Here is a 57671-nt window from a genome sequence, read left to right on the forward strand (position 1 = left end):
AAGTGCCGGCGGCGCTCATGTTGAGCGAGCCCACGGTTACGTTTTGGGTGGCGCCCGCCGCCAGCGTGCCCGTGCTCAGGGTCTGGGTCAGCGTCTGGGTGGCGGCCCCGCTCACTACCACCGTCACGGTGGCGGGGTTGGTGGCAAAGTCCAGCGTTTGCGTGCCGTTGTTGCGGATGCTCACTACCACGCTTTCGGCCGTGCCGTAGCAGCCGGCCGTGCCGGGCGCTACCAGGCCCGCGATGCTCAGGTCGACGGCCACGCCGCCCGCGATAAAGCTACCCTCATCGGCCCCGATATCGGGCGTGGTGGTGCTGCGCACGTCGTTGTCGAAGTCGGTGGTGATGCCGCTGATGGGCTGGGCCCGGCCCTCGGCCAGCGTGGGCACGGCCGGGTCGAGGTGCAGGAAGGTGGCCGCCGTGCCGGTGGTGCTCAAAAAGGCAACGTCTTCGGTTTGCGAAGAAGCTTCGCGGGGCGCTACCAGCGTCTTGTAGGCCGCCAGGGTTTGGGCGGCGTTGGTGGCCGTGGTGGTGCCCTCCACGTAAATCAGGCTGGTCGCCGACGGCGTGCCCGCGTAGTAGAGGTTGTTATTGGTGGCCGCGGCCAGGTTGGTAGGTGCCGCGCCGGCCGTGCTGCTGCTATTGCGCAGCGCCGCCGTGTAGCCGCCGGTGCCCGCCGCCGTGCTTTTGTTTACCACGATGTTGTTGCGCAGGTCCAGGGCCGTAGTGGTCGAGCTCAGGTTGATGCCCGACGTACCAAACGTGGCGCCCGTGCTGGCCGCGCTCAGGCCGATGGTGTTGTAGTAGGCATTCACGGCCGTGCTGCCCGCCACGTTCAGCCCGATTACCGCGTTGAGGCCCGTGGCGGCCGGGGCCGTCAGGCCGCCAATCAGGTTGTTGGCCACGGCATACGTGCCGCCGGCCAGGATATTGATGCCGAGCACGCTGCCGGCCGCGCCGGTGGCGCTCAGGTCGTAGAGCTTGTTGCGGCTGACGGTACTGCCCGCGCCCCCCCCCGAGGGAATATACAAGCCCGTTACGGTGCCGCTGCCCGTGGCGATGGCCAGGCCGCCCACGGTGTTCTGGGTTAGGGTCTGCACGTCGCTGCTGCCGGTGCTAGCTGTCACGATGCCGCGCAGCACGCTCGTAGTCGAGGTGCTGGTGCCGCTGATGGTGAGGCCCGTTATCGTGTTGTTGCTCAGCGTTTCGCTGGTAGTCGAAGCCGCCGTGCTGTTGATGCCCACCAGCGTGCCCGTGGTGGTCGAGGTGCCCGCCGTCACGATGGCGTTGTTGCTAATCGTGTTGCCCGTGATGGTGGTGAGCGCCGTGCCCAGCGTGATGCAAAACAGCGAGTTGCTGGCCGTGGTGCCGGTCGGCGTTTTCCGGTTGCCCGAAATAGTGTTATTCGTAATCGCGACCGGCGTCGTGGCCGATATGATAGTCGACGAAATCAGCGTCATGGTGCCGGTGCCGGCTATCACGTTGTTCAGCACGCTGTTGCCGCTCAGCGTCAGCGCCGACCCGCCCGAGCTGGTGATGCCCGTAAACACCCCGGTAGTGGCCGCCGCCGCCGTGCTGTTCTGCACCGTGTTGCCCGTGATGTTGACCGTGGCCGCCGTGGCCGCGTTGGTGATGCCGAGCATCGTGGCCGTCGTGGCCGTGGCATAGGTCAGCTGCACCGTATTGCCGGTGATGTTCACCGTGTTGCCGCCCGCCGGGCCGCCCATCGTGTTGTCGATGCCCACGAGCTGCGCGGTAGTGCCGCCGCTGGCCAGCGTGATGGTGTTGTTGGTGATGTCCAGGTTCGACGAGGTGCCCGCCGGGGTGTACACCCCGCGCAGCGTGGCCGTAACGGTGCTGGCCGCCACCGGCGTCGAGGCCGTGGCCGAGGTGTAGCTGAGCGTGCTGTTGAGCGTGTTGCCCGCTATTTTCAGGCCGTTCTGGTAGGTGCCGCCCACGCCCCAGCCGGGAGATGTGCCGCCAAAGTTGCCGACGGTGTTGCCCGCCGTCACCCCGATTTCGTTGTTCAGGTCGTAGTTGGCCGTAGTAGTGGCCGAGTTGGCGGCGAAGTAGATGCCCACCAGCGCGTTAGCCACCACGTTGCCGTAAACCTTGTTGGCCGAGTTGGCGCCCGTGGTAGCCGTGGCCACCACGGCCGTAGTAGCCCCCGCCGCCGAGGGTGCCCCGTAGATGCCGAAGGTGCCCACGTTGGTTTTGTTCAGCGTCACCACGCAGTTGCGGATGGTGTTGAACTGGCTGCCATCGGTGGCCGATGCCCGAAACAGGGCAATGCCAAATTCGGCCTGCTGCGTGGCCGTGGTGTTCGCCGCGTTTTCGGTCAAACTCAGGCCGTCGATGGTGACGTAGTCGGCCCCCACCAGCGACAGTATCGCATCTAGGTTGGTAGTAGTGCCCACCCCGGCCGTGATAACGGGGTTGGCCCCGGTGCCGGCTTTCTGAAACACGATGGGGTTGGCGCTGGTGCCCGTGGCCGTAATGGCGCCCGCCGTGGGGCTGGCCAGCGTTTCGGTATAGCCCGCCGCGATGTTAAACGTGACGCCGCCCGCCCCCACGCCCTGGGCGTTGAGGTCGGCAATGGCCGCCGCCAGCGTGGCGTAGGTGCCCGGAATGGTTTTGGTACCCGACAGCTGCGCGTGGGCGCCGGGCGTAGCCAGCAGCACCAGCGTAGCACCCGCCAGCCAGTGGCCCAGCCGGTTGCTAAGTAAGGTTGTTCGCATATAAAGCGGTAAAAAAGGAAAAAAGGGGGAATTAAGAAGAAAATAAAAAACCCTTGGCATAAGCCAAGGGCCGAAGATATACCCCGATAATGCGTTATAGCAGCTTCGCCGTGAGGTACTGACAGCCAGCAATTCACCTACTCTTCACCAAGGTGCTGGCCGTCTTATTCATCCGGCAGAATGTTCACGTCCTGCACCAGCACCATTTTCTCGATTTCGCGGCCGCGCCGGGTGTTGGCCAGGCCGCCAAGGGCAGTTTCCTTGTAGCGGGTTTCCATGCTCTGGCCCACCTCGCCGAGGGCCGCCACGCACTGGTCGACGGGGATAACCGGGTCGACGCCCGCAATGGCAATCTGGGCCGACGAAAACGCGATGGCCGCCGCCGAGGCATTGCGCACCACGCAGGGCACCTCCACTAGGCCCGCCACCGGGTCGCACACCAGCCCCAGCATGCACTGAATGGTAATGGCCACGGCGGCAAACACCTGCTCGACCGGGCCGCCCAGGCAGTACACGATGGCCCCGGCCCCCATCGCGGCGGCCGAGCCGGTTTCGGCCTGGCAGCCGCCCACGGCCCCGGCCAGCGAGGCATTCTGCTCGATGATGAGCGCGATGCCCGCCGCCACCAGCAGCCCTTCCAATATCTTCTGGTCGGGCAGGTGGTGGATATTTTGAATGGTCGTGAGCACGCCCGGCAAGATGCCCGACGCGCCGGCCGTGGGCGCGGCCACCACGCGGCCCATGCACGAGTTCACTTCCTTGGCCCCGAGGGCACTCACTACCAGATTTTTAAACTCCGGCGACAGCACCGTCACGGGCGAGGCGGCAATCTTCTTGGCCCCGTTGTTTATCATGCCCGAGCGCGAAGTCATGTCGCCCGTGAGGCCGGTGTGCACGGCGTCGCGCATCACGTCGTAGGCGCGTTGCAGGCCGGGCCAGATGTCGGCCTCGCTCGCGCCCTTCTGCTCGATTTCGTAGGCCAGCACGGGCTGGTAGAGCAACTCACCGGTGGCGGCGCAGTGCGCCTGCCAGGAGGCAAAATCGGTGAAGAGAAGCGACATAAGGGGTGGGAGCAAAAGATTGGGTTAGCGCAGCAGCTACAACGCAGCCGCCGCAAAATTAGCTCGGCAGGCGGTGGTAAATTTCGCTGTCGGCTATCTTCATGGCCTTCTTCCCTACCCACAGCAAGCTATCGACGACGGGAATGAGCAAGGCGGGCCCGGGCAGCTCCACGAGGGGCACCAGGCGCGTAATCCAAGCCTCAATTTCTTCATCAGACTTGAGGCCCGGCCCTTTGTCGGCCCGCAGCACCAAGATGAAGTAGGGCTTTTCGTCGGCCAGGTACTTCAATTGCTTGCGCACGAGCCAGGCCCGGCCCACGCGATGGGCGGAGTCGGCCAGCACGGCCAGCAGGGGCGCCAGCTCGGCCTCGGGGAGGCGGTGCGGCAAAAAGGTATCCTGCGGCGTGCAGCCCTGGCGCTCGGCCTCCACCAGGTCGGTGTGGTCGGCGTGGCTGAGCTGCCGGGCGCTGAGCTGGCGGGCGGCGTCGCGGTCGCCCTGGCGCTGGTGGTAGGCCTGCTGAATGGCCAGCCCCGGCCCCACGAAGTCGGCCTCGCGGCGCATGGCTTCTTCCAGCAGCGGCAGGCCGGCCGCATCGTCTTGGCTAACCAAAATGCGGCCCACCGCAAAGCGCGCGGACGAGCCGTACTTGGCGGAGTCGAACAGCGCCCGGTACAGCGGCAGCGACTCGGCCTCGCCCACGTGGTCTTCGGTGAGGTCGGCGTGCCGCCAGGCATCATCTTCGCCTAAAGCTAAGCCACTTGCTATCTTTTCACTGAGCTCATCCAGCTTGGTGCGCTGGCCGCGCAAATGCTCGTGGCGCTCGCGCCAGATGGCAGCGCGCTCGCGGCGCCACTCGGCGTCCAGTTCTTGCGCCAGGGTGGGCAGGCTGGCGCCTAGCCAAGCTTCGGCGGCGGTGGTGGCGGGCGGGGCGGGGGCCGCCACGGCCTGGCCCAAGGCAGCCAGGCGCTCGCCCAGCGTGGGGTGCGTGTCGAAGGGGTCGGGGTCGGCCTCGGCGGCGCGGCGCAGCAGGGTGCCTTCCTCGTCGGTAGGTAGGCGGGCGGTGCGGGCCACGGCCAAGAGCTGGCTGATGGGGTCGGCGGGCGGGGCGGGCGCGTGGGCCAGCGACTTATTCAGGGGCTTCCAGTAAAAGCGGTCGAGCGCGGGCTCGCGCACCTCGATGGCGCACAGCGCCTCGGCCAGCGCGGCGGGGCTGGTAATGCGGGCGGCCGCCGCGTCGGCTTCAAACTCGGCCGTGCGCCGCAGCGGGTGCGACCAGGCATTGAAGCGCGGCACGTACCAATCGGTGAAGCCCCGCACGATGCTGCGGCGGCCCGACTGCTCCAAATTGCCCACCAGCTGCGCCCACGACTGATTGACGCGGTACACGAGCGCCGCGAAGCGGCCGTGCCCCCCGCGCAAGTGGCCCAGCTCGTGGGCCAGCACGGCCGCGGCCTGCTCGGGCGTCAGGGTTTGGAGCAGCGGCAAGCCCACCAGCACGTAGTTGCGCGGCCAGCCCAGCAAACCCAGGCGCGGCAGCTGCATGGCGGCGGCGTTGTAGTCGGTGGTGAGCACGATGCTGTGCACGGCCGGGGCGCCCAGGGCGCGGGTTTGCGCACGCAGCAGGTCGTGCAGGGGGCTGGCCTCGGCGCGGCTCAGCGGGCGGCCGGCGGGCGGGTCAAACTTCACCCACAGCGAGCGCAGCAGCGTCCACACGAAATACACCAGCGGAATGAGCAGCTTCAGAATAACCCCGCCTACCCCGATGGCCACCACCGCCCACACCAGCCCGCCCAGCAGCCCCAGCGAGCCCAGCAGCAGCAGCGCAATAAAGCAGTAGCCGAGCACCACCCAGCCCTGCACGCGGCGGCGGTAAGCGGCGGGGTTGGCCTGGGCGCGGGGCAGCAGGTCGGTAAGCTTGGCCGCGAAGGCCTCGTGGGTCATGCCGGGCATAAAAAAGCGCGAACCAGCGGGTTAATCCGCCAATTCGCGCTCAAGCTACGCCGCCCGGGCGGCGTTCGCAAGCTAGGCCGGGGCCTTTTCGGTTACGAGCTTAATCGACGCCGAATTGATGCACAGCCGCAGGCCGCTCGGCGGCGGGCCGTCGGGGAAGACGTGGCCCTGGTGGGCGTCGCACACGTTGCAAAGCACTTCCACGCGCACCATGCCGTAGCTGGTGTCTTTCTTGTAGCGAATGGCACTTTCGTCGACGGGCTGCGTGAAGCTGGGCCAGCCGGTGCCGCTCTCAAACTTGGTGCGCGAGTCGTAGAGCGGGGTGCCGCAGCACACGCACGCGTAGAGGCCGGCCTCGTGGGCCTCGCAATATTCGCCGGTGAAGGCGCGCTCGGTGCCGTGCTCGCGCGTGACGTGGTATTGCTGCGGGGTGAGCTCCTGCTTCCATTCGGCATTGGTTTTTTCGACGCGGCGGGGCGGCGCGGGGCTGCCGTGGTTGGCCAGGCGGATTACATCGTTCCAGGTTTGCATATTGGTTTGGTCAAAGTGAGCTTGGGAACTGGAAAACGCGCGCGCCCGCCGGATAGTTGCCGGGCCGCTAGGGCAGCACCTCGGGGCCGTCGTGGGTGCGCCACCGCCGCCACTGCTGCCGGGCAAAAACCCGAAAGGCGGGCGGGGCGGCGGCAAAATCTTGCTCGTTCTGGTACAGGCCTTCCGCCTGCGCATCGTCGGCGCGCTGCCGGGGCGGCAGGCTGTCGAGGCAGCACACCGGGCCGGCCGCCCGGCGCTTGGCCCGCGCCAGTTCCGCGGGCCCGCCCAGCAGTAGCAGGGTCGAGCCGCGCAGCGCGTACTTGGCCGGGCCTTCGTGCATAATCAGCTTGAGCGCGGCCGGGTCAACGCCGCCCCGGCAGGCCAGCGCGTAGAGCACGGTGGTTTCGGTGCGGCCGTTGCCGTCGAGGTCGGTGATGCTGGTGCTGCCGGGCAGCAGGCCCAGCGTCAGGTCGAGCGGGCAGTCGGCCACGGCATCCTGCAGCTGCCACAGCTGCTGGTAGCTGCTGCCGTGGCGCACGTACTGGCGCACCAGCAGCTGGGCCGTGCGCCCCGCGTCTTCGTCCGCAGGTGGCGCGGGGCGGCTGGTGCGCGCCGCTACCAGCAGGTTTTCGCCGTTGGCATCGTGCCAGCGCCAGGCTTCGAGCAGCTCGCCGGCCGGGCGCAGGGCGGCGGGCAGCTGCGCCAGCTTGAGCGGCTGCCGCGCTAGGGGGCGCCCGGCGGGGCTGGCGGCGGGGGCGGCGGGCCCCGCCGGGGCCTTTGGGGCGCTGGCGGCTGGCTGCTTTTCGGAGCAAGCCGCGAGGGCCAGCACGCAGAGAAGATATTTGTAGGATGGCATCGCGGGGCCGGCGCGGCGCAGGTGCGCTGCCGCTTCCGGCCCGCATATTTAGCACTACCCGCATGAAACTCCTCTCCGCCGCCCAAATCCGCCAGCTCGACCAGGCCACCATTCAGGAGCAGCGCACTACCTCCACCGCCCTCATGGAGCGCGCCGCCACGGCCGTGGCCGAGTGGTTTCTGGCGCGCTTCGACCTTTCCGACGCCCCCGACGTGCTATTGCTGTGCGGCCCCGGCAACAACGGCGGCGACGGTCTGGCTTTGGCCCGGATGCTCTACCACGCCGGCTACCCCGTGCGCCTGGGGCTGCTGCCCGCCGCCAGGTACTCCGACGACTACCAGTACAACCACCACGTACTGCCCAAAGTCATTCCCATTCAAGAGCTTGGCCTGGATAGCCTGCCCGAGCTGCGGCCCGAGACGCTGGTTGTGGATGCCCTGTTTGGCACCGGCCTCACGCGCCCGCTGGCCGGCGTGGCCGCCGCCGTGGTGGCACACCTCAACGATAGCCGGGCGCGCGTGGTGGCCATCGACCTGCCCAGCGGCCTGCTGCCCGATGCGCCCCAGCCCGACCCCGCCGCGCCCGTGGTGCGCGCCACTTACACCGTCAGCTTTGGGCCGCCCAAGCTGGCTTTTTTGCTGCCGCAAAATGCGGAGCACGTGGGCGAGTGGCACTCAGAAGATATTCGCCTGAGTGAGACCTTTATCGAGCAGGCCGATACGCCCTGGCACTACACCGCCCTGCCCACCGCGCCGCCCGCCGACTGGCCGCCCGCACCCGCCGGGCACCCCGAAATTCAACTGCCCAGGCGCAACAAGTTTGCTTATAAAAACACCTTCGGCCACGCCCTGCTGCTGGCCGGCAGCCGGGGCAAGGTGGGCGCGGCCGTGCTCAGCGCCGGGGCCTGCCTGCGCGGCGGCGTGGGCCTGCTGACGGTGGCCGTGCCCGGCTGCGGCTACGACATTTTGCAAACCACCCGCCCCGAGGCTATGTGCCTGGCCGACAAGGAAGCGGACTTCCTCAGCGAGCTGCCCGACCTGACGCCCTACCAGGCCGTGGCCATCGGCCCCGGCCTGGGGCAGCACGAAGCCAGCCGCGCCGTGCTGGAGCGCCTGCTGCGCGAGGCTACCGTGCCGCTCGTGCTCGACGCCGACGCGCTCAACCTGCTCGGCGCGCACCGCGAGCTGCTCGATTTACTGCCCGAAAACACCGTGCTTACGCCCCACCTCGGCGAGTTTGCGCGCCTCACCGAAAAAACTCAGGACGACTACCACCGCCTCGATTTGCTGCGCGAATTTGCCCAAAAGCACCGCTGCATCGTGGTGCTGAAAGGGGCCTACACGGCCACCGCCGCGCCCGACGGGCAGGTGTATTTCAACGGCACCGGCAACCCCGGCATGGGCACCGGCGGCAGCGGCGACGTGCTCACCGGCCTGCTGCTGGCCCTGCGCGCCGACCAGCGCCTCGATGCCCTGCTGGCCGCTCGCCTAGCCGTGCTAACCCACGGCCACGCCGGCGACCTGGCCGCCGCCGAAACAGGGGAGGCTGGCTTGGTGGCCGGCGACCTGGTGGCGCATATCGGGCCGGCGCTGCGGGCGCTGGAACGCCCGGCGTAGCCGGCGGCTGGTCGGCCGCTCCACACAGGCTATATAACTCATCAAGTTGCGGCTAGCCCCAGCGGGGCGACCCATCGGTAGTAATTACCAGTAGCACGTGAGTCAAAGCCCCGTAGGGGCGACCCAACCAGTCGAAAGGGTCGCCCCTACGGGGCTTTGCTACGTTGGAGCGGACGATTTTCTACCGACGGAGCACCCCGCTGGGGCTGCGGCTAAAATCCCCCAACTTGGGGTATATAGCAAAATATTCTTCTTCCCGTGCAACCCTGGCCGTGCCGGGCCGGCTCCCTTTCAAAAGAAGCCGCGCCCGGCGCGGCTTTGCTATTCTTTTCACTTTTACCTGTTTGCCGTATGAACCGACTGTTTACCCGCTTGCCCGGCGCGTCGCTGCTGCTGGGGCTGCTGCTGCTGTTTTCCTGCTCGCAGCAGCAGGAGGCCGTGCCCGAATACTCGTACTTGCAGTACGCCACCTACCGGCCGGTGCTGATGACGCGCCCCGCGCTCGAAAGCTCGGTGGCCACCCTGCCGCCCCAGACCATGCGCCACCCCGGTAAAATCTATTTGCGCGGCGCGTATGTGTTTGTCAACGAGAAATTTGAGGGTATTCACGTCATTGATAATACCAACCCGGCGCAGCCGCGGCCGGTGAGTTTTTTGCGCATTCCCGGCAACGTGGATTTGGCCGTGCGCGGCAATTTGCTGTACGCCGACAACGGCCCCGATTTGGTGACGCTCGACATCAGCGACCCGGCCCACGCGCAGCCCACCGGCCGCGTGCGCGACGCCTTCCGCGAGCTGCCCATGCCCGTGACCGGCCCGCTCGAAGAAGCCTACCAGCCCGGCAACCGCCCCAGCAGCTCAATCGTCGTGGGTTGGCGCACGCTTGCGCCCGGCGAGGCGGTGCCCATGCGCGTCACCTACACCGCGCCCCGCGGCGGCCCGATGGTTTTCAACAGCGGGTTCGCCACGAGCACGGCTTCGGCACCGAGCCCTGGGGCGACGGGCGGCACCGGTAAGGGCGGCTCGATGGCCCGCTTCGCCATTCTGGGCCAGACGCTCTACACCGTGGACGACGAAAGCCTGCGCTTGTTTGACTTGCAAAACCCGGCCGTGCCCACCGTAGGCAAGCGGGTGCAGCTGGTGCCGGGCATCGAAACGATTTTCCCGACCGGCCACCACCTCTTTCTGGGCACGCAGCGCGGCATGTACATCTTCGACGTGGCCACGCCCACGGCCCCGGTGCAGGTGAGCTTCTACCAGCACCTCGTGAGCTGCGACCCCGTGGTGGTAGATGGCCGCTACGCCTACGTGACGCTACGCTCGGGCCGCACCTGCGGCGGCGGGGCCAACGTACTGGAAGTCATTGACCTCGATGTACTGAGCCAGCCGCGCCTGGCCCGCGCCTACCCCATGCTGAGCCCGCAGGGCCTGGGGGCCGAAAGCAGCCGCCTCTACGTGTGCGACGACGGCCTGAAGGTGTTCGACACCAGCCAGGCACCGGCCCTGACGCAGGTGCAGAAGTTCGCCACCAGCCTCACCGACGTCATCCCCAACGGCAACTACCTGCTGGCCGTGGGCCCGGGCGGCCTCTACCAGTACCAAATCGGCAGCACGGCCTTGCAGCAAGTGAGCGTGCTGCCCATCGTTCCCTAAAATGGCTTGTTTTTTTTGCTACCCCGCCCCGGCCCGCGTGGCTGGGGCCCTGGGCCTGGCGCTGCTGGGGCTGCGCGCCTCGGCCCAGGCCCCAGGGGCGGGCGGGGCACTCAAGCTTACGCCGCAGCACCTAATAATGAGCGGCTTGTGGCTGGAGGCCGAGCGCGCGCGCGCCGGGCACCCGGGCCAGACCTTCACGCTGGGGGCGCAGCTGTACTGGGGCGGGGCCGGCCGGCCCGACGTGCCCTTCGACCCGGCCGACATCAACCGCGACCGTACCGTGCGCGGCGGCGGCCTGCTCGGGCAGCACCGCTTTTACCTGGGCACTAAAGCGGCGGGCAACCCGGCGCAGCCGCTGGGCTTCTACCTGGGCTATGGCCCGCAGGTGCAGGTTTTTCGACTGAGCTTCAGCCGGAAATGGCACGAGGAAACCGGTCCTAATGGCCTGCCCTACCTGGTGCTGGGGCAGCCGGTGCACTACCACGAAACCGTGCTGCGCTACGGCGCGGCCGGGCAGGCGGGCTACCAGTTTGCCCTCGCCAAGCGGGTGCTGGTAGACGTGTACGCGGGCCTGGGGCTGCGCAAAAGCCACTCGTGGTCAAGCTTCGGCGAAAGCCAGTTTCGCAGCGGGCCCTCCGACTACGCGCACCAGGGCCTGTACTTTCCGGCCGGCTTCAAGGTGGGCGTGACGCTGTAGCCGCCCGCTACTGCGGGTGGGTGCGCAGCCACTTGCGCGCCTCCTGGTACACCTCCTGGCCATCGTCGCCGTCTTCGACCACGGCGCGGTAGTAGCGGCGGGCGGTGGGCAGGTCTTTGTCTTGGGCGGCGAGGCGGGCCAGCCCGGCCTGGGCAAAAATGTAGTAGCTCTTTTTGGCCATGCCGGCCTGCTCCGAGTACACGATGCAGCGCTGGTAGTAGTCTTTGGCCTGGGCTACGTCCTTGTATTTGAACTGCATAAGGTAGCCCATGATGTAGGCCGCCGCCCGGCCGGTGTAGGCCTCGTAGCCCACCTGCCCGGTAGCGTATTTCTGCAAGATGCTCCGGCAGGCCGTTTCGCTTTCGCCAAACTTGCCCGTCTGGAAGCCTAGTTTGGCGTAGTCGAGCTGAAAGCGCGAGTTGTCGGGGTACTGCCGGGCCAGCTGCTGGGCCACTTTGTAGGCTTCCTCGGGCTGGTTTCCGCGGGTACTGTTGAGGATGTTAACCAGAAAAAACCTGGCCTCGGGGCCGGTGTAGAAGGCGCTCTCACTGGTTTGGCGCAGCTGGGCCAGGCCGCGCTCGCGGTTGCCCTTCGGAAAGAAAAACAGCACCGGCCGCAGCCACGGATACTCCTGCCCTATCCACACGGCGTAGTAGTTGAAGAGGCCTTCGCCGAAGAGAAACTCGGGGCTGAGGTCGTTGGCCTCGCGGCTCTTTTCGAGGTAGATGAGCGCCTTGCGGCTGGCCGTGGTGGCGCGCCGCCAGTTGTGCCGCTCCGAGTGCAGCCGCGCCTCGAAGCCGTAGGCCGCAGCCAGAAAAAAGCAGGCTTCATAGTTCTTGTTATCGGCCTTATATAGAGCTTCGGCCTTGGCCTGGGCGGTGTCCACATAGGCCAGGAAGGCTTTGTCGTAGCGCGTGTCATTCACGTTGGTGGGCACCATCTTCCACCAGGTGCTGAGGCCCAGCAGGAAGTAGGCCATCGGGTGCTGCGGGTAGCGCCGCCGCAAGGAGTAAAACTGCTTGTCGGCCTTGGCAAACTTGAAGTTGTAGAGGTTTTGCACGGCCCCGCCCAGCTCCAGCTGAATGTCCTTATCAAGCAGCAGCCAGCCCGAAATATCCACCGCCGCCGGGGCCACGCTCACACTGTCGAGCGCGATTTGGCGGGGCGCGGGCGGCGGGGTCGTCTGGGCCTGCACCCCAGCGATTCCACCCCATAGAGCTAGTAGCAGGCTGCAACCAGGCAGCCAGCGGCGCAAACGAGAAGACAGGCTCATAGGGGTAGTGGGCTAAGATTTCAGAAAGCTAAACTAATGGGCCGCAAGGTTATCGCTAGTCCGCGCCTGCTGCTTACGGGCAAGCAGCGCCTGCGGGTTCGGGCGCAGCCGTAGCAACGGGAGCAACGGGAAAGCCGCGCTAAAAATTTCGTTACCCATTACCATCGCCACGAAGCGGCGAGCCGGTAAGCCCAACGCAACTATTGGCCGGGCGCGGGGCTCTCTGGGTAGCCGCAGCGCCAATTGGCTGCTTGTGCTCAGGGCCGCACTCAGGCCAGGCATGGTAGCTTTTTCTTTGTAGCTTGGCTGTAAATGAAGGTTTTTGAATACTTATTGCCAGCCCGAAACCAGCGGGCCAGCGGCCGGTGGCGCTGGCAAGTAGCCGCGCAGCTACTACTACTCGGGGTACTGCTGGCCAGCGCACGCCCGGCCCACGCGCAGGCCGGCCAGCCCGCGCCGCAGCTGCGCGTGAGCGGCACCGTGAGCGACGCCCGCACCGGGCAGCCGCTGCCGGGGGCAGCCGTGCGCCGCCTGCACACGCCGCGCGGCGTGGTGGCCAATGCCGAGGGCGACTTCCTGATTCCGGCCTACGCTACCGATACGCTGCTTTTCCAGGCGCTGGGCTACAAGCCCCAGCGGCTGCCGCTGCGCGGCACCACGCTGGCGCAGCTGGTAGTGCAGGTGCGCCTGCTGCGCGACTCGGTGCGCCTGGGCGAAGTGCGCGTGACGGCCGACCGCGCCGACCGCAGCAGCATCGACCGCGCCCTGCGCAATATGAAGCGGCCCGCGCCGCCCGTGGTGCACGGTGCCCGCCGGCCGCCCGCACCCAAGCCGCTATTCGCGGTAGACTCGACCCCACCGGCGCTGCCAAAACCAACTATTGCTTCGCCGACTAGCTGGGCCTACGAGAAGCTGTCGCGCGCCGGCAAAGAGCGCCGCAAGGTGCAGCAATTGCAGGCGCAGGATGCCAAGGCGAAAGCTTACAAAAAGCAGTTGGAATACAATAAGGCATTCAAGGACAACCGGGGTTACGAATAGCTGGCTGTCAAGCTAAGGTTTGAGTTAAATTCTGGTCGATGGGGATGAGTGTAGAGACGCAAAATTTTGCGTCTCTACACTATTATTCGCTCCCGCTAAAAGTCAAACGACTTCTTAAAAAATCAACCCGGCTCTCACGCCAGCAGCGACACAGCCGCCTGCACCAGCAGCGCGCCATCGGCCACGAGGGCGAAAAAATAGTCGCCGCGCGTGTCGCGGGCCACGGCGATAACCCAGGCGGCAAAGGCGGCGGGCAGCAGCACTACCAGCGGCGGCGCGCCGCGCCCCAGCCCAATGGCCAACGAGATGCCCAGCAGCGCCAGCGCCACGGTTTTGGCCCCGCGCAAGCCCAGCACTACGGGCATGGTGCGCAGGTTGGTGAGGCGGTCGCGGCTAAAGTCGCGAATATCAAAGACAATGGCCAGGGCCGACACCAGGCAAAACCGCTGCGCCAGCAGCCCCGCCAGCGGGGCCAGCGGCCGGTGCAGCGCCAGCGCGGGTAAGCTCACCGTCACGGCCGACCATACCCCGCCGATAAGAAATACCTTGAGCAGCGGCACCTCGCGCACGGCCCGCCAGCGCCCGCGCCAGGGCAGCAGCGGCAGCGAGTAGCCCAGCGCCACGGCCGCCAGCGGCAGCAGCAGCGGCAGGTAATGCAGCCAGCCGCCCAGCAGCAGCAGCACGGCCCCGCCTAGCGCCGCCGCGCCCGCCAGCCCGGCCAGCAGCCAGCGGTGGCGGTGCTGCCAGGCTTTGCGGCCCGAAGTGCCGGCCGGCTGCCGGTGCTTGAAGGGTAGCGCCGCATCGAGGTTGTAGCAGAGCAGCGTGGCGGCAAAAACCAGCGCTACCGCCTGCCACCCGGCCGCCGAAAAGCCGCCCGGCAGCAGGTGCAGCACGCCCGCCGTTTGGGCGGCAGCGGCCGCCGCCAGCCACGTGCTGCTGTAGAGCAGGGCATCGAGCAGGCGCAGGGGCAGCGGGCGGCGGGGCAGCATAAGTAACTAGTAGCGCGAGCGTTATCGCTCGTAGCCGCCAGCGGGCAGCTAAGCGCGAACTACAAAGTTCGCGCTACTACCACGCACACGGCCGAGGGCACAAAAAAACGTCAGGCCGCGCTACCGCGCGGCCTGACGTTGGCTGGCAAGCCAGCGCGGCGGCTTAGGCCGACTGGTGCTCGGTGCCGAAGGTGGCGTCGTAAAGCTTCACGCTCTCGTCGATGATGCGGTAGGCATCTTCGCGGCCCAGGAACTGCTTCACCACTACCTGCTTGTTTTCCAAGGCTTTGTAGTCTTCAAAGAAGCGCTGCATTTCGCGCATCATGTAGGGCGGCAGGTCGTCGAGCTCGTTGTAGTGGTTCACGCTCACGTCGTGGGCGGCCACGGCAATGATTTTGTCGTCTTCCTCGTCCTGGTCCAGCATCTGCATCACGCCGATTACTTTGGCCTCGACCACGCACATGTGCGGAATATCGACCGAGCACAGCACCAGGATGTCGAGCGGGTCTTTGTCGTCGCAGTAGGTGCGCGGAATGAAGCCGTAGGCGGCCGGGTAATGCACGGCCGAGAACAGCACGCGGTCGAGCTTGAGCAGGCCACTGTCTTTGTCGAGCTCGAACTTGCCTTTGCTGTTTTTCGGAATTTCGATGATGCCGGTTACGGTCTGCGGCAGGTTGTCGCCGGCCGATACATCGTGCCAGGGGTTAAAATGGGCCACGTTGAGATGGGGGTAAGAAGGTGGGTAGTGGGGAATTAATAAATCGGCGCGCAATTACGCGACAAAGTAACTACGGAAGCGGCGGCTGGCCGCGAAAAGCTGGTGTGTACCGTAAGCTTCAGCTTGCGAGCGAGCGCAGCGAGCATCCCCGTTAGCAGACGTTCGCTTACGCCCTGCTCGCTACGCTCGCTGGCAAGCTAAAGCTTACCCTACATTTATTTCATCACCTCCGTCAGCGGGCGGCCGGTGCAGCCGCTGGGCTCCTGAATGTGCAGGTAGCGGGCAATGGTGGGCGCGATATCCACGATTTTCACTTCCTGCGCCGACTCGCCGTGCTTCACGCCCCAGCCCCAGAACAGCAGCGGCACGTGCGTATCGTAGGCCCAGGAGGCGCCGTGGGTGGTGCCCTTCACCACGGGGTAGCCGTAGGCTTCGAGCCAGCCGGGGGCCAGCACGGCCAGCACATCGCCCGAGCGGCTGGCGTAGAAGCCGTTTTGCTGGTAGTGGCCCAGGCCCTCGTTCCAGCTGCCGTGCAGCAGGTCGTGGGCCGTGATGGCCTCCGTGATGTGCGGCTGGGCGCGCAGAATGTCGGCCGCTTCTTCCTGCACGGCAGCCAGGCTCAGCTTCTTCTGGGCAATGAGGCCGTGGTTGAGGTAGGCCTGCTGGTTTTCGTAGCTCAGCAGCCACTGGCCGGGGCCGTGCAGGCGCACCAGCGCCCGCTGCAAACTGTCCTTCACGATGGCCGGGCCCACGCCGCCGCCCGGCAGCCGGTGCGCTTGCAGGAAGCCGGCGGCCTGGTCGGCGGCGTGGTCGGCGGTGAGGAACACCAGCGCCTGGCCCTTGCCCACCTGCTTATCGAGCGCGTCGAGCAGGCGGGCCAGGTCGCGGTCGAGGCGCAGGTAGGTGTCTTCGGTTTCGATGGCGGTGGTGCCAAACTGGTGGCCCACGTAGTCGGTGCTGCTAAAGCTAACGGCCAGAAAATCAGTGTGCGTGCCCTGGCCCAGTTGCTCGGCGCGCAGCGCTTCGAGGGCAAAGTCGGCGGTGAGCGAGTTGCCGAAGGGCGTGGAGCGCACGAGGTCAAGGTTTTGGGGCGTGGCCTTGGGCGGGGTTTCGCCGGCGGCGCGCATAGTGGCGGCCACCGGCGCGGGCGCGGCCCCGCTCAGGCGCGGCAGGTCGTGCGGAAAAACGGGCTTTTCCTCGCCTTTAAAAGCGGCTTCCCAAGCCACGTCGTCGGGCGTGCTCTCGGTGTAGTCGGCGATGGGCAGCAGGGTAGTCCAGGGCTTGCTCAGGTATTCGGCGGCGTGGTTGGCGGCGTTGAACTTGGTCACCCACTCGGGCAACGCCTTGGTGTAGAAGGTACTGCTGATGAACGCGCCGTTGGTGCCGTCGTACCAGTAGGCGGCGTTGGCGGCGTGGCCGGCGGGCAGAATACTACCCCGGTCCTTCATGCTGAGGCCGATAACCTTGCTCTGAAAATTAGTAGCCAGGCGCAGCTCGTCGGTGATGGTGGTGGTGAGCATATGCGCGGGCGACATCTGCCCGGCCGCCACCGAGCCGCCCACCGACTGCACGGTTTTGTCGTCGGTCACGTAGGTGCCTTTGCCGGTTTCGCGCTCGTACCAGTTGTTGCCCACGATGCCGTGGTGAGCGGGCGTGGTGCCCGTGTACACGCTGGCGTGGCCGGGGCCGGTGTAGGTGGGCACGTAGTTGTAGTGGCAGCTTTCGTAGCTAAAGCCCTCGCCCAGCAGCCGCCGGAAGCCGCCGCGGCCGAACTTATCCCAGTAGCGGTAGAGGTAGTCGTAGCGCATCTGGTCGACCACGATGCCGACTACCAGCTTGGGGCGCTTGAGGGCGGGGCCTTTTTTCTGGGCCACGGCGGGCAGCGCCAGCGCCAAGAGCAATAGTATCTTTTTCATGCAAAAGCCGAGAGGAAACGGGCCGCAAAGATACCGCCGCTGGTTTCCGGCGACTTGGGGCCGGATTACGTTAGAATTATGTATGCCCAATTTACAAGCCCTCATTTTCGACATGGACGGCGTTATCCTGGATAATACCCTCATGCAAGCCCGTGCCTTTCAGCTCCTCTTCGAAGACCTGGGCGTGGAGGCCGACGCCTACCAGCTGTTGCGCCGTCTGAACGGGATGCCGGCCACCGACATCCTCAAACAGGTGCTGGAAGAGCCTGCGTCGGAAAAAGATTTAAAAAAATACGCCGACCAGCGCGAGTTTCTCTACCGTACGCTGTACCGCGGCGAGCGCCGGCCCACGGCCGGCCTGGTCGATTTTTTGAAAGCCGCCCGCGCCGCCGGCCTCAAAATCGGCCTCGGCACCGGCTCGGCCAACGACACGCTGAGCTACATCCTCGACTACCTCGATTTGCGCCCGTTTTTCGACATCGTGGTAGGGGCCGACGACGTGGACGCCGGCAAACCCCACCCCGAAACCTACGCCGCCGTGGCCGACAAGCTGGCCATCAAGCCCGAACACTGCCTGGTGTTTGAGGATGCGCTGCTGGGCGAGCAGGCCGCTTACCGGGCCGGGATGCGCTGCGTATCCATCACGAGCACGCTGGCCGGCACCGAGTTTCAGGCTCCGCTGGCCGTGGCGCGCGACTTCACCGAGCTCACGCCCGAGCAGTTGCAGCAGCAGTTTGCCGAAGCAGGCGCCGTACCTAAGCCCGACGCGAAAAAGACAAAGGCGCAGTACCCGAAGAAGCAGAAGTAGCCGCCTCCTGCTGCCGCCGCTCGCCGGCCACCACCAAAAAGCCGTAGCCGAACACGAACAAGTTGAGCCCGATTTGCAAGCTCAACACATCGGTGACGAGCATGGTGGCAGCCTGCAATAAAATGAACAAACAGAGGTAAGCATCGCGCCGTGCCCAGGCCTGGGTGAGCGGCCAGAACACCACCGCCAGCCACAGGGCCAGCCCCACTACCCCGCCGCCCAGCAGGGTTTCGAGGTACTGGCTGTGTACGTCGGCCTGGTTGGCGCGCTTGAGGCCGTAGCTGCGCCAGTCGTACTGGTCGCGCATGGCGGCGTGGGTATCGGCCGGGCCCACGCCCAGCAGCCAGTGCTGCCGGATGACCGGCAGCGCCGCTTGCATGGCGGTGAGCCGCTGCGAGAGCGAAAAATTATTCAGGTCGCGCCCTTTTTCAAACTGCTCGGCATCGTACAGCGTGGCATTCACGCGCAGCTGCACCGATTCGAGCTGCGTGTAGGCCAGCCACGGCCCCAGGCCCAGCAGCAGCAGCAGCCCCAGGCCCAGGCCCAGGTTGCGGCGCAGCAGTAGCCCGCCCGCGCACACCAGCAGCCCCACGTAGAACACCAGCAGCCCGGTGCGGTAGGCCAGCACGTGCAGCGCGGCAGCCGCCACGGCCGCCGCCGCGCCCAGCGCCAGCCGCCAGCCCAGGCCCTCGCGCGGCCTGCTCGCCATGGCCGCGCCCCAAAAAGCGGCCAACGCCAGCAGCACGCCAAAGAAAATGTGGAACACGCCCGTCACGGCCTGCACATTTTGCCCGATGTGGATGGCCGCATTGCCGCTGGCCGGGTCGAGCCAGTATTTGACGACAGTGGCGAGCCCCACGGCGGCCGTGCTTAGCACGTAGAACGTGCCCACTACCCACCGCTGCCGCCCACTCAGGGGCACGCCCGCCGCAAAGGCCAGCGGCACGCCCAGCCACGTAAGGCTCCGGAATAGCTCGTGGCGCCACACGGCCCACTCGCTGGTGTAGAGGCCGCTCAGCAACAAAAACCCGACCATCGCCGCCGCGCGCAGGGCCGCGCCGTTGCGGAAATACAGTTGCACATCGCGGCGCAGGTGTGGGTTGAGCAGCACGGCCAGCACCCCAGCCACGGGGCTGAGCGCCACCAGCGCCCGGCTGGCCAGCAGCCCCACTACCCCCGCCAGCGAGGCCAGCCAAAGCAGGTGCTGCGAAAGACGACCCGAATAATAGTACTCCACAGGCGCAGGCGAAGGCAAGTAAAACAAAGGCGCGGCGGCAAAGGTCGGGCAGCGCCGCCGTGCTACCTAGGCCGCCGGTTTGGGCGGGGCTTCCAGGTAGGTGCCGCACACCTGACAGGTGCGCAGGCTGTCATTGGCCCAAAAGCGGTCCATGATGGGCGGCAGCTGGGCCACGATGTCCGTGATTTCGGCGTATTCCTCGTGCAGCTTGTGGCCGCAGTTTTCGCAGTACCACTGAAAGCCGTCGCGCTCGCCCGCCGTGCGGTAGCGCTCCAGCACCAGGCCCACCGTGCCCGCCGGGCGGCGCGGCGAGTGCGGCACGCCGGGCGGCAAAAGGAACATATCGCCGGGGCCGATGACGATGTCCACCGGCTGGCCATCTTCGATAATCTTGACGGTCATCTCGCCTTCGAGCTGCCAGAACAGCTCTTCGCCTTCGTCCACGTGGTAGTCTTTGCGGGCGTTGGGGCCGCCCACTACCATCACGATAAAATCTTTGTTATCCTTGAAAACCTGCTGGTTGCCTACCGGCGGCTTGAGCAGGTGCCGGTGCTCGGCTACCCATTTCTGAAAGTTGAAGGGACGGGAAATCATCTTTGAATGGCGGAATGGTTGAACGGGTGGATTGTTGAGTGAGAGGTAGTGGGCAGCCCTGGTTGCGGGCGAAAGCAGCGAGATAGCCTTTTCCTGAAGCAGGTCCTTATCTTCTTTTGTTACGTTCTTGTTTGCGGAAAGGTAGTCTTGCGCAATACTTGGCGTACCCATTCAACCACTCACCCGTTCAACCGTCCAGCCATTCACCTTATGCATCTCCCCTACCACGCCCTCGTGGGCGGCAGCACCCAAGGCATCGGCCGGGCTGTGGCCGATGCACTGGCCGAGGCCGGCGCTACCGTCACGCTCATTGCCCGGCGCGAGGCCGCGCTGCGCGAAGTAGCCGCTGCCCTGCCCACGCCGGCCGGCCAGGCGCACGGCTACTTAGTGGCCGATTTCAGCCAGCCCGCGCAGGTAGCCGCGGCGGTGACCGGCTACCTGGCGGCGCACCCGGCCGGCTTTCAGATACTGGTAAATAACACGGGCGGGCCGCCCGCCGGGCCGCTGCTGGCGGCCACGCCCGCCGACTTCGAGCGGGCCTTTGCGCAGCACGTCATCTGCAACCAGCTGCTGGCGCAGGCACTGGTGCCGGGCATGGCGGCGGCCGGCTACGGGCGCATCATCAACATTATCAGCACTTCGGTGAAGGTGCCGCTGCCAGGCCTGGGCGTGAGCAACACCATCCGGGGCGCGGTGGCGAGCTGGGCCAAAACGCTGGCCAACGAGGTAGCCGGCCAGGGCATCACGGTCAATAACGTGCTGCCGGGCGCTACCGCCACGCAGCGCCACGAGTCGCTGATTGAAAGCAAAATAGCCGACACCGGCCAGTCGCGCGAGCAAGTCGAGGCCGCCCTGCTGAAGCAGATTCCGGCCCACCGCTTTGGGCAGGCCCGCGAGGTAGCGGCGGCCGTGGCCTTCCTGGCTTCGCCGGCGGCGGGCTACATCACCGGCACCAGCCTGCCCGTGGATGGCGGCCGCACGGGTAGCTTGTAGCCTTTTGTAAACGGGCTAAGCGCCCCGCCCCAGCAAGGGATTCGCCCAATTTACCAGGGCGTCATGGGCGGGGGCGGGGCATCGGGAGTGGGCTGCGATACCTCCCACGGTGGTACCTGGAACAGCCGCTCCCGATAAAGCGTGTACGTCATTTCGTCGCCGGGCAGCACATTATTCACGTACTGCCAGCCTTGCCACATATTGAGTGCAATACAGCCCAGCACCAAGCCGCGCACTGCTTTGCTACCCGCACTACCTGGCCGCCCACCCACTAGGGCAGCCCCCAGCGGCAGCGCCAACAGCGGGTAGCAACTCACCAATGGCCTGGTACTGAATCCCCAGCCGTACCACCACTGCACCCAGCTAAAGGTGACATAAAGCAGCACGGGCAGAAAAATAAAGAGTACGGGCACGGCGGCTGGCACGTAGCGCTGCAGCCGGGGCATCCCCACGGCGAGTATTAGCACCACCAGCGGCGTATAAATAAACCAGCCGCGACGAAAACTAACCAGTCCTTCTACAATATGCGGGGCGGCAAAATCGAAATGCTCACCCTGATAGCTATCAAGTACCCAATGCCCGCTTACCGAATGCCAAAATAAGAATTGCAGACTTACAACAGCTAGCCCGATGACCACTGCCCCCGCCAGCTGCCCGGCGTGCCGGGCCAGTAGCGCCGGGCGCTGCCGCACGGCGGCGAGGCTATCCAGCCCCCACACGAGCGGAATGAGCACGTACAGCGCTTCGCTAAAGCGCGTGAGCGTAGCTAGCCCCAGAAATAACCCTATTCCACCAGCCCAGCGGCGCTCCGGCGTTTCGTACCAGCGCGCCGTGCAGTAAAGCAGGGCAGCCTGCCACAAAAACAATACCCCATGTGAATTAGCGGCCTCATGGGTAGCGTACACAAAGTAATTGGTTCCCAGCGCAATGCCGGCCAATGCCCAGGCTGTGGCAGCATCGCTGTAATAGCGCAGTAGTAGCTTGCGCAGTATCCACAGCCCTAAGATGCTGTATAACAAACCCGAAAGCATGGCAGCCTGTTGATAAGGCCAGAAGTAGCCATTTGCGGGCAAGCCGCGCCAATGCGAATAAAGATGCGCGCCCCCGAACCAAGGCAATTGGCTGATAGCTACACCCATCGGGTATTTTGTCACGTACCGGCCGTTATCTAGTTTGCGAATACCTAAACGCCCTACATCTCGGTCTTTTTCTGACAGCCTAGCCTGTACTAGCCGTGCTAGTGAATCGGGCCGCCCTGCGTCGTGGTATAAAAGCGTAGCAGGCAGGTAAGAGAAGTAACCTCCCGCGTCCCAGTCAAAGACCTCTTGTGAATTCCACCGTTTTTTTTGATTTACAGCCAATAGCATTATGCCTGCTATCAGCCAGAAAATGGCACGCGACTTCATAAAAGTACGTCAGGCCAATGCGCTAGCTAGCGCTACTTTACGCCTGCTAGCCGCATCGGCAAATGGAAGAAATCGGGTGGCAATAACGGCTAGTGAAAGCTTGTCAAATAGCTTTCTTAAAATGCACCCTCCTTTATTTTACCTACCTCAAAGGTAGGGAAGCTGACCGAGCAAACTTTTGCCACCCTGCCAATTTCACGGTTTTTCCACAGAGGTCAGTTTTATGCTAATTGCTTTCTAGTTTTGGACATTCGTTAGTAAGAGCGTACTCACCGCCGCCGTCAATTATCAACCTTCTGGTTTCTGCATTGGTCAAAATCACTACGCTCTCCATCGTTGTTCCCGTCTACAACGAGGCCCGCACCATTCATCAGATTCTGGACCTGTTGCGCGACTTAGAACTAGTGCAGGGCATTCAGAAGGAGATAATCTTAGTTAATGATTGCTCCACCGATAATTCGGCCGACGTGATTCGGGCCTACGCCGCCCGCTCTCCCGAGCTGCATTTGCGCCTATTGGAGCACTCCGTCAACCAAGGCAAAGGGGCTGCCCTGCATACCGGCATACGAGAAGCCACTGGCGACTATGTAATTATCCAAGATGCTGATTTAGAGTATGACCCGGAGGAATACAATGCACTACTTCAGCCCATTCTAAAGGGGTTTGCCGATGTAGTATTTGGCTCCCGGTTTATGGGTGGCAAGCCGCACCGCATCCTGTTTTTCTGGCACAGCATCGGCAACGCGGTGCTCACCTTCCTGTCGAACATGGTGACCGACCTAAACCTGACCGACATGGAAACGTGCTACAAGCTGTTTCGGCGCGACATCATTCAGGGTCTGGTGCTGGAAGAAAAGCGTTTCGGCTTCGAGCCCGAGGTCACGGCCAAGGTGGCCCGCGTGCCCGGCGTGCGCATCTACGAAGTAGGCATCAGCTACTACGGCCGCACCTACGCCGAAGGCAAAAAAATAGGCTGGCGCGACGGCTTTCGGGCTATTTACTGCATCGTGAAGTACGGGCTGCTGGGCAAGTAGGGCAGTACTTATTTCTGGTAGTACAGCTTTTTGGTGGGCGTGATGTGCCAGTATTCCAGCAGTTGGGCTTGAAACTCTGAGTCGGGCGCATTGCGAATGGGCCCCCAGCTCAAAACGTCGCAATAGGGAGCCAGTTCTACCACCGGCTCTGGCGCGCGCGCTAGCTGGTCGAGGCTCCAGCGCTGGCAGCCGTTAGTGCTTTCGTCAGGCTGGGAGGCATCGGCCACCAGAAACGCGCCCCCAACCAGGCAGACCAGCAGCAAGTAGCTGCGCTGCCCTATCCCCCGCAGCTGCGCTAGCAAAAAGTACGCTGACAGCCCGTAGGCGAACACAATCCCCAGCACCGCTGGCAACACCGAGTCATTGCGCAGCAAGTATGGCCGATAGGAACGGTACCCGCCAAACGGCAGCAACGCCACGTAAGCGACTATGAACAGCGCTATCCACCCCAACGTAGCCAGCACCCGCTGCCGGGCGGGCGAAGGCTCGGCAACCAGCCGAATCAGCCCGAAATTGAACAGCAGCAGCAGGAGCAGCGCAGGCAGCGCGGCTTGGTATGTGAGGTATTTGACACTGCCCTCCGCCAGCAGTTTGTAAAGCTGCGGCAGCGTGTGCGTGTGCGAGTTTTCGACGTTGTAGCGGCCCACATACAGCGAGTACAGGCTCAGGCCAGCCAAAATGCCCAGCAGCAGCAGCGCCTGCCCAGATAGCCAACTGCTTGCTAGAAAGGAAACCTGCCGACTGGCCTGCCAGCGCTGCCACTGCCCCCAGGCCCAATGCACCCCAATACCCAGCAGCCACACGGCAATGGTAGCCGTGGCGACGGGGCCATTAAAGGAAACCACTACCATCAGGGCTACCAGCAGCGCGCTTCGCCACAACGGTAGCCGCAAAGGCCGCTGCTGCTGCGCCGCCTGGTAGAAGGGCCACAGCAGCACCAGCACCAGCAGCATGGCCACCGCGTAAAAAAACGTGTAGGTAGCCGCCCGGTCCGTGATGCCCATTTGCTCGTAACCGCCGGTTGCCGTTTGAAAAAAAGGCACTAAAAGTGCCATTATCAACCAGATGTGCCTGCGCGGCGCTGCTACGGCCAGCTCTATGTATTTGGCCAGCAAAAAGAGGAGGCCCGCCTGCGTAAGCGTCGTAAAAAGCGCGCTGGCCAGGTATAAGCTGCTAATGGGGTCAATCACCTTTTGCAGCAGCCGGGGCATTACTTTCCAGTAAAGGCCCATTTCGGCGTGCGCAAAAAAGCGGTTGGTAGCGGCATACGTTTCGTGCTTGGCCAGCACCGCCCACCCAAAAGGGTCGTGCAGCACCGGCGCGTACCAGGGGGCGGGCAGCACGATAGCCGCCAGGTCACCATCGAGCGGGAGATTGTAGTTATGCCAAAAGGTAAGCGCCAAGTCCAGCCCTATGAACAACACTAGAAAACCAGTCAGTAGGCGCTCCCGCATAAACCAATACTTAATTGCACAATCAGCTTTTCTCGGTAGCGCATCGCTGGTGGCCGCCTACTACCGCGCCGGCCACCTAGTTTTTAATGCTCAGCTTCACGTCATCCAGGAGCACCAAGTCACTGGCATTGGCTCGCCACAGCGACAGGCGTAAGTGCTGGTTCAAGGTAATATTATCCGGCAGCGTAAAGTCCTTGCTCACCGGCACCCACTCGTTGTAAGTCTTCACCACTTCGCCGAGTTTCAACCCATCGCCATACACCTGCTTGTTGGTACCGTGCTCCATTATTTGCAGCCCGACAATCCCCGTGGCTTTTTCGCTGGGCAGGAAGGCCCAGGCATCCAGGTGCACGGTTTTAAATTTATGCGTTTGAATCTGGCCTAGCTCCATGTCAAACGTCAAGCTGAACTCGTGGTCCTTATCCACCTTAATGGCATACTGCCCCGAGTGCGCCCGGCCTTTTTCCAGCAGTTTGGGGTCGTTGCGGATGGCATCGTTGCTCCAGCCCCCGCCCGCCTCAAAGTTGTTGAAGGTGATTGTATGGGCATCTATTTCTGTCCCGGCCGTTGAACTTGCCTGGCACGCCCCAAGCAGGGCCATTCCCCCTATTCCAATAAGTTTTCTCATACATTCAAAAGGGAAGCCCCTCAGCACTACTCGTTGGGCTTGCCGCGCCAGCCACGCGGGCCGCAAGCCCAACGAGTAGACCGTTTTAGCGAATGGCAATCAGCTTAATATCATCAACGTAAGCCGGCGAGGTAGCCTCGGCCCGCGATACGTAGATAACTATCTGCGAGAGGTAGTTGGCAGCGGGCGGCAGCATAATCTCTTTGCTCACCAGTTCCCACTTGCCATAGTCTTTTACTTGGTTCAGTACCGTTTGGTCGCGGAATATCTCCTTGCCACCCGCAACGTCCCGCACCGCAAACTCCAGTTTAGCGGCCGAGTTTTTATCCGTGGCGTACACCCATGCTTCCAGCTTGATGCCCCGTAGCCGGGTCGAGCTCAACTGCCCCAGAATAGCGGTGTATCCTGGGCTGAACTCATGGCTTTTATCAACTCGCAGGCTGTAGCTCCCCGAGTGGGCTTCGCCTTTGGGTAGCACGCTTGGGTCAGGCATCCACCCTATCATGCCGTCGATATCGGCAGTCATGAGCACATCTTTGTCAGAAGAGGTAGAGTCTTTACCTCCGCAGGCAGCTAGTGCTACCAGAGGCAGCGCTAAAAAAAGCTTTTTCATTTACTTAAAAAAAGAGCAGGGACGTTACTTAGTAAGGTGCAGTTCAAAACCGTGCGAAGGTAATACAAGGCCTATCATTATGGACCTTATTTTTGGCACTGTGCCGGCCACTAGTTGCCTTGGGCTCAGCCCCACCAAGCTTTCTGGTAGCAGGCCGGAGCCCTTCATAGGCTACAAGGTCAGCCCCTATATTTGCCTTAGCGACAGGGCTAGTAGTATCTCTTCACTATAAGGGTAAGACTATAAGAGCAAGGCGGGCAGTTGTCCTACTGGCATTATGGCTCCACTCGAATACTTGTATTTGTACTTGTGCTGCGCTTCTTTTACACGCTACCCTTCTCGTTATCAAATCCCTCGCCTACCCTGTGTCTTGGTTCGCTGGCCTACAGCAGTGGCTGTCCCGGCCCAACAACCAATTGCTAGCGCTGCTAGTGCTGGCCGCGTTTCCCCTATACTATGAGTTAGGCCGCAATCCCGTCCAGCTATGGGATGAATCGCGCTTAGCTGTGAATGCTGCTGAAATGGCTCGCGATGGCCACTGGCTAGTACCGCATTTTGATGGAAGCCCAGACCACTGGAACACGAAGCCGCCTTTACTTATCTGGCTGGAGGCCTTGTCGTTCAAGGCCTTCGGCTACTCTACCTGGGCATTGCGGCTGCCTACCTTGGTGGCCACCCTCACTACTATCTTCCTGCTATTTCGGTTTGCGGCCAATTCATTGGGCCGCCCACTAGCAGGTTTTTTTGCGGGCATACTACTCGTTACCTGCACCGGCTACGTGCGGCTGCACGTGGCACGCACCGCAGATTATGATGCCTTGCTCACTTGCTGGCAGGTAGTGCTCTGGACTACTTTTTTCGAGTATCTGGAAACTGGCCAGCGCCGCCACCTCACTTGGGCCGCCATCGCCCTCATCGCCGCCACCTTTACCAAAGGCCCGGCGGGGTTGCTGGGGCTACCCGGGCTAGCGGCATATGCGCTGATACGGGGCAAGCTGGGATGGCTGCTTCGGCAGCCCAGCACCTACGTGGCAGCCGGTAGCTGGCTGGTGCTGGCAGGTGGCTATCTCATTCTGCGCGAGCGCCTAGACCCTGGCTATATACAAGCTATGCGAGCCAATGACGCAGGTGGGCGTTTTCTAACCGTAATAGAGGGGCATAGCTCTTCCTGGACTTATTACCTGAATAACCTAGCCGAAAGCCTTTTCACGCAATGGCTGTGGGCAGTTATCCCTGCTCTGCTCTTGTGCTGGCTGCAGCCAGCAGCCCGGGTGCGCTGGGCAGGCGCGCTACTCGCTTTGTTTATAGCAGGGTGGCTCGCCGTCATCAGCACCGCCCAGAGCAAGCTGGCATGGTACGATGCCCCTATCTACCCGGCGCTGGCTCTGGTAGTAGGCCTGGGTATGAGCCTATTATATCAGGACTTGGGTACGCTGTATTTACCGAAAGTCGGCCGCTTAAAAGGCTGGTTTTTGCAAGGAGCTTTGTTCGTTTCTCTATTTTACGGTGGTTACTATACTATTACTCACCAACTGGTAGAAGAGCGCCATAGTGACTTTGGGCAAGGCCCTGATGGCCACTTAGGCCGGTACGTCGATAAAATCTCCAAAGAAGAGGCTGGGTTGTCTGATATCTCAATTTTAACTGAGGGAGGAGTATACCCAGTATTGCAGTACTACAAAATACAATTTGAAGACCAACATGGGCGGCATTTGACTATGACCAATAATCGCGATGTGCGAAATGCTCCCATAGGTGCCGGCCGCGTGGTAGTGGTATGCGACCCGGCCTACCGGGTACCACTCGACTCGGCCTTCAAAATCATGGAGCTGCACCAGGATTTTCCTTGCCAAACGCTCCTGTTGCTACCCCGTTGATAGTAAGCCTTTGGCTGCACTTGCTACTTTTTAGTACTTTACCGCATGGGTATTATTTCGCTCCGCCGCCAGTTAGGCTACGCGCTGCTACTGTTTTTGCTGCTGTTGTTGGCCGTACCTCAAGCTGGTTATGAGTATGACATGGGCTTCTGGGTGCGATGGGCTACGCACATTTTTGAGCACGGGCTAGGCAATGTGTACCAAGTAGCTGACAATAATTACAATCCGCTCTACCATTACATTCTGTGGCTGTACGGCAAGCTTACTGGCAGCGTCGAGAAGCTGGTGCACTACCGCCACTGGCTTAAGGCATTCACGCTGGTCTTCGATTTTGCGGGCGCTTTTTGGGCGGCTTCTCTTGCACCCGACCGCACTCGGCGCTTTGGCCTGGCGCTATTATTACTACTCAACATCGGATACTTATATAATACGCTAATCTGGATTCAGGTCGACAGTATTTACACCTTCTTTGCTTTTGGAGCCCTCGTACTAGCACAGCAGCAGCGGCCGATAGCCAGCCTCATGTGCTTTGTGCTAGCACTGGCGGCTAAAATACAGGCCATCATTTTTTTACCACCGCTCCTATTGCTGTGGATACCGCAGTGGTGGCACCGCCCACGCCAGTTGGTGGGGGCTATAGCTGCGGGCATCACACTTGCCGTATTACTATTGGCTCCATTTATCTGGTGGTCATGGGAAAGCTACTTGCCGCGTATTATTGAACTCAATATCAAGGCCGCTGAGCTATACCCCAAGGTTTCGATGGGTGCCTATAACGTCTGGCACCTGCTACTGCCTAAAGCTCTATTAGAAAGCGAGGCCGATACACTTCCCTTTAATGGGCTCACCTATCGTAGTTGGGGTTTGCTATTATTTTGTGCTTCTTCGGCAATAGCCTTGCTCCCGCTACTACTGGCAGCTTGGCGGTCTGTGCGTGTGCGTTCAGTTGGTTCTCCCAATATAGCACTAGTACTGCTCAGCAGTGGCAGTATACCACTGCTTTTTACTTTTTTCAACACGCAGATGCATGAGCGGTACTGGCATGCTGCTATTCTGTTTCTGGCGGCTTACGGATTTATGCAGCGAGATTACTTACCTTATATTCTAGCATCCTGCGCTTATTTTCTCAACCTAGAAAATATTCTGCGTTACCTCCAGCTATTCAATTATAACGTGCTTCTCTTTCAACCTTGGTTTATTGCGCTACTTTTCGCACTCACTGTTGCAATAGTCTTATTCAAAATTTACCATCTATCACCACTTCGACAAAAAATTAAAGCTACCTCTATCGAGTTACCTAATTCAAAAGATAGTACGCTGTAAACACCTAATTTTATCTTCAAACTAACTACTATTAATTAGCACACAAATTACCAAACAAGAACGCACCTCTCTAAAAAGACATCAACTCACATATAAGGTGTATTTCTATAGAGCTGCTTGATTCTATCATACCAACAATCGTATTCTGGGTTTAAATAACCAGCATAAGGAACATAACCTACGGGTTTATATATCCTGATATAATCTACTACAAACGGCTCAAATACAACCTCGTCTTTATCTGGATAATTCAAGCCAGAACCCGTCTGATGCATCATTTTCATGTAGCTACAGCGCTCCACCATATTAGGAGAATTAGCCCCCGGTACGTGCGCAGCAATAGTATCGGTTCTCAACTCCTCATTATCGAAAAACCAAGTAATTTGAGTGGGAGTCCAGACGACCGTCCACGTATGAAAATCATCACTTAGATTAGCTGAGTAGTAGTAATTATCGCCTTCCTCACGCTTTTCCGCTTCCGAGCCGTAATGCACCGTTGAGAAGAAATAGTCAGGAAACCGACCATTCTGTTCAAATACATCTATTTCTTGCGCAGGGCTAGTTATACTGTGAAGCCAATAAGCGGTATATTGACCGGCTTTTCTTGGCAGTTTGCATCTTATCTCAAACATACCATATAAATAGCCTGCATCGTTACGGCTCTTACATGCAGGTAGCTCGTCAAATTTACTCTGCATATCGCCACTGGAATAATAATAGACCTGCCGATTATCAGGATTTATAATTGGCTTTTTTAGTTTTTGCGTAAGGAAGTATAGACAGCCGTCCATAATTAAAACGTTTTTTTCATCTGCATAAGGCGTAAAATAATTAACTACCGAATCAGCTGGCGGCCCGTTAGCGATGGTCCATCTTGTTTTTAAATCTGCCAGTGAAGTATCAAACTCCTCCCTGCTCACCAGCACCCAATTTGCTTTACTGAGTATACCCTGTGCATTGGCCGTGAATGCTACCAACGTCAACGCAAACACAATTAACAAAAACCTTTTCACGGCTCTATTCCAATTAATACGATACGTTGTGACGCTAGTAAGACTTTTGTATAAAACTAGCAGTATGGCTTCAAACCACAGGTGTACTCAGCTTTAGCTCCATTCTCTTTCCTAATGCTAGCCCGTATCGCCGCCAAAAAACCTACTGCTTACTACGCAATTTTACTGCCCTTGGTGCTAGCATTGGGCGTGTGGGTGCGGGTAGCGCACTTTCCCCACATTCCGCCCGGCTTCAACCAGGATGAGGCTGCCAGCGCCTACGAAGCCTTTGCGCTGGCCGAAACCGGGCTCGACCGCTGGGGCGATGCCTGGCCCGCCTACTTCACGAGTTGGGGCAGTGGCCAGAGCGTGCTGCTAGCCTACCTCACGGTGCCCATCGTCAAGGTATTTGGCTTGAGCATCGGCTCGGCCCGCGTGGCCATGCTGGTGCTGAGCGTGCTTTCGCTGCCGCTACTGGCTTATTGCCTGCGCCCGCTGGGGCGCTACCCGGCACTGCTGGGCACGCTGCTGCTGGCGGTGGCACCCTGGCACTTTATGCTCTCGCGCTGGGGCCTCGACTGCAACCTGGCGCCTTGCTTTATGCTGCTGGGCTGCACCACGCTGTCGCGGGCGCTGCTCACGCAGCGGCGGCGCTGGATTATTTCGAGCCTACTGCCGTTTGCGCTGGCGCTGTACTCCTACGGCACCACGGTGCTGGTGCTGCCGGCCTTTTTTGTGCTGGTGCTGCTGCTGCTGGGCTTGCGGCCGTGGCGCGCGCGGCTGGGAAGCTGGCTGCTGGCGGGGGCGCTGTTTGTGGTGGTCGGTACGCCTTTTTTCCTGTTTTTTATCGAGAATTACGTGCTGGGCCACAACCTGGCCTGGACCGACTCGCTCTTTTTCTCGACGCCCATGCTGCTGGTCACCCGCTCCAGCCAGGTGTCGTCGGCCAGCTGGTCGCAGACCTTCTTCAACAACTGGAACTTCTTGCTGGCCAGCTTCAACGACGGCTCTTCCTACAACCTGCTCCAGGGTTTCCGGCTCTTGCTCAGCCAGACGCTGCCGTTTGCGGTGGTAGCACTGCTCATCGGGGGCTGGCAGCTGGCCCGGCGGCGCGGCCGGCCGGCGCTGTCGCCGGGTTTCATCGTGCTAGCCCTGTTCGTAGCCTGGGGCCTGGCCTCGTTCGTTTTGTTTTTCTCGTTTGATTTGAACGTCAACCGGTTCAATCACTTCTTCTTGCCGTGCATCGTACTGGCGGCCTGGGGCGCGGCCCGCACCATCGACAGCTTTGGCCCCACCGTGCCGCGGCAGGTGGTGCGAGCGGTGGCCGTGCTTTGGCTGCTGCTAGAGGGCGGCTGGGCCATGGATACCTACGTCTACGGCTACGCCAATGGCCCCATCAAAAACGATTTCAACGCGGGCCTGGACGAGGCGTTCGGGGCCGTGGAGCATTTGTGGGGGGTCGACCAGGTACGCATCACGAACAACATGCCGCTGCCGTACCTGTACACGCTGTTTTACCTGCGGTACCCGCCGGCCGATTTCCAGCGCGAGATGAAAGCCCGCAACACCGATAACGTGTACGACGTCAGGCGGTTTGGCCGGTACGTTTTTGCCAACGAAGAGCTTACGCCCGGGCACGCCTACGGCTACTTATCGCGCCGCAACGAGTATCCCGACAACGAGCAGCAGCACCGGGCAGTAATCTTCACCAACGAAAGCTGGGAAGTAGGAATTATGCAACCAACGGCGGCGGGCAAGTAGCCCGGCATTGGGGCGCGGCCGCGGCGGGCTGCTGCGCCCTCAACCCCGCTCGCCCTGTTACCTTTGCGCCCGCGCACCTCTCCTCGCACCCGTGGCCGACGCCGTTTCCGTTTTCTACGCCCACCCTACTGCCGTGCTCGACGCGGGCTGCCGCGTGGGCGCAGGCAGCCGCATCTGGCACTTTTGCCACCTGGCGGCGGGCGCGGTGCTGGGCGAAAACTGCTCGCTGGGCCAAAACGTGTTCGTGGCCGACGGTGTGACGCTGGGCCACAACGTGAAAGTGCAAAATAACGTGAGCCTCTACAGCGGCGTGGTGTGCGAAGACGACGTGTTTCTGGGCCCCTCGGTGGTGTTTACCAACGTGCGCAACCCGCGCAGCGCGGTGCCGCGCCGGGGTGCGGCTCACTACCAGCCCACGCACCTAGAGCGCGGCGTCAGCATCGGGGCTAATGCCACCATCGTGTGCGGGGTGCGGCTGGGGCGCTACGCCTTCGTGGGCGCGGGCAGCGTGGTGACCAGAGACGTGCCTGCTTTTGCGCTCGTGTATGGCAACCCCGCCCGGCAGCACGGCTGGCTGAGCGCCCACGGCGAGAAATTGCGCTTCGACCAAAGCGGCTTTGCCCGCTGCCCGGCTACTGGCGACGCGTATGAGCTAGACCATGCCACTAATACAGTGTATTCGGAGGATTATTCGGCTGATAGTCATTTCGCCAAACCCTGACTTTTAATTAATAATTACTCAATTCAATTAAGCGTGTACAACGAACTACTCCGCAAAGAAGCCAAGCTGGCCGTCATCGGCCTCGGCTACGTGGGCCTGCCCATCGCCCTCGAATTTGCCAAGCAACTCTCGGTTATCGGCTTCGACATCAACGCCGGGCGCGTGGAGATGATGCGCAACCACCAGGACCCCAGCGGCGAGCTCGATAGCTCGGCGTTTGAGGGCACCGACATCACGTTTACCGACTCACTCGACGTGCTGCGCGAGGCGCAGTTCTTCATCGTGGCCGTGCCCACGCCCATCGACGAGCACGCTCAGCCCGATCTCAAGCCGCTGCTCGGCGCGTCGTCGTCGGTAGGCAAGGTGCTGAAAAAGGGTGATTACGTAGTCTTTGAGAGCACCGTGTACCCTGGCTGCACCGAGGAAGACTGCATTCCGGTGATGGAGCGGCTCTCGGGCCTCAGCTTCGCCAACGGCGACTTTAAGGTGGGCTACTCGCCCGAGCGCATCAACCCCGGCGACAAGGAGCACACGCTGCGCCGCATCGTGAAGGTGGTGAGCGGCTGCGACGTCGAAAGCCTCGACACCATCGCCAAAGTGTATGAGCTGGTGGTGGATGCCGGCGTGCACCGCGCCAGCAGCATCCGGGTGGCCGAGGCCGCCAAGATTATCGAGAACACCCAGCGCGACGTGAACATCGCCCTGATGAACGAGCTGTCGATGATTTTCGACCGCATGAGCATCAACACCTACGAGGTGCTGGAGGCGGCCGGCACCAAGTGGAACTTCCTCAAGTTCAGCCCCGGCCTGGTGGGCGGCCACTGCATCGGCGTGGACCCCTACTACCTGACGTACAAGGCAAAAGAGCTGGGCTACGACGCCAAAGTCATCCTTTCGGGCCGCACCACCAACGACAATATGGGCGCCTACATCGCCCGCAAAACGGTGCAGATGATGATAAAGCGCGGCAAGGACGTAGCCAAAAGCCGCGTGCTGGTGATGGGCGCGACCTTCAAGGAAAACGTGGAGGACATCCGCAACTCGAAGGTGGCCGACGTGATTCAGGAGCTTAAGAACTTCTCGGTGAACGTGGACATCGTGGACCCGCACGCCAGCTCCGACGAGCTGCTGCACGAGTACGGCTTCCGCCTCACGCCCCCCGAAAAGGTGCGCCAGGACTACGACGCCGTGATTGTGGCCGTGAGCCACCAGCCTTACATGGACAGAGACGAGGCGTATTTTCAGTCCATCACGGCTGATAATGCGGTGCTGGTCGACATCAAAGGCCTCTACCGCCACCAGCCCATGCACGAGCTGCACTACTGGAGCTTGTAAGTTAGTGCTCAGTTATTGGTGCCTAGTGCTTAGCTACTGGACATCAACGCCTAAGCACTAAGCACTATCAACTAAGCACTAACTATGACTAAGATTCTCGTTACCGGCGGTGCCGGCTACATTGGCTCGCACGCGGTGGTGGAGCTGGCCCAGGCGGGCTTCGAGCCGATTATCGTTGACAACTTCGCCAACTCGGAAACGACGGTGCTCGCTGGCCTGCGCGACATTCTGGGCCGCGACGTGCCGTGCTACCGCATCGACTGCGGCAATGCCGAGGCGCTGCACGAGGTATTCCGCAAGGAAGGCGACATCAAAGGCGTCATCCACTTCGCGGCTTACAAAGCAGTGGGCGAGTCAGTGCAGAAGCCGCTGGCTTACTTCCACAACAACGTGGGCTCGCTCATCACGCTGCTGCAAGTAATGAAGGATGAGGGCGTTGAGAACCTGGTTTTCTCGTCGTCGTGCACCGTGTACGGCGTGCCCGACCAGCTACCCGTGACCGAGGCTACCCCCACCAAGCCCGCCAACTCGCCCTACGGCCGCACCAAGCAAATGTGCGAAGACATCGTGCACGACGCTTCCAAAGCCGCTGATAACACGACGCACACCATCCTGCTACGCTACTTCAACCCCATCGGGGCGCACGAGTCGGCCAAGATTGGCGAGTTGCCGCTGGGCGTGCCCAACAACCTGGTGCCGTTCATCACGCAAACGGCGGCTGGGCTGCGCGACAAGCTCACCATCTTCGGCGACGACTACGACACGCCCGACGGCACCAATGTGCGCGACTACATCCACGTGGTGGACCTAGCCAAGGCCCACGTAGTAGCCGTGCAGCGCCTGCTCGACCGCAAAGCCAGCGACGTAGTCGAAACCTTCAACGTTGGCACCGGCCACGGCAACACGGTGCTGGAGGTAGTGAAAGCCTTTGAGGAAGCCAGCGGCCAAAAGCTGAACTACAGCATCGGCCCGCGCCGCGCCGGCGACGTGCCCGCCATCTACGCCGATGCCACCAAGGCCGCTGAGGTGCTGGGCTTTAAGACCGAAACTTCGCTGCGCGACTCGCTGGCCAGCGCCTGGAAGTGGCAGGTTGCCTTAAGTAAATAACTGTCATGCTGACGAAGGAAGCATCTTATCACGGCGGCCTTCGTCAGCATTTAATTAGCAAACCAAGTTCGGTGGAGGGGGACAAGATGCTTCCTTCGTCAGCATGACACGTATTAAAATTATGAAAATCCTTATCACCGGCGGGGCCGGCTTTATTGGCTCGCACGTGGTGCGCCTGTTCGTTACCAAGTATCCGAACTATCAGATTATCAATCTCGACGCGCTTACCTACGCGGGCAACCTGGAAAACCTGCGCGACATCGAGAACGCGCCGAACTACCAGTTTGTGAAGGGCGACATTGCCGACCAGGCGTTTGTCGACCAGCTATTTGCCCACCAGGAGCCCGACGCCGTGATTCACCTCGCGGCCGAAAGCCACGTTGACCGCAGCATCACCGACCCGATGGCGTTTGTGAAAACCAACGTTATCGGTACCGTGAATTTGCTGAACGCGGCCAAGAACCTGTGGAAGCCCAAGGGCTACGAGGGCCACACCTTCTACCACGTGAGCACCGACGAGGTGTACGGCTCACTCGACTTTGGCCCTGAGCTCTTTACCGAGGAAACGCCCTACGACCCACGCTCGCCCTACTCGGCCTCCAAGGCGGCGTCGGACCACTTTGTGCGGGCCTGGCACCACACCTACAGCCTGCCCATCAAGCTGAGCAACTGCTCGAACAATTACGGCCCCAACCACTTTCCCGAGAAGCTGATACCGCTGGCCATTCACCGCCTGCGCACCGGCCAGAAAGTGCCCGTGTACGGCAAAGGTGAGAACGTGCGCGACTGGCTTTTCGTGAAAGACCATGCCACCGCCATCGACGCCGTATTCCACAAAGGCAAGCTGGGCGACACTTACAACATCGGCGGCGTAAACGAGTGGCAGAACCTCAAACTCATTGAGCTGCTGTGCGATGTGGTAGACGAGAAAACCGGCCAGGAAGCCGGTACCTCGCGCAAGCTCATCACTTTTGTGACTGACCGCGCGGGCCACGACATGCGCTACGCCATCGACTCGAGCAAAATCATGAACGAGCTTGGCTGGAAGCCCAGCGTGACCTTCGAGCAGGGCCTGAGCCAGACCGTGGACTGGTACCTGGCCAATGAGGAGTGGCTGAACAACGTGACCAGCGGTGCCTACCAGGACTACAACCAGAAGCAATACGCGGACCGCTAGCGCGGAATTAAGAGTTATGAGTTAAAAGTTAAGAGTTGACAATCAGCAACTCCGGCTACTGAGACTCGACTCTTAACTCATAACTCTTAACTCATAACTCACAACGTGTACGATTACCCTTTCCATAATACGCCGCTTTCCGATACATCTTTCCTGGTAACGGGCGGCGCGGGCTTTATCGGCTCTAACTTGGTCGAGTACCTGCTGAAATACGGCGCCAAAAAAGTGCGCGTACTGGATAACTTCTCCAACGGCTTCCGCAAAAACCTGCGCCTGTTTGAGGGCAACTCCGCGCTGGAAGTGCAGGAAGGCGACATTCGCGACCGCGAGACCTGCGCCAAAGCGTGCGAAGGCATCGACGTGGTGCTGCACCAGGCGGCGCTGGGCTCGGTACCGCGCTCCATCAACGACCCCGTGACGACCGACGAGGTAAACGTGGGCGGCTTCGTGAAGATGCTGTTTGCGGCTAAAGAGGCGGGTATCAAGCGCTTTGTGTATGCCGCTTCGTCGTCGACCTACGGCGACCACCCCGGCCTGCCCAAGGTAGAAGACCGCATCGGCAAGCCGCTTTCGCCCTACGCCGTGACCAAATACGCCAATGAGCTGTACGCCGACGTGTTTGCCCGCACCTACGGCATGGAGATTATCGGCCTGCGCTACTTCAACATCTTCGGCCCGCGCCAGGACCCCGGTGGAGCGTATGCGGCGGTTATTCCGCTCTTTATCGACGCGATTTTGCAGGAAAACGCGCCCACGCTGAACGGCGACGGCGGCCAGACCCGCGACTTCACCTTCGTGGAAAACTGCGTGCAGGCCAACATCCGGGCGGCCCTCACGACCAACCCCGAGGCCGTGAACCAGGTGTACAACATCGCCGTGGGCGACCGTACTTCGCTGGTGCAGCTATACGACATCCTGCGCGAAGAAGCTGGCTCGACCTTGGAGCCTATATTCGGCCCCAACCGGGCGGGCGACATCCGCGACTCGCTGGCCGACATCTCGAAAGCCGAAACCCGGCTGGGCTACGCCCCGCAGGTGCGTATCCGCGAAGGACTGAAGCAAACGCTGAGCTGGTTTAAGGGCAACCAGGAGTTTATTAAGGAACGAAATTGATGAATGGCTGAATTGCTAGATTGTTGCATTGTTTACTTAAACAGGCGACTCCAAGCAATTTAACCATTCAATCATCAAGCAATTCAACAGTCCAACTATATGAAAGGCATTATCCTGGCTGGCGGCTCCGGCACCCGCCTGCACCCGCTGACCCTGGCCGTGAGCAAGCAGCTCATGCCCGTCTACGACAAGCCGATGGTGTACTACCCGCTGTCGCTGCTCATGACGGCGGGCATCCGCGACATTCTCATTATCACCACGCCCCACGACCAGGCGCAGTTCAAGAAGCTGCTCGGCGACGGCCAGAATCTGGGCTGCAATTTTCAGTACGTGGTGCAGGAGCTGCCCAATGGCTTAGCGCAGGCCTTCGTGCTGGGGGCCGACTTTATCGGCGACGATAAGGTAGCCTTGGTGCTGGGCGACAACATCTTCCACGGCGAGGGCCTGGAAGCGCTGCTGAAGTCGAACAACGACCCCGACGGCGGCGTGGTGTACGCCTACCACGTGCACGACCCCGAGCGCTACGGTGTGGTAGAGTTCGACGATAACAAGGTGGCTCTCAGCATTGAGGAGAAGCCCGCGCAGCCCAAAAGCAACTACGCCGTGCCGGGCCTCTATTTCTACGACAACGACGTGGTGGAAATCGCTAAAAACCTGGAGCCCAGCCCGCGCGGCGAGTACGAAATCACGGACGTGAACCGCGAGTACCTGCGCCGTGGCAAGCTGAAAGTCGGTATTCTGGGCCGGGGCACGGCCTGGCTCGACACCGGCACCTTCGAGAGCCTGATGCAGGCTGGCGAGTTTGTGCGCGTGCTGGAGCAGCGCCAGGGCCTCAAGGTTGGCTCCATTGAGGAAGCCGCTTACCGCCAGGGATTTATCGATGCCGCGCAGCTGCGCAAAATCGCCGAGCCCCTGCGCAAAAGCGGCTACGGCGACTACCTGCTGCACCTGCCTGAGCAGCTGGTGATTGGGGAGTAACTCAGTGTAGGGTAAGCTTTAGCTTGCCATTGCCGCAGGCAATGCGACGCACGATTAGCCCGCATGGATGTGTACTTAACATGCGCCGTTTTGCCTGCGGCAATGGCAAGCTAAAGCTTACCCTACATTACTGATTGAGCACCAGCCGAAACGTCGTGCCCTTGCCCACCTCACTGGCTTTCACGAAGAGGCGGCCCTGGTGGTAGTTTTCGATGATGCGGCGGGCCAGGGCCAACCCCAGGCCCCAGCCGCGCTTTTTGGTGGTGTAGCCGGGCAGGAACACGCTTTCGAGCTTGTTTTTGGGGATGCCCTTGCCGGTGTCGGTGATGTCGATGGCTACCTGCGGCGGGGCGGGGCGGCGCGTCCACCAGCGGCGGCGGGGGCGCACGCGGCGCAGGTGCAGCGTGATGCTGCCGCGCCCGTCCATCGCATCCACCGCGTTTTTGCAGATATTTTCCACCACCCAGTCGAAGAGCGGCACGTTGATACAGGCCGGCGTGTCGAGCGGCAGGTCGGTTTCGATGCTGAATTTCACCTTGCGCGACACCCGGCTTTCGAGGTAGGCGATGGCGTTGCGAGTAGTGTGGTAAAGGTTTTCGGCTTTGAGCACCGGCACCGAGCCGATGTTGCTGAAGCGCTCCGTGATGATTTCCAGCCGCCGGATGTCCTTACCCAGCTCCTCCACGATGGGCTCGTCGTGGAAGCGCTCGCTTTCGCGCAGGTAGCTCTGCCAGCCCACCAGGCTGCTGAGTGGCGTGCCCAGCTGGTGGGCCGTTTCCTTGGCCAGGCCCACCCACACGCCGTTTTGCTCGGCCCGGCGCGAGTAGCTGAAGCTCAGGTAGGCCATCACGGCTAGCGAGGCGATAACCCCGAGCTGCACCCACGGGTAAGTGCGCAAATCGCGCAGCAATACTGAGTCTTGGTAGAAAATATAGTTGTGGGCGTTGCCCGGCAGCTTAATATCGATGGCCGGATGGTGCTGCTGCATTTCCAGTAGCAGGGCTCGTACCTGCCGCACCGAGTCGGCGGGACTCAGGTCCGGGCTCAAACCTAGGTTCCGGGTATCCACGATGTTTTCGCCGTCGGTGAGAATAACCGGCACCGTCGTATTCGCATCGATAATCTGCTCCAGCAAAAATGTCGAGCTTTCCTCGGTGATGATAATGTGGCGCAGCGTCTTGGCATACAAGTCTATCTGCTGCTGCTCGCGCTCCGACAGGCGCTGTATCAGCCGCTTGGTATACAGCATCGTCACCACCCCCACCAGCAGTGCCAATATCAGCAGCAGAAGCTTCACCCGGGATTTCTGGTCGTATAAGGGAGTCAACATAAGTAGGGCAAAGGTCGGGCAAGACGCAGGTTCGGGAAGGCTGCCCACTATTTAGAACTATTCCAAGTTGCAGGCATATCCTTCAGTTGCCCGCATTTACGCCAATACGCTCGAACCCACGGCTTGGTATTGCTGTTTCCAATGCTAGTATTTATACCGTAATTTTGCAGGCCGGCCCCAGGTCGACCCGTGCTATGTCCCATCCTTTCAAAGCGGTTAGTCTTTCCTTCAAAAAGGCCCCGCTCGCTATCCGCGAACTGCTGGCCCTGGACGAGCCCGCCTGTCGCCGCTTTCTGCAAACGCTGCACACCGAGCTGCACCTCAGCGACTTGCTGGTGCTCAGCACGTGCAACCGCACCGAGATTTACTACGCCCACGAGGCCGACCAGTCGGCGGCCATCATTCAGGCGCTCGGGGCGCTCAAGCAGCGCGCCGACATCCAGAGCTTTGCCGCTTACTTCGACCGCTACCTCGACTCCGAAGCCGCCGCGCGCCACTTGTTTGAAGTAGCCATCGGCCTCGACGCGCAGGTAGTCGGCGATTTGCAGATTATCAATCAGGTAAAGCTGGCCTACCAGTGGGCCGCCGATGCCGACGTGGCCGGCCCCTTCCTGCACCGCTTGCTGCACAGCATCTTCTTCACCAACAAGCGCGTGCAGCAGGAAACCAGCTTCCGCGACGGCGCGGCCAGCATGAGCTACGCCGCCCTGGAGCTGGTAGAAGAGCTAACGGCCGACGTGGCCGCCCCGCGCGTGCTGGTGGTGGGCCTGGGCGAAATCGGCACCGACGTGTGCCGCCACCTCGCCGACAGCAAAAGCTTCGCCAGCGTGACGCTGTGCAACCGCACCCGCAGCCGCGCCGAGATGCTGGCCGCCGAGTTTGCGCCCGGCCAGCTGCAAATAGCTGATTTTGAAACCCTGACTACCGCCTTGCGCGAGGCCGACGTGGTTATCTCGTCCATCAACCGTGCCGAGCCGTTCTTCACCCGCGAGCTGGTAGCCCACCTCGACGTGCTGAGCTACAAGTTTTTTATCGACCTCTCGGTGCCGCGCTCGGTGGCGGCCGATGTGGAGCAGGTGCCCGGCGTGCTGGTTTACAACGTCGACGCCATCGAAAGCAAGGCCTCGGCCGCGCTCGAAGCGCGCCTGGCCGCCGTGCCGCAGGTGCGCGCCATCATCGAAAGCAGCTTGGCCGACTTTGCCGACTGGAGCCGCGAGATGCTGGTGTCGCCGCTCATTCAGCGCATGAAAGCGGGCCTGGAGCAGCTGCGCCAGCAAGAGCTGGAGCGCTTCCAGAAAAAAGCCACGCCCGCCGAAATAAAGCTGCTCGACGACGCTACCCGCGCCTTTATGCAAAAAGTACTCAAGCAGCACGTGCTCAGCCTGAAGGCCGCCTGCCGCCGCGACGAGGCCGAGCAACTGCTGCCGCTGCTCGCCGAGCTTTTTGACTTGGAAAACCAGCCCGCGCTGGCTTAACTACCTGCCACCCGCACAAATGAAAAGGGCCGCTTTACAGCGGCCCTTTTTTTCTGAGGTCTGATTGCTCAAGTACTTTATTCAGAAAGCGTTTCCATAGAAGAGTGTGGCAGCAGCCTGCGGGCTGGCAGCCCGGCACTTAGAGTTTACCTGAATAGTCTTCCAGGGTGTCGATTACTTTCATGAGCTGCGGCACGGCCAGCGCATAGTATATTTTCGTGCCTATCTTATTGGATTTCAACACGCCCCGGTCCTTGAGCGTAATGAGGTGCTGCGAGGCAATAGCCTGCGGCAGGTCGAGGGCCTGATAGATTTCCGTAACGGACATTTGCTGGTCTTTGCTGCCCTTGAGCTTACCCAGGAGGTCGACAATTGCCAACCGCTTGGGATGAGACAGCACCTTGAGCATAGCGGCCGCACGGTCTAGCTGTTGCGATTCTACACGCGAGTGCAATGGTTTCATTGAAAAGAATTAGTGAAATAATCTAGGGTACAACTAGTACGCTAGGGCAAAGAAATTAGTTCTTAAATACTTAGTCGCTTGGGCCACTGACTATAGGCCAGGAAACCATCTAAACGAAGAAGACTTCAACAGATTGTGTACTGCTATGGTTTGAAAAAGTTATGCAAAAAGCTTATTATTTGATTTTACTATCTATAATCGCCTGGCTAAGACGCCTTACCGTGTCCCACATTTTTTTCTGGTAGTATCCCACATCTCCCCCGCCACCACTTCCGGCCCCCAAAGACCGGGCACTGGCTAACTGGGTTGCACCGCGCCGCGTACTAAGGCCGGCCCGTGCATTACGGAACACTTTTTTGATGGAAATTCTTTCTTTTCTCGACCGCCCGCAGTTTGCTTTTCTGCACCGGCTGGTGCTGGGCAATGAGGTAATCGACTACCTGCTCGCGATAGTTATCTTCGTGGTGGGGCTGTTTCTCAACCGCCTGCTCACTCGCTTGTCGAGCCGCCTGCTATTCCGGGTTACCAAGCGCTACACGGGGGGCGTAACGGAATTGGAACTGCACGACCTGCTCATTCAGCCCCTGCGGGCGCTGCTGTTCCTGCTGACTGTCTATCTGTCGTTCAGCGTGTTGCGCTACCCACTGCCGCCGCTGGCGGTGAAGGGCGTCGAGCCTTGGCCCAAGGTAGCGCTACTCAACCTGTTTCACCTGGGCGTGATTGCTACTATCGTGTGGGTAGTGCTGCGGCTGGTCGATTTCCTGCTGCTGGTAGTGAAGCAGCGCGCCGAGCTTACGGCCACCGAAAACTCGCGGCGGCTTGATAATCAGTTTTTACCCTTTGCGAAAGACCTGCTCAAGGTTTTCATCATTATCCTGGGTGTGCTGGTGATGCTGGGCCGGGTATTTGGCGTGAACGTGGTGGGCTTTGTGGGCACGCTGGGCATCGGGGGCCTGGCGGTGGCCTTCGCGGCCAAGGAAAGCCTGGAAAACCTGCTGGCCTCGTTTACCATCTTCCTCGACCAGCCCTTCGGCGTGGGCGACCTCGTGACGGCGGGCAACGTGAGCGGCACGGTCGAGAAAATCGGCTTTCGGAGCACGCGCCTGCGCACCGCCGAAAAAAGCTTCCTGACGGTGCCCAACAAAAGTATGATTGACAAGCCGTTGGACAACCTCAGCTTACGCACGTCGCGGCGCGTGGGCTTCACGCTGCTCTTCGACCAGAAAACGACCAGCGCGCAGCTACACGCCATTATCGCGGGGTGCATCGAGGCCATCAAGTCCCACCCGCTCGTGACGCAGGACGTGCAAATGAAATTCAACGCCCTCACGCTCAATGGCAAGGAGGTAACCGTGCAGTACTTCGTCGAAACTACCAGCTACGACGAATACCTCGACACCAAGGAAGACCTCAACTACCGCATTGTGGAAGTGGTGGAGAAGGAAGGCGGCCTGTTTAGTAGCCTGCCTTCGGCCACGCCCGGCAGCTAGGTGGTGCCAGGTATGTGCCCAGCGCAAAGGGGCGGCTTCTATCCGAAGCCGCCCCTTTTTGTTGAGCGTAAGCTTGACTAGCGACTGCTAGCGCCCGCCAAACAGGCCGCCGAGCAGGCTGCCCATGCCGCCGCCCAGAATGCCCCCGCCGCCCGCGCTGCGCGGCTGTGAGTTGGGCTGCCCGCCCAGGCCGCCCAGCACCGACATGATGGAGCCCAGGCCGCTGCCACCCATCGAGCCCTGCTGCGGCAGGTTGCCGGTATTGTGGCCGCCGCCCAGCACCCCGCTGAGTAGGCCACCACCCAGCAGGCCGCCCAGTAGGCCGCCCATGCTGCTACCCCCGCCCTGGCCGCCGCCGAGCAGGCCGCCCAGCATCCCGCCCATGGTGCTGCTGGGCTGCTGGCCGTAGCCGGCCGAGTTGTTGCCGCCGCCCATCACCCGCGAGATAACCATGGGCGCTACCACGCCCAGCAGGCCAGCCATGAGCGCGCCCTTCGGAATACCCACATTACTAAGCTTGTCGCCGAGGCCGCTCAGAAAGCCTTGCTTGCCGGGGTCTTGCGCATCGTGGGGCACGTTGGCCGCTTGGTCCACCACGTTTTCGAGCGTGGCTTTTTGCTCGGCGTTCACACCAAGGTAGTCGGCCATTTTGCTCACCATTGCCTCTTCCTCATTAGAGTAAGCGCCGTCGGCGCGGGCAAAGCTGATAAGGTCGGTGATAAGCGAAAAGCGCAGGTCGCTGCCTTTCAGCGCATCCAGGTTTTGCTGAATAGACTGGTTGCTTGCGTTTTGTGCCGAATGCAGCACCTGCTGCGCGGAGCCCTGCGACAGGCCGGCCTGCTGCGTGATGCGCTGCAAAAACTCTACTTCGGGAGCCGAGGCTTGGCGGTCGGCCGTAGCCAACGCCGCAATCGCACTGAGGTAAGCCGTTTTTTCGGGTTCCGAATAGTTTTGGAGGAGCTGGGTTTCCATGAAAGAAAAGAAAAAGGGCGTGAAAAACCGGCCGCGTGCACCAGCACTCGGCTTTGGCCTAAACGCAAGTGTCCGGCTTACGTTGCAGCAACCCGGAATCTGCTGTTTTTTAATAAATTTTTTATTACTGAGCCTGAAAAGCTTACCTAGCTAAAATCGCCAATCAGGCCCCGTTGAGCGCTTTTTTTTAGCAGCAGGCTTGGCCAATTCAAAAAAATCCCCCACCTTTGTAAAACCAAAACGGCAGTAGCCGCCCGGTACTGAACAAGGGAGATTAGCTCAGCTGGTTCAGAGCATCTGCCTTACAAGCAGAGGGTCACTGGTTCGAACCCAGTATCTCCCACATTGATAAACACCCACTTAGCTGCAAAGCCGAGTGGGTGTTTTGCTTTTGGTGCATACCAGCACTTTTGAGCCTGGTTGACCAAGCCTAGTAGCCAAGCAGCGGTAGCTGGGCTGCCTACCGGCACTACCCTGGTCGCCGCTACCACAGGTCGCCCATTTATTATCATTTGGTTAGCTAAGCTTGCCATCGGGGCGGTGGTCTGGCTTTGAGTTGGACTAGGATGGCCGCTATCGGGACCACCCAGGCTACTATGGCGGGCCTAAATATGCTATATAGCCGGGCTAAGCTCAGGCAGATAGAACGCTTGCGCGGGCGATGCCATGCCCCCGAATAGGCAGAACGATACGGCCGGTTGTCCTTACTTTTGAGGATGATTCATATTGCTTATATGAGCCGCGCCGTGCGTCCGCTGTCTGACCAGGACTTGCAAGAGCTGCTCGACCAGTGCCGCCGCGACAATGCCCGCCACGATGTTACGGGCATACTCTTCTATAGCCACGGCAATATTGCCCAGCTCATTGAGGGCGAGGCTGAGGTGCTGGAGCCCTTGTTTGAGCGCATCGCCCGCGATGGCCGTCACTCGCACGTGCGCAAGCTGATAGACCGCCCCATTACGGTGCGCAGCTTTGAGGGCTGGGCCATGGCCTTTCACCCGCTCGAGCCGGCGGGGTTTGAAACCTTGGAGGGCTTCTTGCTGCCCGACCACCTGCCCGCGCCGCCCAGCACCCTCACCATTGCCGATTCGCTGCTGGTAGAGCTCGTGCGCCTGGCCGTATTTGGCCAGGGGCCGGCACTCGTGCCAGCCGTGCAGCCGGCCTAACCCTAATTACCGGCGGGCTAGCCGCCGGCCTTGGGCCCGCTTGCCGGGCACTTGTTTTTTGCCCTACCTTATGGCCGAGCAGCATCTACACTCTATTCTGCGGCACATCCCGGCCGGGGTAGCTACCCTGCACGGGGCCGAGCTACGCCTTAGCTTCCTCAACGAAGCGATGCAGGCCATGCTGGGCCCGGACGCGCGCGAGGGGTGCCTGCTGGCCGATTGCGGGCAACAGCTGCCCGCCGACCTGCACGAGGTTATCGGGCAGGTGTACCAGTCTGGGCAGCCCTTCGTGGCCAAGGCCTACGGCTTGGTGGTGCAGCGGCCCGAAGACGGCGAGGCAAAAAACGCGCTGCGCTACTTCGACCTGGCCCTGGAGCCAGTGCGCGAAGAAAACGACACGGTGAGCGGCCTGCTGGTGTTTGCCGTAGACGTGACCGGGCAGGAAGAGGCCCGGCTCGAAGCCCACCGCCTGGCGCTGGAAACGCGCCGCCTCGATGCGCGCCTGCGGGTGCTCACCGAAACGGTGCCCCAGATTACCTTCAGCCTCGACAGCCAGGGCCATTACGAGTACGTGAGCCCGCAGTGGTACTACTTCACGGGGCAGCCCGCCAACGCGGCGGTCGATGCCATCTGGCCACTGCTCATCCACCCCGACGACCGGCTGCGCATCTTGTACCAGGCCGAGCAGGCCCGGCGCACCGGCACCGGCTGGAGCTACGAGTACCGCCTGCGCCGCCACGACGGCCAGTACCGCTGGATGCTGAGCCGCGCCCTGCCCGAGCTGCACGCCCCCACCGAGCCGGTGTTCTGGCACGGGGCCCTGACGGAGGTGCACGACCAGCGCGAGCTGGCCGACGCCCTGCGCCGCGGCGAGGCCGAGCTGCGCTTTCTGGCCGACAGCATTCCGGAGCTTATCTGGACGGCCACTGCCGAGGGGTTTATCGACTACTACAACCGCTATACTACCGACTATTCGGGCCTGACCATCGACGACCTGGGGCCCACCGGCTGGGTGAGCCTGCTGCACCCCGAAGAGCAGGCCGAGGCCGCCCGCGGCTGGGTGCAAAGCATTGCCAGCGGCAAGGCCTTTGAGGGCGAGTACCGCATGCGCCGCCACGATGGGCTGTTTCGCTGGCACATCATCCGGGCGCGGCAGCTGGTAGATGGGCGCGGCCTGCGCTGGTTTGGCACCTGCACCGATGTGCAGGACCAGCACTTGCTGCACCAAGCCCTGCAAACCCAGTACGACGAGCTGGCCCGCGCCCACCACGACCTCGATACCTTCGTGTACGCGGCCAGCCACGACCTGCGCCAGCCGGCCCTGAATTTGCGCGGGCTGTTTGAGGAATTGCGCAGCACGGCCACCTTCCACGACCCCGATGAGGCCGCGCTGCTAGGCATGGTTGATGGGGCCCTGGGCCAGCTCGATGCCACCCTGCACGACCTGGCCGCCACCGTGCGCTCGCAGCGCGCCCACCAAGAGCCCGCCGAAATTCTCGACCTAGCCCTCATACTAGAGGAAGTGCTGCTGGGCCTGCGCCCGCAGGCGCAGCTGCGCCAAGCGCAGTTTGAGATAGACGTAGCCGAGGTGCCGGGCCTGCTGTATAGCCGCGCCAACCTGCGCTCGGTGGTGCACAACCTGGTGAGCAACGCGCTCAAATTTGCGCACCCCGACCGGCAGCCCAGCATTCGGCTGCGCAGCTACCTCACGCCCGAGGGCCAGCCCGCGCTCGACGTGCAGGACAACGGCCTGGGCATGGACCTGAGCAACCCGCAGGCCCCGATTTTTCAGCTTTTCGTGCGCCAGCACCCCGATATCGAGGGCACGGGCGTGGGCCTGTATTTGGTGCAGCGCATCGTGACCAGCCAGGGCGGCCACGTGGAGGTGGCCAGCACCGTGGGCGAAGGCACTACCTTCACCATTTACTGGACGCAGCCGGCCTAGCGGCCGCGGCCGGTAGCGTGGGTGCGACTGGCCAGCAAAACCCGAAAAACCGCACGGCTGGCTGGCCCGGCCGGCTTTTTCGTACTAACTCAGTGCCAGCGCCGTTGCGTAGGTACTACCCGCGGAACCTTTCTGGCAAAGTACCCGCTACATTGTCTGCCTTCTCACCCGCCCTGCTATGTTCCCAGCACTACTGCCTTCTGTTTTAGCTAGCTCTCCTACCCTTTCTTTCTCCCTGGCCCAGTGCCGCCCGGCCGGGCGGCGGCCGCTAGCGGCGGCCTGGTGGCTTACGCTGCTGGTTTTGCTGCTGCGCGGGGCGGCCACTACGGCCTGGGCACAAGCCTCGCCGCCGCCCGATTGCAGCCAGGACGAGAAGTTTATCAATACCTGGTACTTCGGCTACAAGTCGGGGCTCGATTTCAACCAGGCTACCGACTCCATTCCGCCTACGGTGCTCACCAACAGCCAGATGGTAGCGCCCGCCGGCTCGGGCATCATGGCCAATGGCAGCGGCAACATCCTCTTTTACAGCAACGGCGACACCGTGTGGAGCGCTAACCACAGCGTGATGCTCAACGGCACGGGCATGGGCGGCAACCGCCTCGTGACCGACGGGCCGCTGGCCATCAAACTGCCCGGCAGCCCTACCACGCCGGGCGGGCCCACGCGCTACCTGCTTTTTACGCAGGATGCGCAGGGCGGCCCCAAGGGGCTGAGTTACTCCGAGATTGAAATACCCACGGGCGGGCAGGGCCAGGTGCTAGCCGCCACCAAAAACACGCCCCTGACCCTGGGCACGGCCGAAAAAATGACGGGCGTGTTTCACAAAAACGGCTGCGACATCTGGATAATCGTGCACGGCTGGGGCACGGCCACCAGCGGCACCGCCAACCGGGGCGACTCCTTTTTGGCTTACCGCGTGACGCCGACCGGGGTGCAGACGACGCCCATCATTTCGACCATCGGGGCGGTGCACGCGCCGGGCTTGTCGGCCCAGGGCTACCGTGGCCAGATGAAGGTATCGCCCGATGGCGAGCAGCTGGCCGTGGCCCGCTACAACACCGTGACGGGCGACAGCACCAGCACCGTCGAGCTGTTTGCCTTCGACGCGGCCACAGGTGTGGTCAGTAACCGCCGCATCATTGATGCCACGGCGGGGCGCTACTACGGCGTCGAGTTTTCGCCCAGCCGCAGCCGCCTCTACGCCACCGTGCAGAGCCCGCCCCAGCTATTGCAGTTTGATTTGAGCGCCACGAATATTCCGGCCAGCCGGCAGGTTATCCCGCTCAACCAAACCGCGCCCGTGAACCTGGGCTCGATGCAGGCCGCGCCGGATGGCAAAATTTACGTGGCCCGCGAAAACCAGCCCGCACTGGGCTTTATCGCCTACCCCGACTCGCTGGGCGCGCTCGCCGCCTACGCCGACGACAGCTTGCAGCTCGGGGGCCGCCGCAGCGGGCTGGGCTTGCCCAACTTCAACCAGAGCTCGCTGCTGCGCGTGGGCTTCGGGGGTGAGTCCACGGCTTGCCAGGAAATTACCTTCCAGGCGGCTTCGCCCATCCCCAACCCGCAGTCCTACGCCTGGAACTTCGGCGACCCCGGCTCGGGCACTAGCAACACCTCGGCCGTGGCCAACCCGGTGCACGTATTCACGGCGCCCGGCATCTATACCGTTACGCTGCGCATCACCAACTTCTGCTTTTGCCGCGAAATACAGTTGCAGGTGCCGGTGCCCGGCCCGCCCACGCCGGGCAGCATCGGCACCGACCAAACGCTGTGCGCCGGCGGCACGCCGGCCCCGCTCACGAGCACGGCGGCGGCCGGCGCGGGCACCGGGCAGTTCAGCTACCAGTGGCAGTCGTCGCCCAACAACAGCACCTGGACCGACATCGGCGGGGCTACCGCGCCGGGCTACGCGCCGGGGGCCCTCACGGCTACTACCTACTTCCGGCGGCTGGTCACCTCGGGCTTTTGCGGGCCGCGCACGCCCACGGCGGCCGTTACCATCACGGTGCTGCCGGCCCTGGCGGCGGGCAGCATCGGCACCGACCAAACCATTTGCGCGGGCACTGCCCCTGCGCTCACGAGCAGCGCGCCCGCCACGGGCGGCACCGGCACCTACAACTACCAGTGGGAATCATCGCCGGATAATATTTCCTGGACAATCATTCCCGCTGCTACGAGCGCGAATTTCTCACCTGGTCCACTCACCGTTACTACCTATTTCCGCCGCCAGGTAAGCTCCGGCCCCTGCGCCACGGGGCCTTCTAATACCGTTACCATCACGGTGGTGCCCGGCCTGGTGGCGGGCAGTATCGCGGCCGACCAAACGGTGTGCGCCGGCGTTACCCCGGCCCCCCTCAGCAGCGTGGCCCCGGCCACGGGCGGCACGGGCACGATTGATTATCAGTGGGAAAGCTCGCCCAACAACGCTACCTGGACGGCCATCGGCGGGGCCACGGGCGCGACTTACGCGCCGGGAGCCCTCACGGCTACTACTTACTTCCGCCGCCGGGCCAGCTCGGGCAGCACCTGCGCGCCGGTTTTCTCTAATGTGATTACCATCACGGTATCGCCGGCACCAAACGCGGGCACCATCGCCGCCGACCAAACTATTTGTGCGGGTGCTACGCCGGCCGCAATCGGCGGCAGTGGGGTACCGGGCATTCTCCAGTATCAGTGGGAATCGTCGCCCAACAACTCGACCTGGACGGCCCTACCCGGCGCTACTGGCACTACCTACACGCCCGGCCCACTCACGGCTACTACTTACTTCCGGCGGGCAGTAACGTCGAGCGCCTGCGGCCCGGTCTACTCCAATACCGTGGTGATAACCGTGCTGCCGACGCTGAACGCGGGCAGCATCGCGGCCGACCAGACGGTTTGCGCGGGCGCTACCCCAGCCCCGCTCAGCAGCGGCGGCGGGGCCAGCGGCGGCACGGGCACCTACGCCTACCAGTGGGAGTCGTCGCTGGACAACGTAACCTGGGTTCTGGAGGCCAATGCCACCAGCCCGACCTTCGCGCCCGGCCCGCTGTCGGCCACTACCTACTACCGCCGCCGCGTGGTATCGGGCACCGGCTCGTGCTCGACAGCGGTTTCCAACGTCGTCACCATTCAGGTGCAGCCCCTCGTGACGCCGGGCGTGACCCTCACGGCCCCGGCCGCGCAGTGCGCGGGCACGGTGCTCACCTTCACGGCCTTGGCTACCAATGCGGGCTCCGCACCTACCTACCAGTGGTTTGTGAATAACGTGGCCGTGGCCAGCGGCGCTACCTTCAGCAGCAGCACGCTCGTGACGGGCGACCAGGTGCGGGTGGAGGTAACGGCCACGCCGGGGCTGTGCAGCACCGGGCTGGCCGTGGCCACGGCCACCGTTACGCGCCTCGTGCCGGCCCCGGTGGCGCTCACCATTGCGGCGCAGCCGGGCGGGCCGGCGTGCCAGGGCGACCGCCTCACGTTCGGCGTGGCCAGCCTCACGGGCAGCGGCCCGCTACCTGCCTACCAGTGGCAGGTAGACGGGGCCGACGTGGCCGGGGCTACCAACGCTACGTTCAGCAGCACCACGCTGCGCGATGGCCAGACGGTGACGCTGCGCGTGCGCGCTACCGACGCCTGCGGGCAAACCCAGACAGTGACCTCGAACAGCATAGTGGTGCAGATTCTGCCGCCCATCACGCTTAGCGCCGGCCCCGACAAGGAGATTTTTGCCGGTACTTCCGTGACGCTGGAGGGCACCGCCAGCGGTAATTTCCCCGTGACCTGGACGCCGCGCGCCGGGCTTTCTTTCCCCAATAACGACCAGCTGCGGCCCGTGGCGTCGCCCCTCACCACGACCACCTACACGCTATCAGCCGGCAGCGGCAACTGCGCTACCTCGTCGCAGGTGACCGTGACGGTGCGCCAGCCCATCCGCATTCCTAATGCCTTTTCGCCCAACAGCGATAACAACGACGACACCTGGCAGATTGACTTTATCGACCAGTTTCCCGAGAATACCGTGACCGTGTTTAACCGCTGGGGCACCAAGATTTTTTCGGCCACCAACTACAGCCGGGCCAACGAGTGGCGCGGCGACATCAACGGCCAGCCGGCGCCCTTCGGCACGTACTACTACGTCATCGTCACGAAGGGCCCGCTGGGCAAGGCCTACACGGGCTGGGTGCAGATTATAAGGTAGCGAAATGGAAGTAGCTGGCCAGAGGCCCCGCTAATTCGCTTGCTTCTGCTCATTGAAAAGCCGTTATGCTGTGCTTCAAGCCGCATAACGGCTTTTCGTTTTACGATTCTGCCCCAACTTGCTGGCTCGGCACCCGCACTACACCCACCCTTGGCCTTTCATGAAAAACTGGTTTTTTTACCTCTTGCTGCTGGGGCTGGTTGGCGAAAGCCTGCGAGCGGGAGCGCAGCAGTCGGCCCCGCTGATGCTGGCGGCCGAGTACGGCCCCGCCGCCTTCCCACTGGTGCACGAGCACACGGCCGCCCCCCTCTACCTCGATGCGCAGGATGCCGAGGTAGTGCGCGTGGCGGCCGAAGCCTTGGCCAAAGACCTTACCAGCATCAGCGGCACGACGCCCGCGCTGCGGGCGGCCGGGCAGCCGCTGGCTGCTTATTCCGTCATCATCGGCACGCTGGGGCACTCGGCGCTGGTAGACCAGCTGGCGGCCAGTGGCGCGGTGCCGCAGCTGCGGGGACAGTGGGAAGCCTTCAGCATCAGCGTAGTAGACCGGCCATTTGGCAAAGGCGGCAAGGCGCTGGTGGTGGCGGGCAGCGACCGGCGGGGCACGGCGTTTGGGGTGTTTGAGCTGTCGCGCCGGTTGGGCGTGTCGCCCTGGCACTGGTGGGCCGACGTGACGCCCCAGCGCCGGGAAAGCCTCTACCTCGCGGCCGGCACCTACCAGAGCGCGCCGCCCACGGTGAAGTACCGGGGCATTTTTCTTAATGATGAAGACTGGGGCTTGCAGCCCTGGGCCGCGCAAAACCTCGATACCGACATCAAGGACATTGGCCCCAACACCTACGCCCGACTGTTTGAGCTGCTGCTGCGCCTGAAGGCCAACCTCATCTGGCCGGCCATGCACCCGAGCACGCGGGCCTTTTTTCACTACCCCGGCAACCCGCAGGTGGCCGACCGCTACGCCATCCTGGTGGGTACCTCGCACGCCGAGCCCATGCTGCGCAACAACGTGGACGAGTGGAAGGAGCCCGCGATGGGGCCTTTCGATTACTTCCAGAACCGGCCCGCCGTGCTGGGCTACTGGGAGCAGCGCGTGCAGGAAGCGGCCGGGCTGGAGGCCATTTACTCGCTGGGGATGCGCGGGGTGCACGACAGTGGGATGCTGGGGGCCAAAACCCCGCAGGACGCCGCCCGGATGCTGGGCAGCGTGCTCGCCGACCAGCGCGCCCTGCTGCGCCGCTACGTAACCCCCGACGTAGCCCGCGTGCCACAGGTGTTCACGGCTTACAAGGAAGTGCTCGATGTGTACGATGCCGGCCTCAAGCTGCCCGACGACGTGACACTGGTGTGGCCCGACGACAACTACGGCTACCTCAGCCGCCTCAGCAATGCCGAGGAGCAGGCGCGGGCGGGCGGCGCGGGAGTGTACTACCACGCCTCGTACTGGGGGCGGCCGCACGACTACCTCTGGCTGGGCACCACGCACCCGGCCCTGCTGCGCGAGGAGCTGCTGAAGGCCCACGCCCTGCGCACCGACCGGCTGTGGGTGCTGAACGTGGGTGACCTCAAACCGTTGGAATACAGCACGCAGCTGTTTCTGGATATGGCCTACGCGGCCGCGCCTTTTGCGCAGCCCGCCGCCGGGCCGGCCCACTTGCAGCAGTGGCTGGCCGAGGCTTTTGGGGCCGGGCAGGCGGCGGCCATGCGGGCGCTGCTGTGGGAGTACTACGACCTGGCCTTCGAGCGCCGGCCCGAGTTTATGGGCTGGAGCCAGACCGAGCCCACCACCCCTACCCACCGCACGGCCTACAACCACTTTTACTACGGCGACGAAGCCCAGCGCCGCCTCGACCGCTACGCCCGCCTGGTGGCGCAGGCCCAGGCGCTGCGCGCCGCCATCGCCCCCGAGCGGGCCGATGCCTACTACGAGCTGGTGTACTACCCGGTAGTAGCGGCGGCCCTGATGAACCAGAAGTTTCTGTATCAGGACAAAAGCTACCTGTATGCCCGCCAAAACCGCGCCTGCGCCACCGACTACGCCCGCTGGGCCCAGCAAGCCTACGCCGCCCTCAAAACCGAAACGGCCTACTACAACGAGCAGCTGGCCGGCGGCAAGTGGCGGGGCATGATGAGCATGCACCCCCGCGACCTGCCCGCGTACCAGGCCCCGGCAGCCCCGGCCCTCCACCTCGACACCACCCAGGTGTGGGGCGTGGCCCCCGAAGGCTGGGCGGGGCCCGACTCGGCGGCTTTCAGCCATCAGTTAAGCCTGCCCACTTTCCACGCTTGGGGCCCGGCGAGCTACTTTGTGGATGTCTTTCTGAGTTGCCGGCAGGCGGTGCGCTGGCGGGCCGTTTCCTGCCCCAAGTGGCTGGTGCTTTCGGCTAGAAAAGGCACGCTCGCGGCGGCCGAAGGCCAGCAGCAAGTGCGCCTGCACCTGCGCGTAGACTGGCGCAAGCTGCCCCGGCGCGGCGAGCCCAGCGGCTACCTGGTCTTGCGCGGCGCGGGCAAAACCGTTCGGGTGGCCGTGCGCGCCACCCGGCCCGATGAGGCCCTGGCCGACTACCCCGGCTTTGTGGAAGCCAACGGCTACCTCTCCCTTTTTGCCGCGCACTACAGCCGCAAAACCGACCAGCCCGGCCACCGCTGGGCCGTGGTAGCGGGCCTGGGGCGCACGGGCAGCGGCCTGCAAGCCCAGCTGCTGCAAGCCACGCCGCTGGCCGAGGCCGGCAGCGCGCCCGCCGCCACGGCCTTTGCGGAATACGATTTTTACACCTTCACCCCGGCCGCGCCCGTGGTCACGGTTTTTACGCTGCCCACGCACCCCACCACCCGCGCGGCCAGCGTGCGCTACGGCCTTTCTATAGATGAAGGCCCGATGCAGGTGCTGGATTGCAAAACGGTGGGCCGCTCCGAGGAGTGGAAGCAAAACGTGCTAAGCAACAATGCGCAGCGGCAGTTTAAAGCCCCGGCGCTCGGCCCCGGCCGGCACACGCTCCGGCTTTATCCGCTTGACCCCGGCGTGGTGCTCGACCGCATCACCCTCGACCTGGGCGGCCTGCAACCAGCCTACGGCGCTGTTCCGGAAACGCGCAGGCGGCTGCCCAGCGAGCTTCCAGAGTAGCTTCATGGCGGCCCAGCTTGCGCTAGCCCGGCTACCCGGCACTTGGTATAAGCAGCTACAAACCCCGTTGCCGGGCGCGCTTTAGCCTACCAGCTCGGTCAGGTAGCGCGCCCGTAGCTCGTGGGCCAGGGCTGCTTCCTCGGGCTTTTGGCTGGCCAGCAGGTCGGCGTAGGCCAGCAGCGGCGGCACGCAGTCCGCATCGCCGGCCGCGTGAAAACCGGCCGGGGCGAAGGCATTGAGCAGCTCAATCGAGCCTTTGGGCGCGGGCACCAGGTCGAGCTGCTGCACCAGCGCGGGGCGCGGCAGCTGGCTGTAAATAGTGGCGCTGGCTGGCAGCGCGGGGCAGCCCAGCAGCCGGCGCGCGGCTACCTCGCCGCCCCACAGGCAGCCGGCGGGCAGGGCGCGCTGGCTCCAGGTGGCCAGGGTGGCGGGGTGGCGCGGGCGGTAGCGCTGCGCATTGAGGCGGCGGCGCAGGGTGCCGGCGTAGTGCGCCAGCCAGTAGTGGGCCGGGGCGGGCAGCCGCAGGGGGCTGGTGCCCGGGGCGCTGCCTTCGGCCCAGTAGCCCTGGGCGGCCAGGCGGCCCAGCACCTGGCGCACGGCGGCCACCGGCAGCTGGGTGTGCGCCGCCAGGCGGGCGGCCGGGCCGCCCGCCAGCTCGGGCCGCAGCACCAGCTGAAACAGCAGCCGCAGCAAATGCACGTGCCACGCTGGGCTCGACACCAGCAGCGGCGCGCCGGCCTCTGGTAGGCCCGGCTGGTAGCCGGCGGCAGGTGGCGGGCTACCAGCCGTCGGCGCGGGCGCGGAAGCAAGCGGCGCGGCCGCCTGCCACACCTGCGCGCCGGCCTGGCTGGCCGACCAGGTCCAGGTGGGGGCGGCCAGGCAGTAGGGGCGGGCGGGCGCGGGTGGGTTCTGCGCCGAGGAAGTAGCTAGCGTAGCCACAAGTATAGAATTCAAGGAAAAAATGAGCCGCCCCGCGCCAAACAAAAAGCCAGGGCTGCGGGGCAGCCCTGGCTTCTGGCATTCTGGCAGTGTGGTGCTGAGGCCGCAGCGCGGGCGCTTAGTAGTCGGTGTTCTGGGGGTCGAAGTTGGTCCAGCCGCTCAGCCAGTTGGTGGCACCCGAGGCGTTGGGGTCGGCCAAGGCACCGATGTGGTTGACCTTCGAGAAGAAGGAATCGCGGAGCTTGGTGTCGCTGAAGCTGGCAGGCGCTACCGGGGCGGTAGCCGGCGACACCGTGACGATGGGCGAGGCGGTGCGGGGCAGGAAGCTCGGGGCCGTGAGGTTGAAGGGATTGAGCAGCTGCACGTTGTCGGAAGTGGCGTAGCGGCGGTTGGCGTTGCTCTTAAACCAGGTGAGCGGGCCCACGGCCGCGTTCCAGGCCGACGAGTCGCTGCTCATGGTGCTGTTGGGGGTGAGGCTGCCCGCGCCGCCGCCCGGCCCTACGTACAGGATGCTGCGCTGGCCGCCGGTGGAGTTGGAGCCCACCAGCGCGCCCGCCACGATGTTGTTTTTGAAACGGGCGCTGTCCTGCACCGTGGGGCTGGTAGAGGCCAGCGGCGCAATGTTGCTCGCCGTGGGCGCGCCGTCGATGAGGATATTGGTGGGGAAGCCCATGAACACCGAGTTAAAAATGCTCTGGGCCGAGTTGCGGCGAATGTGCGCGCCGGCCGTGTACTGCGGGCTGTAGCTGGGGGCGCTCGGGTTCAGGATGGGGCCTACCAGGGTCATGTTCGAAAACACGGCCGATGTCTTGGGCTTGTTGTTCGTGGCGCTGGCGTCGTTGTCCGACTCAAACGCCTTCGAGCCCGACTGGTCGGCCTGCTGCGGGTCGCGCAGCGCAATGCCAAACTGCACCTTGCCCGAGTAGCCGTTGTCGGTGTCGAAGTCGTCGTCGAAGCAGCGCAGCGACACGAGGTACTTGGCATCTACGGTGCCGCCAAACCACTCAAACGAGTCGTCGCCCGAGTACGAAACCTGGATGTGGTCGATGACGGTGCCGTTGCCCACGCCGGCCAGCGTCAGGCCGTTCACCTCGTTGTTGGGCGAAATGGCTACCCCGCCAAACTCGATGCGCACGTATTGCAGCATCCCCGAGTTGTCGGCCACGGCTGTTGGGTTGGCCGGGTTCACGTAGGCGCTGCCGTACTGGGTGGTGGGGCCGCCCTCGATGGTGGGGCGCACGCCGTTCACGACCGAGTTGGTGGGCGCGTTGCCCGCGATAATCACGCCGCCCCAGTCGCCGTAGTTGCGCGCGCCCTTGGCTTGGTTGGACGTGAATACGATGGGCCGGGCCGCCGTGCCCACCGCCATTATTTTGGCCCCCGGCTCGATGATGAGCGTGCCCTTGCTGTCCTTATCGCCCAGAATAACGGTGCCCGGCTCGATGGTGAGCGTAGCGCCGCTGCGCACGTACACGAAGCCCTTGAGCAGGTAGCGGTTGCTGGCCGTCCAGGTGGTGTTGGCGGCAATCCCAGTATTGCCAGGCTGCACCGTCACCACGGGCAGGCTGCTGGTGCCCCCGGTGGGCGGCAGCGAGGTGCCCGTGCCCGTCATGTTGGGGGCGGGCGTGATGTCTTTCGTTGAGCAAGAGGCCAGGCCAACCAGCGTGGCGAGCAGGGCAACGGAAAGGGTATTCTTTTTCATGCTGAAAAAGCGTGAGTGAGTTTTGAGTTCTGAGTTATAAATTTTGGGTTAAGTAATTTTAAATCAGAACAGAGCATCTACAGCTCAACACTCCTGACTCAAAACTCTTAACTGCCGCAGGCTACGGCACCGGCGTGGCCGGGCGGGGCTCGAGGCTAAAGCGCAGCCCCACGGTGTAGTAGGTGCCGCGGCGGTAGTTGCTGAGCGAGGGGTCGGCGGCAGTGTACTTGCCATCGCGGGCATAGTCCTGCACCAGGTTCACGCGCTGGTTCAGCAGGTCTTGCACACCGGCGTTCAGCGAGAGGCCGCGACCCAGGGTTTTGGTCAGCGAGAGGTCTACGGTGTGGCGCGGCAGCTCCACCACGTCGGGGTACTGGTCGCTACCGGCAAACAGGATGCGGGGGCCAAACACGTTGTAGAGGGCCGTCACCTGCCACGAGTTGTCGGGCGTGTTGAAGTAGAGGCCGCCGTTGTACACGTAGGGCGACTGGCCTTGCAGGGCGCGCTTGTTGTTCCACACCACCACGTTGTCGCCCAGGTTCACCTGGCTTTTGATAAGCGAGGCGTTGAACACCAGCGACAGGTTTTTGAGGCGCTCATTTACAAACTCCAGGTTTTTCTTGAGGTCCAGCTCCACGCCGTAGGCGTAGGCGCTCGGGGCGTTGGTGAAGGTGTAGGCCAGGTTGGTGGTCGGCACTATC

The 57671-nt window shown here is 62.6% G+C and carries 44 protein-coding genes and 1 tRNA gene (1 of these 45 running past the window's edge); 23 read left to right on the forward strand and 22 right to left on the reverse strand.

All coding sequences use genetic code 11. The features are described from left to right. The 5 genes from VFO93_RS21745 to VFO93_RS21765 form a co-directional block, all read right to left on the reverse strand. On the reverse strand, positions 1-2737 hold a 2737-nt coding region (locus VFO93_RS21745; RefSeq protein WP_325136482.1), incomplete at its 3' end, for a hypothetical protein. Positions 2738-2901: 164 nt separating this feature from the next. Continuing rightward, positions 2902-3798 (reverse strand): L-serine ammonia-lyase, iron-sulfur-dependent, subunit alpha, encoded by an 897-nt coding sequence (gene sdaAA / locus VFO93_RS21750; protein ID WP_325136483.1) that lies wholly within the window; start codon positions 3796-3798, stop codon positions 2902-2904. A gap of 58 nt (positions 3799-3856) precedes the next feature. Beyond that, complete coding sequence (locus VFO93_RS21755) at positions 3857-5749, reverse strand: M48 family metallopeptidase (RefSeq protein ID WP_325136484.1); 1893 nt, start codon at positions 5747-5749, stop codon at positions 3857-3859. Positions 5750-5821: 72 nt separating this feature from the next. Beyond that, entirely contained in the window at positions 5822-6280 is a 459-nt protein-coding gene (gene msrB / locus VFO93_RS21760; RefSeq protein ID WP_325136486.1) for a peptide-methionine (R)-S-oxide reductase MsrB, read from the reverse strand. A gap of 67 nt (positions 6281-6347) precedes the next feature. Further along, entirely contained in the window at positions 6348-7136 is a 789-nt protein-coding gene (locus tag VFO93_RS21765; RefSeq protein ID WP_325136487.1) for a M949_RS01915 family surface polysaccharide biosynthesis protein, read from the reverse strand. A gap of 62 nt (positions 7137-7198) precedes the next feature. On the opposite strand from VFO93_RS21765, the gene VFO93_RS21770 reads away from it, so the two are divergent. From VFO93_RS21770 to VFO93_RS21780, 3 genes are all read left to right on the forward strand, one after another. Further along, positions 7199-8752, forward strand: a complete 1554-nt coding sequence (locus VFO93_RS21770; RefSeq protein ID WP_325136488.1) for an NAD(P)H-hydrate dehydratase — start codon at positions 7199-7201, stop codon at positions 8750-8752. 351 nt (positions 8753-9103) lie between these two features. Continuing rightward, positions 9104-10405 carry a hypothetical protein gene (locus VFO93_RS21775; RefSeq protein WP_325136489.1) on the forward strand — a complete coding sequence of 434 codons (1302 nt, stop codon included), beginning with the start codon at positions 9104-9106 and terminating at the stop codon, positions 10403-10405. A 1-nt stretch (position 10406) separates the two neighbouring features. Then, entirely contained in the window at positions 10407-11102 is a 696-nt protein-coding gene (locus VFO93_RS21780) for a hypothetical protein (RefSeq protein WP_325136490.1), read from the forward strand. A gap of 7 nt (positions 11103-11109) precedes the next feature. On the opposite strand, the gene VFO93_RS21785 is transcribed toward VFO93_RS21780, so the two are convergent. Continuing rightward, positions 11110-12375: a tol-pal system protein YbgF gene (locus VFO93_RS21785; RefSeq protein WP_325136491.1), complete on the reverse strand. Its 1266-nt coding sequence runs from the start codon at positions 12373-12375 to the stop codon at positions 11110-11112. A gap of 312 nt (positions 12376-12687) precedes the next feature. On the opposite strand from VFO93_RS21785, the gene VFO93_RS21790 reads away from it, so the two are divergent. After that, the gene (locus VFO93_RS21790; RefSeq protein WP_325136492.1) at positions 12688-13413 is read left to right on the forward strand and encodes a carboxypeptidase-like regulatory domain-containing protein; all 726 of its coding nucleotides are present in this window, start codon (positions 12688-12690) and stop codon (positions 13411-13413) included. Positions 13414-13547: 134 nt separating this feature from the next. Here VFO93_RS21790 and VFO93_RS21795 read toward each other — a convergent pair whose 3' ends face one another. From VFO93_RS21795 to pafA, 3 genes are all read right to left on the reverse strand, one after another. Beyond that, positions 13548-14402 (reverse strand): hypothetical protein, encoded by an 855-nt coding sequence (locus VFO93_RS21795; RefSeq protein WP_325136493.1) that lies wholly within the window; start codon positions 14400-14402, stop codon positions 13548-13550. Positions 14403-14565: 163 nt separating this feature from the next. Then, positions 14566-15120 carry an inorganic diphosphatase gene (locus VFO93_RS21800; RefSeq protein WP_325136494.1) on the reverse strand — a complete coding sequence of 185 codons (555 nt, stop codon included), beginning with the start codon at positions 15118-15120 and terminating at the stop codon, positions 14566-14568. 215 nt (positions 15121-15335) lie between these two features. Then, complete coding sequence (gene pafA / locus VFO93_RS21805) at positions 15336-17036, reverse strand: alkaline phosphatase PafA (RefSeq protein ID WP_325136495.1); 1701 nt, start codon at positions 17034-17036, stop codon at positions 15336-15338. A gap of 82 nt (positions 17037-17118) precedes the next feature. Between pafA and VFO93_RS21810 the strand changes: the two genes are divergently transcribed. After that, positions 17119-17844, forward strand: a complete 726-nt coding sequence (locus tag VFO93_RS21810) for an HAD-IA family hydrolase (RefSeq protein WP_325136496.1) — start codon at positions 17119-17121, stop codon at positions 17842-17844. Here the strand turns inward: VFO93_RS21810 and VFO93_RS21815 are convergent. Continuing rightward, the gene (locus VFO93_RS21815) at positions 17792-19081 is read right to left on the reverse strand and encodes an O-antigen ligase family protein (protein ID WP_325136497.1); all 1290 of its coding nucleotides are present in this window, start codon (positions 19079-19081) and stop codon (positions 17792-17794) included. The genes VFO93_RS21810 and VFO93_RS21815 overlap by 53 nt on opposite strands. 66 nt (positions 19082-19147) lie before the next feature. Then, positions 19148-19675, reverse strand: coding sequence for a 3-hydroxyanthranilate 3,4-dioxygenase (locus tag VFO93_RS21820; RefSeq protein ID WP_325136498.1), 528 nt, complete (start codon positions 19673-19675; stop codon positions 19148-19150). A 210-nt stretch (positions 19676-19885) separates the two neighbouring features. Between VFO93_RS21820 and VFO93_RS21825 the strand changes: the two genes are divergently transcribed. Further along, the gene (locus VFO93_RS21825; protein ID WP_325136499.1) at positions 19886-20668 is read left to right on the forward strand and encodes an SDR family oxidoreductase; all 783 of its coding nucleotides are present in this window, start codon (positions 19886-19888) and stop codon (positions 20666-20668) included. Positions 20669-20718: 50 nt separating this feature from the next. Here the strand turns inward: VFO93_RS21825 and VFO93_RS21830 are convergent, their stop codons facing one another. Beyond that, positions 20719-21699 carry a hypothetical protein gene (locus tag VFO93_RS21830; RefSeq protein ID WP_325136500.1) on the reverse strand — a complete coding sequence of 327 codons (981 nt, stop codon included), beginning with the start codon at positions 21697-21699 and terminating at the stop codon, positions 20719-20721. Positions 21700-22382: 683 nt separating this feature from the next. On the opposite strand from VFO93_RS21830, the gene VFO93_RS21835 reads away from it, so the two are divergent. Further along, entirely contained in the window at positions 22383-23108 is a 726-nt protein-coding gene (locus tag VFO93_RS21835; RefSeq protein WP_325136501.1) for a glycosyltransferase family 2 protein, read from the forward strand. Positions 23109-23116: 8 nt separating this feature from the next. Here the strand turns inward: VFO93_RS21835 and VFO93_RS21840 are convergent, their stop codons facing one another. The 3 genes from VFO93_RS21840 to VFO93_RS21850 all read right to left on the reverse strand — a co-directional run bounded on the left by VFO93_RS21840 (position 23117) and on the right by VFO93_RS21850 (position 25803). Next, a complete protein-coding gene (locus tag VFO93_RS21840; RefSeq protein ID WP_325136502.1) occupies positions 23117-24511 on the reverse strand; it encodes a hypothetical protein in 1395 nt (464 codons plus the stop codon). 127 nt (positions 24512-24638) lie between these two features. After that, complete coding sequence (locus tag VFO93_RS21845; protein WP_325136503.1) at positions 24639-25190, reverse strand: hypothetical protein; 552 nt, start codon at positions 25188-25190, stop codon at positions 24639-24641. Positions 25191-25275: 85 nt separating this feature from the next. Next, positions 25276-25803: a hypothetical protein gene (locus VFO93_RS21850; protein ID WP_325136504.1), complete on the reverse strand. Its 528-nt coding sequence runs from the start codon at positions 25801-25803 to the stop codon at positions 25276-25278. Positions 25804-26168: 365 nt separating this feature from the next. On the opposite strand from VFO93_RS21850, the gene VFO93_RS21855 reads away from it, so the two are divergent. Both VFO93_RS21855 and VFO93_RS21860 read left to right on the forward strand, forming a co-directional pair. Continuing rightward, entirely contained in the window at positions 26169-27680 is a 1512-nt protein-coding gene (locus VFO93_RS21855) for an ArnT family glycosyltransferase (protein WP_325136505.1), read from the forward strand. Between the two features lie 45 nt (positions 27681-27725). After that, positions 27726-29003 carry a hypothetical protein gene (locus tag VFO93_RS21860; RefSeq protein WP_325136506.1) on the forward strand — a complete coding sequence of 426 codons (1278 nt, stop codon included), beginning with the start codon at positions 27726-27728 and terminating at the stop codon, positions 29001-29003. Positions 29004-29089: 86 nt separating this feature from the next. On the opposite strand, the gene VFO93_RS21865 is transcribed toward VFO93_RS21860, so the two are convergent. After that, positions 29090-29995, reverse strand: a complete 906-nt coding sequence (locus VFO93_RS21865) for a glycoside hydrolase family 16 protein (RefSeq protein ID WP_325136507.1) — start codon at positions 29993-29995, stop codon at positions 29090-29092. Between the two features lie 135 nt (positions 29996-30130). Here VFO93_RS21865 and VFO93_RS21870 point away from each other — a divergent pair, with 135 nt between their 5' ends. The 7 genes from VFO93_RS21870 (at position 30131) to rfbA (ending at position 38187) form a co-directional block, all read left to right on the forward strand. Further along, the gene (locus VFO93_RS21870; RefSeq protein ID WP_325136508.1) at positions 30131-31756 is read left to right on the forward strand and encodes an ArnT family glycosyltransferase; all 1626 of its coding nucleotides are present in this window, start codon (positions 30131-30133) and stop codon (positions 31754-31756) included. A 91-nt stretch (positions 31757-31847) separates the two neighbouring features. Then, entirely contained in the window at positions 31848-32477 is a 630-nt protein-coding gene (locus VFO93_RS21875; RefSeq protein ID WP_325136509.1) for an acyltransferase, read from the forward strand. A gap of 33 nt (positions 32478-32510) precedes the next feature. Beyond that, positions 32511-33812, forward strand: a complete 1302-nt coding sequence (locus VFO93_RS21880) for a nucleotide sugar dehydrogenase (RefSeq protein WP_325136510.1) — start codon at positions 32511-32513, stop codon at positions 33810-33812. A gap of 84 nt (positions 33813-33896) precedes the next feature. Further along, positions 33897-34919: a UDP-glucose 4-epimerase GalE gene (gene galE / locus VFO93_RS21885; protein ID WP_325136511.1), complete on the forward strand. Its 1023-nt coding sequence runs from the start codon at positions 33897-33899 to the stop codon at positions 34917-34919. A 121-nt stretch (positions 34920-35040) separates the two neighbouring features. Next, entirely contained in the window at positions 35041-36096 is a 1056-nt protein-coding gene (gene rfbB / locus VFO93_RS21890) for a dTDP-glucose 4,6-dehydratase (RefSeq protein ID WP_325136512.1), read from the forward strand. A 105-nt stretch (positions 36097-36201) separates the two neighbouring features. Next, entirely contained in the window at positions 36202-37209 is a 1008-nt protein-coding gene (locus VFO93_RS21895) for an SDR family oxidoreductase (protein ID WP_325136513.1), read from the forward strand. Positions 37210-37308: 99 nt separating this feature from the next. Continuing rightward, complete coding sequence (gene rfbA / locus VFO93_RS21900; protein ID WP_325136514.1) at positions 37309-38187, forward strand: glucose-1-phosphate thymidylyltransferase RfbA; 879 nt, start codon at positions 37309-37311, stop codon at positions 38185-38187. A gap of 127 nt (positions 38188-38314) precedes the next feature. Here rfbA and VFO93_RS21905 read toward each other — a convergent pair whose 3' ends face one another. Beyond that, complete coding sequence (locus tag VFO93_RS21905) at positions 38315-39517, reverse strand: HAMP domain-containing sensor histidine kinase (protein ID WP_325136515.1); 1203 nt, start codon at positions 39515-39517, stop codon at positions 38315-38317. Between the two features lie 194 nt (positions 39518-39711). On the opposite strand from VFO93_RS21905, the gene hemA reads away from it, so the two are divergent. Next, on the forward strand, positions 39712-40992 hold the full coding sequence (gene hemA, locus VFO93_RS21910; protein ID WP_325136516.1) for a glutamyl-tRNA reductase: 1281 nt from the start codon (positions 39712-39714) through the stop codon (positions 40990-40992). 139 nt (positions 40993-41131) lie between these two features. On the opposite strand, the gene VFO93_RS21915 is transcribed toward hemA, so the two are convergent. Continuing rightward, positions 41132-41455: a metalloregulator ArsR/SmtB family transcription factor gene (locus VFO93_RS21915; RefSeq protein ID WP_325136517.1), complete on the reverse strand. Its 324-nt coding sequence runs from the start codon at positions 41453-41455 to the stop codon at positions 41132-41134. Positions 41456-41814: 359 nt separating this feature from the next. Here VFO93_RS21915 and VFO93_RS21920 point away from each other — a divergent pair, with 359 nt between their 5' ends. After that, complete coding sequence (locus VFO93_RS21920; protein WP_325136518.1) at positions 41815-42945, forward strand: mechanosensitive ion channel family protein; 1131 nt, start codon at positions 41815-41817, stop codon at positions 42943-42945. Between the two features lie 87 nt (positions 42946-43032). Here VFO93_RS21920 and VFO93_RS21925 read toward each other — a convergent pair whose 3' ends face one another. Further along, complete coding sequence (locus tag VFO93_RS21925) at positions 43033-43917, reverse strand: TerB family tellurite resistance protein (protein WP_325136519.1); 885 nt, start codon at positions 43915-43917, stop codon at positions 43033-43035. Positions 43918-44185: 268 nt separating this feature from the next. Between VFO93_RS21925 and VFO93_RS21930 the strand changes: the two genes are divergently transcribed. The 5 genes from VFO93_RS21930 to VFO93_RS21950 all read left to right on the forward strand — a co-directional run bounded on the left by VFO93_RS21930 (position 44186) and on the right by VFO93_RS21950 (position 54329). Then, positions 44186-44260, forward strand: a tRNA-Val gene (locus VFO93_RS21930). A gap of 373 nt (positions 44261-44633) precedes the next feature. Further along, entirely contained in the window at positions 44634-45083 is a 450-nt protein-coding gene (locus VFO93_RS21935; RefSeq protein ID WP_325136520.1) for a BLUF domain-containing protein, read from the forward strand. A 70-nt stretch (positions 45084-45153) separates the two neighbouring features. After that, positions 45154-47028, forward strand: coding sequence for a PAS domain-containing sensor histidine kinase (locus VFO93_RS21940; protein WP_325136521.1), 1875 nt, complete (start codon positions 45154-45156; stop codon positions 47026-47028). A gap of 178 nt (positions 47029-47206) precedes the next feature. Continuing rightward, entirely contained in the window at positions 47207-51208 is a 4002-nt protein-coding gene (locus VFO93_RS21945; RefSeq protein ID WP_325136522.1) for a gliding motility-associated C-terminal domain-containing protein, read from the forward strand. 160 nt (positions 51209-51368) lie between these two features. Then, the gene (locus VFO93_RS21950; RefSeq protein WP_325136523.1) at positions 51369-54329 is read left to right on the forward strand and encodes a glycosyl hydrolase 115 family protein; all 2961 of its coding nucleotides are present in this window, start codon (positions 51369-51371) and stop codon (positions 54327-54329) included. Positions 54330-54410: 81 nt separating this feature from the next. Here the strand turns inward: VFO93_RS21950 and VFO93_RS21955 are convergent, their stop codons facing one another. The 3 genes from VFO93_RS21955 to VFO93_RS21965 all read right to left on the reverse strand — a co-directional run. Next, the gene (locus VFO93_RS21955; RefSeq protein WP_325136524.1) at positions 54411-55283 is read right to left on the reverse strand and encodes a type IV toxin-antitoxin system AbiEi family antitoxin; all 873 of its coding nucleotides are present in this window, start codon (positions 55281-55283) and stop codon (positions 54411-54413) included. A gap of 103 nt (positions 55284-55386) precedes the next feature. Then, positions 55387-56970 (reverse strand): hypothetical protein, encoded by a 1584-nt coding sequence (locus VFO93_RS21960; protein ID WP_325136525.1) that lies wholly within the window; start codon positions 56968-56970, stop codon positions 55387-55389. A 121-nt stretch (positions 56971-57091) separates the two neighbouring features. Then, a protein-coding gene (locus VFO93_RS21965) for a TonB-dependent receptor (RefSeq protein WP_325136526.1) crosses the window boundary here: on the reverse strand, positions 57092-57671 show its end. Its footprint extends 2249 nt past the window's final position; 580 of the gene's 2829 nt are visible here — the last part of the coding sequence; the start codon falls outside the window, past its right edge; the stop codon is at positions 57092-57094.

It is taken from the genome of Hymenobacter sp. (assembly GCF_035709525.1).
GTDB lineage: Bacteria > Bacteroidota > Bacteroidia > Cytophagales > Hymenobacteraceae > Hymenobacter.

Excerpts from the sequence above, each read along its gene's own strand:
- galE (WP_325136511.1), top strand. The coding sequence starts at position 33,897 with ATGACTAAGATTCTCGTTACCGGCGGTGCCGGCTACATTGGCTCGCAC.
- VFO93_RS21775 (WP_325136489.1), top strand. The coding sequence starts at position 9,104 with ATGAACCGACTGTTTACCCGCTTGCCCGGCGCGTCGCTGCTGCTGGGG.
- VFO93_RS21785 (WP_325136491.1), bottom strand. The coding sequence starts at position 12,375 with ATGAGCCTGTCTTCTCGTTTGCGCCGCTGGCTGCCTGGTTGCAGCCTG.
- VFO93_RS21825 (WP_325136499.1), top strand. The coding sequence starts at position 19,886 with ATGCATCTCCCCTACCACGCCCTCGTGGGCGGCAGCACCCAAGGCATC.
- VFO93_RS21940 (WP_325136521.1), top strand. The coding sequence starts at position 45,154 with ATGGCCGAGCAGCATCTACACTCTATTCTGCGGCACATCCCGGCCGGG.
- VFO93_RS21790 (WP_325136492.1), top strand. The coding sequence starts at position 12,688 with ATGAAGGTTTTTGAATACTTATTGCCAGCCCGAAACCAGCGGGCCAGC.
- msrB (WP_325136486.1), bottom strand. The coding sequence starts at position 6,280 with ATGCAAACCTGGAACGATGTAATCCGCCTGGCCAACCACGGCAGCCCC.
- VFO93_RS21870 (WP_325136508.1), top strand. The coding sequence starts at position 30,131 with ATGCTAGCCCGTATCGCCGCCAAAAAACCTACTGCTTACTACGCAATT.
- VFO93_RS21860 (WP_325136506.1), top strand. The coding sequence starts at position 27,726 with ATGGGTATTATTTCGCTCCGCCGCCAGTTAGGCTACGCGCTGCTACTG.
- VFO93_RS21905 (WP_325136515.1), bottom strand. The coding sequence starts at position 39,517 with ATGTTGACTCCCTTATACGACCAGAAATCCCGGGTGAAGCTTCTGCTG.
- VFO93_RS21795 (WP_325136493.1), bottom strand. The coding sequence starts at position 14,402 with ATGCTGCCCCGCCGCCCGCTGCCCCTGCGCCTGCTCGATGCCCTGCTC.
- sdaAA (WP_325136483.1), bottom strand. The coding sequence starts at position 3,798 with ATGTCGCTTCTCTTCACCGATTTTGCCTCCTGGCAGGCGCACTGCGCC.
- VFO93_RS21920 (WP_325136518.1), top strand. The coding sequence starts at position 41,815 with ATGGAAATTCTTTCTTTTCTCGACCGCCCGCAGTTTGCTTTTCTGCAC.
- VFO93_RS21850 (WP_325136504.1), bottom strand. The coding sequence starts at position 25,803 with ATGAAAAAGCTTTTTTTAGCGCTGCCTCTGGTAGCACTAGCTGCCTGC.
- VFO93_RS21960 (WP_325136525.1), bottom strand. The coding sequence starts at position 56,970 with ATGAAAAAGAATACCCTTTCCGTTGCCCTGCTCGCCACGCTGGTTGGC.
- VFO93_RS21950 (WP_325136523.1), top strand. The coding sequence starts at position 51,369 with ATGAAAAACTGGTTTTTTTACCTCTTGCTGCTGGGGCTGGTTGGCGAA.
- VFO93_RS21810 (WP_325136496.1), top strand. The coding sequence starts at position 17,119 with ATGCCCAATTTACAAGCCCTCATTTTCGACATGGACGGCGTTATCCTG.
- pafA (WP_325136495.1), bottom strand. The coding sequence starts at position 17,036 with ATGAAAAAGATACTATTGCTCTTGGCGCTGGCGCTGCCCGCCGTGGCC.
- VFO93_RS21925 (WP_325136519.1), bottom strand. The coding sequence starts at position 43,917 with ATGGAAACCCAGCTCCTCCAAAACTATTCGGAACCCGAAAAAACGGCT.
- rfbB (WP_325136512.1), top strand. The coding sequence starts at position 35,041 with ATGAAAATCCTTATCACCGGCGGGGCCGGCTTTATTGGCTCGCACGTG.
- VFO93_RS21915 (WP_325136517.1), bottom strand. The coding sequence starts at position 41,455 with ATGAAACCATTGCACTCGCGTGTAGAATCGCAACAGCTAGACCGTGCG.
- VFO93_RS21770 (WP_325136488.1), top strand. The coding sequence starts at position 7,199 with ATGAAACTCCTCTCCGCCGCCCAAATCCGCCAGCTCGACCAGGCCACC.
- VFO93_RS21765 (WP_325136487.1), bottom strand. The coding sequence starts at position 7,136 with ATGCCATCCTACAAATATCTTCTCTGCGTGCTGGCCCTCGCGGCTTGC.
- VFO93_RS21820 (WP_325136498.1), bottom strand. The coding sequence starts at position 19,675 with ATGATTTCCCGTCCCTTCAACTTTCAGAAATGGGTAGCCGAGCACCGG.
- VFO93_RS21780 (WP_325136490.1), top strand. The coding sequence starts at position 10,407 with ATGGCTTGTTTTTTTTGCTACCCCGCCCCGGCCCGCGTGGCTGGGGCC.
- VFO93_RS21830 (WP_325136500.1), bottom strand. The coding sequence starts at position 21,699 with ATGCTTTCGGGTTTGTTATACAGCATCTTAGGGCTGTGGATACTGCGC.
- VFO93_RS21945 (WP_325136522.1), top strand. The coding sequence starts at position 47,207 with ATGTTCCCAGCACTACTGCCTTCTGTTTTAGCTAGCTCTCCTACCCTT.
- VFO93_RS21755 (WP_325136484.1), bottom strand. The coding sequence starts at position 5,749 with ATGCCCGGCATGACCCACGAGGCCTTCGCGGCCAAGCTTACCGACCTG.
- VFO93_RS21935 (WP_325136520.1), top strand. The coding sequence starts at position 44,634 with ATGATTCATATTGCTTATATGAGCCGCGCCGTGCGTCCGCTGTCTGAC.
- VFO93_RS21845 (WP_325136503.1), bottom strand. The coding sequence starts at position 25,190 with ATGAGAAAACTTATTGGAATAGGGGGAATGGCCCTGCTTGGGGCGTGC.
- rfbA (WP_325136514.1), top strand. The coding sequence starts at position 37,309 with ATGAAAGGCATTATCCTGGCTGGCGGCTCCGGCACCCGCCTGCACCCG.
- hemA (WP_325136516.1), top strand. The coding sequence starts at position 39,712 with ATGTCCCATCCTTTCAAAGCGGTTAGTCTTTCCTTCAAAAAGGCCCCG.